The sequence below is a fragment of the Streptomyces sp. bgisy159 genome (assembly GCF_965341775.1).
Lineage (GTDB): Bacteria > Actinomycetota > Actinomycetes > Streptomycetales > Streptomycetaceae > Streptomyces.
Genome location: NZ_CBDQZH010000022.1, coordinates 57,672 through 112,649, shown reverse-complemented (window position 1 = coordinate 112,649; position 54,978 = coordinate 57,672). Strand labels below are relative to the sequence as shown.

Below are 54,978 nucleotides of genomic sequence, written 5' to 3'. Positions count from 1 at the left end.
CGTCGCGCGAGGACGTGGTCGGTATCGACTCGTCCGTCATCCTGGCCTCCGAGGTGTGGGTCGCCTCCGGTCACGTCGCCACCTTCACCGACCCGCTGACCGAGTGCACCTCCTGCCACAAGCGGTTCCGCGCGGACCACCTGGAGGAGGCGTACGAGGAGAAGAAGGGCCGCGCCCCGGAGAACGGCCTCGCCGACGTCAACTGCCCCAACTGCGGCAACAAGGGCCAGTTCACCGAGCCCAAGCAGTTCTCCGGCCTGCTGTCGACGCACCTCGGCCCGACCCAGGACACCGGCTCCATCGCCTACCTGCGTCCCGAGACCGCCCAGGGCATCTTCACCAACTTCGCCCAGGTGCAGACCACTTCGCGTCGCAAGCCGCCGTTCGGCATCGCCCAGATGGGCAAGTCGTTCCGCAACGAGATCACGCCGGGCAACTTCATCTTCCGCACCCGCGAGTTCGAGCAGATGGAGATGGAGTTCTTCGTCAAGCCGGGCGAGGACGAGAAGTGGCAGGAGTACTGGATGGAGCAGCGCTGGAACTGGTACACCGGCCTGGGCCTGCGCACTGAGAACATGCGGTGGTACGAGCACCCGAAGGAGAAGCTCTCCCACTACTCCAAGCGCACCGCCGACATCGAGTACCGCTTCCAGTTCGGCGGCAGCGAGTGGGGCGAGCTGGAGGGCGTCGCCAACCGCACCGACTACGACCTCGGCGCGCACTCCAAGGCCTCCGGCCAGGACCTCTCCTACTTCGACCAGGAGGCCGGGGAGCGCTGGACACCGTACGTCATCGAGCCCGCGGCCGGTGTCGGCCGCGCCATGCTCGCCTTCCTGCTCGACGCCTACATCGAGGACGAGGCGCCCAACGCCAAGGGCAAGATGGAGAAGCGCACGGTGCTGCGCCTCGACCACCGCCTGGCCCCGGTGAAGGTCGCCGTGCTCCCCCTGTCGAGGAACCCGGAGCTTTCCCCGAAGGCCAAGGGCCTCGCCCAGGCGCTGCGCCAGCACTGGAACATCGAGTTCGACGACGCCGGCGCCATCGGCCGCCGCTACCGCCGCCAGGACGAGATCGGCACGCCGTACTGCGTGACGGTCGACTTCGACACCCTGGACGACAACGCGGTGACGGTCCGCGAGCGCGACACCATGAAGCAGGAGCGGGTCTCCCTGGACCAGATCGAGGGCTACCTGGCCTCGCGCCTGATCGGCTGCTGACCCCGGCGGCAGAGCCGCCTGGAAGTCGCGCGCCCCTCGCCCGTCTCGCTCGGGTGAGGGGCGCGCTGTGTCGTCGCCGGGCGGCGCCCTGTGCCGTCGTCGGGGGGCGCGCTGTCGTCGAGCGAGGTCAGCCCGCGGTCATGTCCCGGTTGTAGCAGGAGTACGAGCCGTCGTCCTCGCGGCCGACACTGTCGTACGACCAGCAGTGCAGCATCGGCGCGAGGGTCCACATCCGCAGGGCGACGATCACCACGAGCAGCACCATGCCGATCCGTCCGGCCGTACTGCGCCACCCCGCGCACGCCAGCCCCGCCACGCCGGCCGGCGCCGCGAGCACCAGCATCCAGACGACGACCGGCGCCCTGTTCTCGCGCAGCCCGGGGAAGGTCTCCATCTCGATGGTGCCGGCGTGGCTGAACAGCGCCAGGCACACGGCGAACAGCAGCGACACGACCGCCAGGCAGCCGCGGAACCCGGGAGACGACACCGCTGCGGCGTCCGCGGGATCGCGTTCCCGCACCACCGGCTCGCTCAGGGCTGCTTCCCCTCCATGGCGAGCAGTTCCTCGTTGGGGACGGCACCGCCGAAGCGGCGGTCGCGGGAGGCGAACTCGACGCAGGCCCGCCACAGGTCACGGCGGTCGAAGTCCGGCCACAGCACGTCCTGGAACACCATCTCGGCGTAGGCGCTCTGCCAGAGCAGGTAGTTGGAGGTGCGCTGCTCGCCGCTGGGCCGCAGGAACAGGTCGACGTCCGGCATGTCCGGGTAGTACATGTACTTCTGCAGGGTCTTCTCGGTGACCTTCGCCGGGTCGAGCCGGCCCGCCTTCACGTCCTCGGCGAGCGCCTTCGCCGCGTCGGCGATCTCGGCACGGCCGCCGTAGTTCATGCAGAAGTAGAGGGTGAGCCGGTCGTTGTCCTTGGTCTGCTCCTGGGCGACCTGGAGCTCCTTGGCGACGGACTTCCACAGCTTGGGCATCCGCCCCACCCAGCGCACCCGGATGCCGAGTTCGTCGAGCTGGTCACGGGTCTTGCGGATGAAGTCGCGGTTGAAGTTCATCAGGAAGCGCACCTCTTCGGGCGAACGCTTCCAGTTCTCGGTGGAGAAGGCGTAGAGGGAGATGGCGCCGACGCCGATCTCGACCGCGCCCTGCAGGACGTCGAGGACCCGCTCGGCACCCACCTTGTGCCCCTCGGTGCGCGGCAGCCCGCGCTCCTTGGCCCAGCGGCCGTTCCCGTCCATGACGATGGCCACGTGCTTGGGGACCAGCTCACCGGGGAGCTTCGGCGCGCGGGCACCCGACGGGTGCGGCTCCGGCGCCTTGTACTCCCGGCGCTGCCGCCCCAGAAACCCGCGTACGACCATGGTGCTCTCGTCTCCTCTTCCGGTCTTGCCCTACGGCTTCGGCCCAGATCCTGGCTCAGGTCTCGGCACCTACTTCTCCACGTACCGCAGCGAGCGCAGTCCGCGTTCCAGGTGCCAGTGCAGATAGGCGGAGACCAGGCCGCTCCCCTCCCGCACGTACCGCGGCTCGCACGCGTCCGCGGTCTCCCAGTCTCCCGTGAGCAGCGCCCCCAGGAGGACCAGGGTCTGCGGCGACGGTACGACACTCCCGGGCACCCGGCAGTCGGCGCAGACCGAGCCGCCGGAGGCCACGGAGAAGAACCGGTTCGGGCCGGGCATTCCGCACTTCGCGCAGTCGTCGAAACTGGGCGCGTACCCGTTGACGGCGAGCGACCGCAGCAGGAAGGCGTCCAGGACGAGGTGCGGGGCGTGCTCGCCGCGGGCCAGGGTGCGCAACGCGCCGACGAGCAGCAGGTACTGCTGGACGGCGGGCTCGCCCTCGTGGTCGGTGAACCGCTCCGCGGTCTCCAGCATGGCCGTGCCGGCGGTGTACCGGGCGTAGTCGGCCACGATCCCTCCGCCGTACGGCGCGATCGTCTCGCTCTGCGTGCACAGCGGCAGCCCGCGCCCCACCAGCTCGCCGCCGCGCGCGAAGAACTGCACGTCGACGTGGGAGAAGGGCTCCAGCCGGGCGCCGAACTTGGACTTGGTGCGCCGCACGCCCCGCGCCACGGCGCGCACCCGGCCGTGGCCGCGGGTGAGCAGCGTGATGATCCGGTCCGCCTCACCCAGCTTCTGGGTGCGCAGCACGATGCCGTCGTCGCGGAACAGACTCATGTGGCCCATTCTCGCCTACGCGCGAGGGGTCCCGTGCGGCAGCCACTACGATCGCCCGGTCCGTGAGGGAAGGTGGCTGGATGTGACGGGGCGGGCGGCACGTGGCGGAGGCCGTGGCGGGCGGCGGGGGCTGGGGCGTGACTTCGGGTGGCTGTGGGGCGCGTACTCGGTCAGCGCGGTGGGGACGTGGCTGGCGTTCGACTCGTTCCCGCTGATCGCGGTACTGGTGCTGGACGTGGGTCCGGCCCAGCTGGCCGCGCTGGCGGCCGTCGGGCCCGCGGTGGGGGCGCTGGCGGCGGTGCCGCTCGCGCCGTGGGTGGAGTTCCGCCGCAAGCGGCCGGTGATGATCGCGGCGGACCTGGTGCGGTGCGCGGCGCTGCTGAGCGTCCCGGCGGCCTACGCGCTCGGTGTGCTGGGGCTCGGCCAGCTGCTGCTGGTGACGGTGGTCGTGGCGTCCGCCGACATCACCTTCAGCGCGGCGAGCGGGGCGTTCCTGAAGGCGCTGCTGCCCCGCGAGGACCTGCTCGCCGCCGGCGCCCGCTTCGAGGCGACCGCCTGGACGTCGACCATGCTGGGCCCGCCGCTGGGCGGCTTCGCGATGGGCGTGCTCGGCCCGGTGACGACGGTGACGGCGAACGCGGTGAGCTATCTGCTGTCCGCCCTGGGGCTGCGGGCGATCGGAGGCGGGGCGGAACGGGCGGTCGCGGGCGGGGCGGCACGAGCGGTCGGGGGCGGGGCGGAACGAGCGATGGTGCGCGGGGCGGGAGGAGAGGCGGCTACGGCTGGTGGTCACGGGGGGCGTGAGGGCGAGGGGCAGGCGGGCCGCGCGGGCAGCGGGTACGAGGTCGGTGCGGGCAGCGGGCACGAGGGCCACCGTGGGGACCGTGCGGCCGGTCGTCGGGAGCGTATCGGCGGCGGAGAGCTGCTGGAGGGTTGGCGGTGTCTGCTGAGCCACCCGGTGCTGCGGCCCCTGTTCCTGAACGGTGTACTGGTCAACGGGCTGATCATGGCCGCCTCACCACCGCTGGCCCTGCTGATGCTCGGGCCGCTCGGCTTCTCGCCCTGGCAGTACGGTCTCGCGTTCGCCCTCCCGTGCGCCGGCGGGCTGCTCGGCTCCCGGCTGGCCCGGCGGCTGCCCGAGCGGTACGGGCGGCGCCGGGTGCTGCTGGCGGCGGGGACCCTGCGGGCGTGCTGGTCGCTGGGGCTGGTCCTGGTGCGGCCGGGGGCGAGCGGCCTGGCGCTGGTGATGGCCGTGCAGTTCGCGCTGATCACCTGCATGGGCGTCTACAACCCCCTGCTGGCGACGGCCCGCCTGGAGCTGGCCCCGACCGACCGGACCACCCGCGTGCTGGCGGCGTGGTCGGTGAGCAGCAAGGCGGCGATCGCGGCGCTGACGGCCCTGTGGGGGCTGCTGGCCGGTCTGACGGGCCCGCGGGCCGCGCTCGCCCTGTCGGGGGCGCTGCTGCTGGCCACCCCGCTGCTGCTGGCCCCGGTCCGCCGTGACCCGTCGGCCCTGCTCCCGACCGCGGCGCCGGCCGCCGAGGCCGTGCGGGCATCTGAGTAGGACAGCTCATGGTGCCGCCGGCACCATCCGGGAGACCATCGGAGGATGACGATGATCAACGCGGTACGACGGGGCCTGCTGCCGGTGGCGGCGCCGGCCCTGCTGGCCCTGCTGGTGACGGGGTGCGGCGCGGAACGGGCGGACGACGACACCGGCGCGCGAGCGCCCGGCGGGGCGGTTTCCGCACGGCCGTCGGCGTCCGGCGCCCCTGCGGACGTCACCTGCCCCGGCGAGACCCCGACCCCGACACCGACCGCCACGGTCGAGGACCCGGCGATGCACCCGCCCGGCGACCACTACGCCGAGAACCACGGCTTCATGAACCCCCTCCCCCTGCGCGGCCAGGCCCGCTGTGCCGGTCTCGCGGCGGCGGCCCGGATCGAGGAGGCCCTCGAACCGCTGCGCACGAGCGGCGACTTCGACCCGGCGCACACCCGGGCCGCGCTGACCCGCCTCGGCTACGACGACGCGGGACTGCGGGTGTACCCCTCCGGGCCGACCGCCGTCGGCTTCCTCATCGACGACTCCGGGATGTGCCTGGAGGGCGCCATGAACCGCGAGGCCACGAGGACCGACGCCTTCGGCGGCTACCCCGACCACACCGGCTGCGACCGGCCGAGCGGCGGCCACTGACCACGTCCCGCCATCACCGTCCCCGGCCCCCACCCGGCTCTCACCCGACCCCGCCCAGACCTCATCCGGCGCTGGTCAGGCAGGCTCCCGCCGCTCACCCGCCATTCCCCGCCACTCCCTCGCCGCTCACCCGGCACTCCCTCGGCGCTCACCCGGCCGACGGGAACCGTCGCACGTACCGCCGCTGCCATGGGGTCTCCACCGCGCGCCGGTCGTAGTGGCGCCGCACGAAGGCCACGGCCTCCTCGGGCGGCACCCCGTCGAGGACCGCGAGGCAGGCCAGGGCGGTGCCCGTGCGGCCGCGGCCGCCGCCGCAGGCGATCTCGACCCGCTCGTCGGCGCAGCGCCGCCACGCCTCGCGCAGCACCGCCGGGGCCCGGTCGCGCTCGGCCGGCAGCCGGAAGTCGGGCCAGCGCAGCCAGTGGGCGTCCCAGGGCAGGGCGGGGGGCGGCCTGCCGAGCAGGTACACGCCGTAGGCCGGGAGGGGGGCCGCCGGATCGAGCGGGCGGCGCAGCCCCCGGCCCCGCACCAGCCGCCCGGAGGGCAGCCTCAGCACCCCGGGCTCCCCCGCCCGCCAGCCCGTCGCCGTCTCGTCGGTCACGGACCCATTCGACCGGTGACCGGGAGGCGACGACAACCGGTTCCGCCCGTCCGCCCCGCTCTCGAAAGGAATTCCGCGTCCCGGGCAACCCGTTCGTCCCACGCGGTGGTCTGGAGGGCGAGGAGGGGGTGCTGGATGCACGACGGGCTGGAAGGCCAGTTCCAGGAGTTCGTCAGGGCGCGGTGGTCGCGGCTGGTGCGGACCGCCTATCTGCTGACGGGCGACGTCCATGACGCCGAGGACCTGACGCAGACCGCGCTGGCGAAGGCCTACCGGTCCTGGCGGCGGGTGGCGCGGACCGACAACCCGGAGGCGTACGTCCGGCGGATGCTGGTCAGCTGCAACAGCGACCGCTTCCGCAAGCGGCGGGTCAGGGAGTCGCTGACCGACGCGCCGCCGGAGGTGGCGTCGCGGGACGAGGGGCAGCGCAGGGTCGACGAGCGCGGCACGCTGCTCGCCGCCCTGGCCGGACTTCCGCCCAGGCAGCGGGCCGTGGTGGTACTGCGCTACTGGGAGGACCTCTCCGAGGCGGAGGTGGCCGAGGTGCTCGGCTGCTCCGCGGGCACGGTCAAGAGCCAGGCCTCCAAGGGGCTGGCGAAGCTGCGCGCGTTCCCGGGGCTGGCCCCGGCCGTGAGCGCGTCCGGGCAGGGAGGTGGACGGTGAGCGAGACACCCGACGAGGTGCGGCAGACCGAGGACCGGGGCGACGACTTCGAGGAGCGGCTGCGGGAGTTGCTCACCGAGGACGCGTACGCGATCCAGCCCTCGCCGGCGCCGTATCCGGCGATCCGGCGGCGCGGTGTGGTGGAGCGGCGCCGCAGGACGGCGGTGGCCGGCGCGGCGCTGGCCGCGCTGGCCGTGCTGCCGGTGGGGGCGTACGCCATGGCCGGGGGGAACGGGGGACGGGGCGCTGACACGGCGGCATCGATGCCGTCGGTCAGCGCCCCGCAGACCTCGGCCGGGACCACTGCGGGGACCCCGGCCGGGACGGCGTCGGCGGACCCGTCCGAACCGCAACGCCCCGCGACTGAAGGTCAGTTGCTGGACGGCGTCACCTTCGAGCAGGCGGCCGGGGACCTGGAGAAGTGCCTGGCGAACGACCGGTCCCTCCCGGCACCGAAGGCCGGGACCCGGCCGGACCTGGGCCGGGCCGCCGACTACCGGATCCTGCTGGCCATGCGCGCGACCGGCGACTCCAACACCCCCGGCGACGGCCACTTCGTCGTCGCGGTCCGGGAACGGCCCCAGCAGATCCGGGTGATCTGCACCGTCAAGGACGGCGAGATCACCGGCATGAACACCAGCGGGGGCGGCGCCGCCGGCCCGGACCTGCCGCCGGTCGCGGCGGACATCAACAGCGGGAAGCTGTACCAGCAGTCGTTCCTCGACCGCGGCCACTGGCGGCTGCCGTTCCGCTGGGGGCTCATCGGCACGGTCGAGCCGTCGGTGGCCCGGGTGACCGTCGACTACGGCGACGGCTCCGCCACCGCCGTACTCGACCATGGCTGGTTCGTGGCCACCGGAACGCTCCACCGGCAGGTCACCCTCGCGCCGCACATCAAGGGGTACGACTCCTCGGGCAAGCTGGTCTACGACTCGGACAAGGACAGGACGTACGAGAAGACCCTTCCCTAGGCCCTAGGAGTCCCATGCCGCTCCCCGCCCCGCTCACCGGTGTCGTCCCGCCCGTCTGCACGCCCCTGACACCGGAGGGCGAGGTGGACGTGGAGTCGCTGCTGCGGCTGGTCGACCACCTGGTCGCGGGCGGGGTGGACGGCCTCTTCGTGCTCGGGACGTCGTCGGAGGCGGCGTTCCTCACGGACGCGCAGCGCGCGCTGGTGGTCCGCACGGTCACGGGTCACGTGGCCGGCCGGCTCCCCGTCCTGGCGGGGGCGATCGACATGACGACACCGCGCGTCCGGGAGCACATCGCGTCGGTCGCGGCGGCCGGGGCGGACGCGGTGGTGGTGATCTCGCCGTTCTACGCCCGCGTCGGCCCGGCCGAGACCGCCGCGCACTTCCGGCTGGCCGCGACGGCGAGCCCGGTGCCGGTGCTCGCCTACGACCTGCCGTCCGCCACCGGCGCCAAGCTGCCCGCCGAGGTGGTCCTGGACCTGGCGGCGGAGGGTGTCCTTGCCGGTCTGAAGGACTCCAGCGGCGATCTGGCCGCCTTCCGCGACATCGTCACCGGCACCCGCGGGGTTCCGGCCTTCAGCGTGCTCACCGGCTCCGAACTCCTCGTCGACTGCGCCCTCGCCGCCGGCGCCCACGGCGCGGTGCCCGGCCTCGCCAACGTCGACCCCGTCGGCTACGTCCGCCTGCACCGCCTGTGCCGCGCCGGGGACTGGGCCGCGGCCCGCGCCGAGCAGGAGCGCCTGGCCGCGCTGTACCGCGTCGTCCACGCCGCCTCCCCCGCCCGTATGGGCCCCACCTCGGCCGCCCTGGGCGCCTTCAAGACGGCCCTGCACCTCCTCGGCGTCATCGCCTGCCCGGCCACGGCCGCCCCGCAGATCCCGCTGTCGCGGGAGGAGACGGCACGGGTCCGCACGACCCTGGAGACGGCCGGGCTGCTCTAGGCGCCGAAGCCCGGAGCGGGGCCTGTACTAGTCGGGGCGCGTGACGCCGGTGCTGGTGTGAGGCCGGGTCCAGGGTGCGGTCCGGGACGGAGCGGCGTGGTCAGGACGGAGTGCGGGCCGCTGCTGCCAGGAGGCGGGGGACGTCGTCCGGGTGGATGGTGAGGGCGGTGCCGACGGTGGTGAGGACCTCGCGTTCGGCGGGGGTGTAGGGGCCGTCCGCGAGGGCGATGCGGGCGCCCTGGAGGAGGATCGACTCGCGGCCGATGGCGGCGAGGTGCGGGGCGAGGGGGTCGAGGGCCTCGTGGAGCTCTATGGCCAGGCCGGGCCCGCAGGGCGCGTCGTAGGCGCGGCCGGTGTCGGCGGCCACGGCCTCGACGAGGGTGGCGAGCTGCTCCTCCGTGCAGTCCGGGAAGCCGGCGAGGCGCACCGCGGCCGCGGCGGTCTCCAGAGCGGGGCGGGCGCAGGCGCCGCCGGCGGCGAGGACCGCGAGGGCGACGGTGTGGACGGCGTCGCGCAGCATCGCGGAGAACCGGACCGTCGTCGGGTGGTCGAGGACGTCGGTGCCGAAGTGGCGGCGGCAGGCCGCGCACTCCACGACCGGCCCGGTCTCCCCGCGCGGCAGCACCGGCACACCGAGCAGGGTGAACCGCCGCCGTCCGGTGAGCCGCTGGTAGTTGCGGTCGCCGCCGCAGCCGGGGCAGAAGAACTCCCCGTCGCCCACGGGCGTCCACGCGGTGCGGGTGCCCAGGATGCGCGCATGCCTGGCGGCACGGCCGTCTCGTCCCCGTACTGGCAGCACGTCGCACCTCCGTAACCCCACGGCAACATCGCCGCGCTTGCGTGATGTTAGCCACATCGGGGAGGCGGAGTCATCACCCAGAACGAGACCTCTCCGTGACCTGCACAAGGATTGGCCGGTATCCGGCGGTGCCCCCGCGCCCGCGGGAAGGGCGCGGGGAGCCGCCGGGCGCTAGCGTGCCGCGCGGTTGACGGCGGAGACGACCGCCTTCAGCGAGGCGCGGGTGGTGTTGGCGTCGATGCCGATGCCCCACAGCACCTTGTCGCCGATGGCGCACTCGATGTAGGAGGCGGCCTGCGCGGAGGCGCCCTCGCTCATCGTGTGCTCCTGGTAGTCCAGCAGGCGTACGTCCAGGCCGATGGACTCCAGCGCGTCGAAGAAGGCCGAGATCGGGCCGTTGCCGGAACCGGTCAGCACCGTGTCCTGGCCGTCGACGGTCGCCTCGACGGTGAGGGTGTCCACGCCGTCGGTGTCCGTCGTCGACTGGTTGTTCTTGACCTGGATGCGACCCCAGGGGTTGCCCGGGTTGGGCAGGTACTCGTCCTGGAAGACGGCCCAGATCTCCTTCGGCGTGATCTCGCCGCCCTCGGCGTCCGTCTTGGCCTGGATGATCTTCGAGAACTCGATCTGCATCCGGCGCGGCAGGTCCAGCTTGTGGTCGTTCTTCAGGACGTAGGAGATGCCGCCCTTGCCGGACTGCGAGTTGACGCGGATGACGGCCTCGTAGGAGCGGCCGACGTCCTTGGGGTCGATGGGCAGGTACGGCACGGCCCACTCGATGTCGTCGACGGTGACGCCGCGGGCCGCCGCGTCGGCCTCCATCGCGTCGAAGCCCTTCTTGATGGCGTCCTGGTGGGAGCCGGAGAAGGACGTGTAGACCAGGTCGCCCACGTACGGGTGGCGCGGGTGGACCTCCATCTGGTTGCAGTACTCCCACGTGCGACGGATCTCGTCGATGTCGGAGAAGTCGATCTGCGGGTCGACGCCCTGCGAGAACAGGTTCATGCCCAGGGTGACCAGGTCGACGTTGCCGGTGCGTTCGCCCTGCCCGAACAGGCAGCCCTCGACGCGGTCGGCGCCGGCCATCAGCGCCAGTTCGGCGGCGGCGACGGCGGTGCCGCGGTCGTTGTGCGGGTGGACCGACAGGCAGACGTGCTCGCGGCGGGAGAGGTTGCGGCCCATCCACTCGAAGCGGTCGGCGTGCGTGGACGGCGTGGAACGCTCGACCGTGGCCGGCAGGTTCAGGATGATCTCGCGGCCGGGGCCGGGCTGCCAGACGTCCATGACGGCCTCGCAGACCTCCAGGGCGAAGTCCAGCTCGGTGTCGGTGAAGATCTCGGGGCTGTACTGGTAGCCGAACTCCGTCTCCGGACCCAGCAGCTTCTCGGCGTACTCCATCACCAGGCGGGTGCCGTCGACGGCGATCTGCTTGATGTCGTCCCTGGAGCCGCGGAAGACCACGCGCCGGAAGACCGGGGCGGTCGCGTTGTACAGGTGGACGGTGGCCCGCCTGGCACCCTTCAGCGACTCGACGGTCCGCTCGATCAGGTCCTCGCGGGCCTGGGTCAGCACGGAGATCGTCACGTCGTCCGGGATCGCGCCCTCTTCCTCGATGATCGAGCGCACGAAGTCGAAGTCGGTCTGGCCGGAGGCGGGGAAGCCGACCTCGATCTCCTTGTAGCCCATCTTGACCAGCTGGTCGAACATCCGGCGCTTGCGCTCGGGCGTCATCGGATCGATCAGGGCCTGGTTGCCGTCCCGCAGGTCGGTGGAGAGCCAGCGGGGAGCGGCGGTGATCCGCTGCTCCGGCCAGGTGCGGCCCGGGAGGTCGACCTGCTCGTAGCGGCCGTACTTGTGGATCGGCATGGGGCTGGGCTGCTGGCGGTTGGCCATGATGCTTCGGGCTCCTCAGGGTGTCCGGACGGACGGCCGACGACGCAACGCCAAGCTCCGCGGGGAGGGGGTCGGCCTCGACTACAGGCCCTCGCCGCGGCAGCTAAGGAGAAGCAGCCCGATACGCATGGTGCTCCGCAGCCTAGCGAAGCCGTCCGGTGCGCGCGGGCCTGTATCAGTATGCGGGACCGCGCGGACAAGAGGGGCAAAAAGTGCGTCATACCACTGGAGCCCGGCAACCAGGGGGGCGAGTCGGTCTGTTTCACCAATCATGGTTGCGGGTGGTGACAGTCACGTCACGGAGTGCAATGGTGCGAAACATGACGACCAACGGGGGCCGAGAGCCCGTCTTCTGCACCGTCGTACCACCCCACGTCCTCGACAAGCTGGCCCGCAGCGACGACCCCGCCCGCTCCGGACCCGCCCGGCGCACCCTCGCCCGGGACAACGCGCTGCGCGGCCGGCGCCAGGTGACCACCGAGTTCCGGCTCGCGTCCGCGCCCTCCGCGAAGGCGCCGTCGGACCAGCCGCTGCGCACCGTCTACGACGCCGGGCACGGCACCGACCTGCCCGGCGCCCCGGCGCGCCGGGAGGGCGAGGAAGCCGGCCCGGACGCCACCGTCAACCGCGCCTACGCCGGCCTCGGCGCCACCTTCGACCTCTTCCTGCGGGAGTACGGCCGGCACTCCGTCGACGGCGACGGCCTGCCCCTGGACGCCACCGTCCACTACGACCGGGACTACAACAACGCCTTCTGGAACGGCGAGCAGATGGTGTTCGGCGACGGGGACGGCGAGATCTTCCTCGACTTCACCCTGCCCGTCGACGTCATCGGCCACGAACTCACCCACGGCGTCACCCAGTACACGGCCAACCTGACCTACTACGGCCAGTCCGGCGCCCTGAACGAGTCGATGTCCGACGTGTTCGGCTCGCTCATCAAGCAGTACACGCTCGGCCAGACCGCCGCCGAGGCCGACTGGCTGATCGGCGCCGGACTGCTCGCCCCGGCGGTCACCGGGCAGGCCCTGCGCTCCATGAAGGCGCCGGGGACCGCCTACGACGACGACGTCCTCGGCAAGGACCCGCAGCCCGCGACCATGGACGGCTATGTGCGCACCGGCCGCGACAACGGCGGGGTGCACATCAACTCCGGCATCCCCAACCACGCGTTCTACCTCGTGGCGACAGCCATCGGCGGGCACGCCTGGGAGAAGGCGGGCCGCATCTGGTACGACGTGCTCACCGGCGGGGAGCTGCAGGAGCGGGCCCTGTTCGCGGACTTCGCCACGCTGACCGTCCGGGCGGCCCGCGAGCGCTTCGGCGACGGCACCGACGAGTTCCAGGCGGTGGAGAAGGCCTGGGAGCAGGTGGGGGTGCAGATCCTGTGACTCCGTACTAGACAGGACCCATGCGTATCGAAGTGCGGCGCACGGGCGGGTTCGCGGGGATCGAGCGGCACGCGGAGGTGGACACCTGCGGGCGTCCCGACGCGCGCGAGTGGGAGGCCCTGGCCCAGCGGGCGGTGGCCGACGGCCGGGGCAGCCCTCCGGCCGGGGTGCCGGACGGCTTCGCGTACGAGCTCACGGTGGACGGGACGACCGTGTACTGCGCGGACCCCCGGCTCACCGAGGAGCAGCGCGAGCTGATCTCGCGGGTGCTGAAGGAAGGCGCGTAACACGCGGCCGGCGCGGGGGCGTTGACTTCTGTTACCGGCGGTACCGATGATCCGCGCATGGCGACTGACACGACTGGCGCGCGCATCCCGACGCCCGCGATCCCCCCGTTCCCGGCCGGCTTCCTGTGGGGCGTGTCGACGTCCGCCCACCAGATCGAGGGCGCGGCCGACCTGCGCGAGCGGTCCGTGTGGGACGTGTTCACGGACGGCCCGGGACGGGTGAAGGACGGCAGCACGGCGGCCGTGGCCTGCGACCACTACCACCGCTACCGCGAGGACGTGGCGCTCCTCGCCGACCTGGGCGTGGACGCCTACCGGTTCTCCGTCTCCTGGCCCCGGACGCGCTCGGAGGGCGGCGCGGACTTCTACGACCGGCTGGTGGACGAGGTGTGCGCGGCGGGCGTCCGGCCGGTCGTGACGCTCTACCACTGGGATCTGCCGGCCGCCTTCCAGGAGTCGGGCGGCTGGCTGCGCCGCGACACGGCGGCCCGCTTCGCGGAGTACGTGTCGCTCGTCGCCGACCGGCTCGGGGACCGCGTGAGCAAGTGGATCACGCTGAACGAGCCCGCCGAGCACACCCTGCTGGGTCATGCGCTGGGCACTCACGCGCCCGGCGAACGGCTGTTGTTCGACGCGCTGCCGGCCGCCCACCACCAGCTGCTCGCCCACGGCCTCGGCGTCCAGGCGCTGCGCGCGGCCGGCGCCACGGACGTCGGGATCGCCAACTCCCACGGCCCGACCTGGCCGGCGTCGCGGGAGCAGCCGGACGTCGAGGCGGCCGACTTCTACGACCTGCTGCTCAACCGGCTGTTCGCCGACCCGGTACTGCTGGGCCGCTACCCGGACGGCATCGCGGAGCTGATGCCCGGGGAGGTGGAGGCGGACCTGAAGACCATCGCCGAGCCGATCGACTTCTACGGCGTCAACTACTACGCCCCGACACGGGTGGGCGCCCCCCAGGGCACGGAGATCGACTTCGGCGGGGTCCGGATGCCCGCCGAACTCCCCTTCTCCGTGCGGGAGATCGAGGGCGTGCCGGTCACGGACTTCGGCTGGCCGGTGGTCCCCGAGGCCCTCACCGAACTCCTCACCGCCTTCCACGACCGCTACGGCGACCGCCTCCCGCCGATCGTCATCACCGAGAACGGCTGCTCCTACGAGGGCGTCGAGGACCAGGCCCGGATCACCTTCCTCGACGGCCACATCCGCGCCCTGCACCGTGCGATCGACGCGGGCGTCGACGTACGCGGCTACTTCGTCTGGTCCCTCATGGACAACTTCGAGTGGGCCGAGGGCTACGCCCGCCGCTTCGGCCTGGTCCACGTGGACCGAGCGACCCTGGAGCGGACCCCGAAGGCGTCGTACGCGTGGCTGCGGGGGGTGCTGCGCGCTCAGCGGGGGTAGGCCGGGCCTCGCGTCAGGACAGGGTGAGCACGCAGAACTCGTGGCCCTCGGGGTCTCCCAACCTGCCCCCTTTGCGCATCCGTGGTGCGCGTTGTGCAGCAAGCCGGCGACGGTGGCTGACCACTTCCCCGAGTCGCGCCGTTCGCTGGTCGCTCGGGGCGTGTCCGACCCGGACGCGTGGTCTTGGCTCCGTCCGCTGTGCACGTCGTTTCATAACCGTGAGACCGCGAAGCATCAGCCGGGCGGTTGGGCTGCCGAGCGGGTCCGTCCTCGTTCGCCCGAGCCCCCGACCAGGGGGTGGCCCCCTCCCCGAGCCGCAAAAAACGGCAGGGAGGGAAAAGACTCGCATGGCCCATCAGAGCGTTTCTGTGGACTCTCTTTCCGATCGCGGACGTGCAGCCATCGCCCCGTCATGCTTCCCGAACGGGGGGGGTGGCGGGGCTTTTGCTATGCCGGGACCAGCTCGGGACGGACAACCGTACGAGCCCGCTCGTACAGAGCTTGCGCATCATGGTTGCGGATGTGCGGCCGGATCAGGTTGAGCATATCCGTCATGCGCTTGTCGATACGGCCCGAGTTGACTAGGGGGTAATCGTCCAGCGCGAGCCCCCACGTCTGGCACGCGGCCTCAAGGTGGCCCACGGATAGTTGTCGCTCGGCGAGGATCGCCCGTTCTTTGACGCGCGTCCGTCGATAGATGCTGCACCGAAGCCGATCCGATTCCTGCATGGCAGCAACAGCTCCGTGCACGTCGCCCATTTCGAAGCGCACTTGGCTGGTGTGGTAGTTGAGCGATGCGGGGTCGTACGAGCCGAACACCTTCCCGCGAGACTCCGCCTTATCCATGGCCACTTCGGCTTCCTGCAAGTACATGAGTGCGGACCGCCGGTCCCCAATCTGCGCGGCGGCGTGCGCTTGCTGGCCAGAGAGGAAGGCGCGCATCCGCGGACCAGCCTGAGGTGAGGATGCCGCGGCAGCATCGGCGAGCCGCTTTGCCATCGGCCCTTGGCCCAGGTCTACGGCTTGCACGCTCATGCCGCGGAGCGTGGTGCAGTACGTCAAGTGGTCTTCCGACGCTCCCGCAAGCTCTAGCGCTTTGAGGTAGTAGCCCTGTGCGAGACCGTGCAACCCCTCGTCAACAGCCATGTATCCGGTGAGATAGCAGAGATCGGAAGCCGCGGACATCATGGCTTTCCGCACGTCCTCGGGACCGTCCGTCCGCAGGAACGGGGCAACTGTGTTGACGAGGAAGGTTGCGGCGAGCGGACGAGCGGTGCGGCCCCCGAACTGGTCATCCATGGACGAGAGCTGTTCCGTCATGGCGGAAACCGTGTGCACGTCGGACATGCCGATACGGGTTCGCGTGCCTTTTTGAGCAGCCTCAATCCGCCCCACCACGTCTGGCCACTCGGGGACGGTCAGTGCAACGGAGAAGAGAGCGACGCTCAGCACGCTACGGCGGGAAGGGTCCATGTCCAGCCTTCCAAGATCAATGACCCCGTCTACCGTGCCGGATGGTGTCGCCTCCGTCCCGCTGTCAGGGGCCGGGAAGCCAACTTCCGCGTACGTGACGGGTCGCCCAAGCCGTCGGGCGAACGCTTCCAAGATCAGCGACCGGGCATCCTCGCGCGGAACGCTGCCGCTCAACCACTGGTGAACGGAAGGTGCGCGGTACTGCTTCGGGGTGCCGCGCTCGGTTCCAATCCGGTTGATCGCTTGCGCGCATTGCCGCAGCGTCCACCCGGTCTCGCGGAACAGACGCTCTAACGCTGTGTTCGGCTCGCTGGTGCCCACGGACGTTCAACTCCCCATGCACGACTGCGCTAATCGCTTAACGCTCTTAATCCTTGTGCGCTTCCCAACAGTACCGCCGGGGGTGATCACGCGGTTACCTGGAGCGAACAGCCCAGGTCGCGGCGGAAGGGGATGGGCGAGTGAGTGCAGAGTCGGTACCGCCCTCCGTGGGAGTGCTGATGATGGACACGAGCTGTAACCGTGTCGGAGAGTTCTGCGGGGTCGCAGGCCCGTACTGGTCACTACGCCCCATCGGTGGCGGGATCGAGTGGGAGGCCGAGCCCAGACGCGTGCGCCCCGCGGACCCGATGGAGCGTCTGCACGCGGAGACCGCCCGCGTGAACGCCCGGAGCCGGGGTGAACGGCTGTGACCACTACGACCCGTCGCATGTTCGCGTTCGCCGACTGGACGTTGCGCCCGGACCAGGACGACGACGCCCCGCCCACCACCTACGCGTTCCGGTGTCTCACGCTCACCGAGGACGACACCGAGTGTGCCGCGGAGTCTCCCGCGAGCGAGGACCCGACCGAGCCGCAGACGTGGGCGTTCGACCACATGCGCGAGCACCCCGAGCACACCAGCTATGCCGAAGTGATCGAACGCCCGTGGGTCATGTGGCGGGGGTGCCCGGTATGAACGACAGACCGGACCCGGCGGGCTACTGGGCAGAGGTACGCGCGGAAGGCCCGGTGTACGGCACGGGCGAGACCGTGCCGTACGTCTTAGGCACCACGCAGAGCATTTCCCCCGTGCTGGTGCTCCGATGGCTCCGCGGCGAGGCACTGCGCATTGCGGACCGGCTCGACCCCGACCCGCACCGTTCGGCGTGGGTACAGCCGACCATGCGCGCGGCAACCGTCCCCGTCCCGGACTGCCCCGCGGAACTCCGCATGTGGGCTACCGCCCCGGACGAGCAACGCGAGGCACGCGAGCACATCAAGGGCGGGCACCCGCTGTTCGTCAAGGTTCCGGACACGGACTGCACGTACACCCGGTCCGTCTGGCCGGTCCGGCTCCCCGCCGACGAGCCCGACCAGGTGACACCCGAGCCGATAGCCCACCGAATCGGCGGACTGTCGCACCCCCTGTACGTCCTCGCTGCGGACCCGTGGGCGTAGCGCGCTGATACTCCCGCCCTCGCCACATAGGACCCGGACCAGGACAGCACGGAGCCGCGACTCGCTCTGTGGCAGGGGGCGGGGCTCAACCCCGGTCGGCTGTCGTGCGTGACGGTCCGGCAGCCGACCGGTTCTGTAGGAGCACGACGAGCACCACCCACACCGCAAGAACTGGCTACACAGGAGGAACGCAGTATGAACACCGCAGCGGCTACGTCCGTTCCGTTCGGGGTCCGGCACCTGGTCTCGCCGGCTCCGACGAACAGCGAAGAACCGGTCATCACCTACAGCGAGGAGCTTCAGCTCAACGTCTCCGCCGAGGGTAACCCGTGGCACGCGATCACGGCCGAGATGCCCGAGACGCAGACCGAGACCAGCAACGGTGACGGCTCGGCTCCCGGCTCCGACTCCGGAACCGACCTGTACTGACATGCCATCCATCCTCATCCTGACCGGGCGGAACGATCTCACCGCCGATGCAGTGGTTGAGGAGCTGGTGAATCGCGGTGAACAGGTCGTCAGGTTCGATACTGCTGACTTCCCGACCGCTTCCCGTCTAGCCGTCTCCCTCACCGGGAACGGCTGGACGGGGCCTCTCACCGGCTCCCGTACGGTCCGCCTGGAGTCCGTCAAGTCGGTGTGGTGGCGACGCCCCAACGAGTTCCGCACACCGGGCTACTGGCCGGGACACGCTCGCGCCCTCGCGGTCTCGGAAGCGCGCTCCGGGTTGCTCGGCGTGCTCGGTTCCCTGCCCGTGCGGTGGGTCAACCATCCGAGCAAGGATGCTGCCGCGAACTACAAGCCCGTTCAACTGGCGGTTGCCGCTCGCTGCGGGCTGGACGTACCCCGCTCCGTGATCACATCTGACCCCGAGCACGCCCGCACGTTCATGGGGGAGGACGCGGTTGTGTACAAGGGGCTCGGCGGTGGCGTGCTCGGCCCGGAGGGGAAGCGGCAGTTCCTCCCCGTGGCGCTCGTCTCCGCGGACGAGGTGGACGACGGAGTGAGCAGCACCGCCCATCTGTTCCAAGAGCGTGTGGACAAAGCGTACGAAGTGCGCTTGACCGCGATCGGGGAGCGCATGTTCCCCGTGGCCATCCATACGGACAGTGAAGCCGCACGGCTCGACTGGCGGACGGACTACCAGTCCCACCGATACGAAGTGGTGGACATGCCCCCGAAGGTAGAGAAGGGGGTCCGCCAACTCATGGACGAACTCGGCTTGTTCTTCGGCGCGCTGGACTTCGCCGTCACGCCGGACGGACGTTGGGTGTTCTTCGAGGTGAACCCCAACGGTCAATGGCACTGGCTCGCTGTCAGGGCTGGCGTGCCGCTCGTTGAAGCCATGGCCGATGCCCTGCAAGGAGAGCCCGCATGACCGAAGCGCACCCGTGGACCGAAGCCGCCAAAGTGCTTGCCGACCAAGTGACCGCCGACGCCCCCGCGTGGCACGAAGCCGTGAGCAACACCCCCCGTCACCGGCTCGTCCCCCGCTGGTGGCAGCGCATCCCGGACAGCCCGACGCAGGAATGGGCGTTGGTGGACTTCCCCGAGGACTCCGCCGAGCGGCTGCACGCCGCGTACACGGATGAGACGCTGGTTACCCGCGTCGGTCCCACGCACGCCGACCACGCGACCCCCGGTGAACGCGGGAAGGGCGACCCCACGTCGTCCAGCACCCTGCCGGGGCTCATCGTGTCCATGGCGCACCGACTCGACGTGAAGCCCGGCCACAAGGTGTTGGACGTGGGTACGGGCTCCGGGTACTCCGCCGCTCTGTTCGCTCACCGTTTCGGGGACGAGAACGTGACGAGTGCGGACGTGGACCCGTACCTGGTGGAGGCAGCCCGGACCCGCCTCGCCGAGTTCGGACGCACGCCGCGCGTGGAAGCCATCGACGCCACCGGGGAACTTCCCGATGCGGAGTATGACCGCATCATGGCGACTGTCTCCGTACGGCCCGTCCCTCCGTCATGGCTGCGTGCGCTCCGTCCCGGCGGACGGCTGGTCACGACGATTGCCCACACCGCCCTACTCATCACGGCGGACATGGGAACGGACGGCATCGCACGCGGCACGGTCCAGCCCGATCCGGCAACGTTCATGGAGACCCGGCAGGAAGCGGACTACCCGGCCAAGCTGAACAGCGTGTTCGTGTCCGCCCGTGTGAGGGAGGGCGAGGACGTGCGGCCCCCGGACGGTCCGGTTCCCGACCTGTGGCAGGAATGGCCGCTCCGGTGGCTGTACGAGCTGGACACGCCCGGAGTCGAGACCCGAGCGGCCACGTACCCGAACGACGGGCGGCGGGTGGTGTGGTTGCTCGCTGCGGACGGGGCATGGGCGCGTGCCGAGGACGGGCCAACGCCACTGGTCCACCAGGGCGGACCCCGCCGGCTCTGGGATGACCTGGAACGAGTCCGCCGCAAGTGGGAAGAGAACAACCGGTTCCCTCTTCACACGATGCGCGCGGAACTCTCGCCCGCAGGCAGTCACCTGCTGTCTCCGGACGACACATGGCGATTCCCGATCTGACCACGCCAGACCCTGACCCCGGCAACGCGGACCCGCCCTGACAGTCCGCGTTCCGGTCCCTGGCACCCGATCCGACACCGCTACCCCTCCGGGCTCGTCCGCTGTGAACGTGCGCAGACGCGTTGGGGTCGGTCAGGCATGCCCAGGGAACGTCGCCCTGACCGACACGGGGTGGACACCGTCCGGCACGGTCTTCGCGACGGCGACCGGACCCGGCCGACCGCCGGGTGCTGACGGCCTTGATCTTGACCATCACGGGTCGCGGTGGCATGCCGGCGCTCCCCTGTGCCCACCGGCGGCGGGGACGGTCAGAAGCCCAGCTTGCGGAGTTGCTTGGGGTCGCGTTGCCAGTCCTTGGCGACCTTGACGTGGAGGTCGAGGAACACCGGCGTGCCCAGCAGGGCCTCGATCTGGCGGCGGGACTTGATGCCGACCTCCTTGAGGCGCTTGCCCTTGGGGCCGATGACGATGCCCTTCTGGCTGGAGCGTTCGATGTAGACGAAGGCGTGGATGTCGAGGAGGGGCTTGTCGGCCGGGCGGTCCTCGCGGGGCAGCATCTCCTCGACGACGACCGCGATGGAGTGCGGCAGCTCGTCGCGGACGCCCTCCAGCGCGGCTTCGCGGATCAGCTCCGCGATCATGACCTGCTCGGGCTCGTCGGTCAGGTCGCCCTCGGGGTAGAGGGCGGGGCCCTCCGGCAGGAGCGGGACGAGCAGGTCTGCCAGCAGGTCCACCTGTTTGTCCTGGACCGCCGACACCGGCACGATCTCCGCCCACTCGAAGCCGAGCTCCTTTCCGAGCTGGTCGATCGCGATCAACTGCTCGGCCAGGGTCTTGGAGTCGACGAGGTCCGTCTTGGTGACGACGGCGACCTTCGGGGTCCTCTTGATCCCCGCGAGCTCCTTGGCGATGAAGCGGTCGCCGGGGCCGATCTTCTCGTTCGCCGGCAGGCAGAAGCCGATCACGTCGACCTCGGCCCAGGTGGTGCGTACGACGTCGTTGAGCCGCTGGCCCAGCAGCGTCCGCGGCTTGTGCAGCCCCGGGGTGTCGACGAGGATCAGCTGGGCGTCCTCCCGGTGCACGATCCCCCGCACCGTGTGCCGCGTCGTCTGCGGCTGGTTCGCGGTGATCGCGACCTTCTTGCCGACGAGAGCGTTCGTGAGGGTGGACTTGCCCGCGTTGGGGCGGCCCACGAAGCAGGCGAAGCCGGCGCGATGGGGTGCCCCCGAGGATTCCGACGGCTTGGATGACTGGCTGCGAACGCTCATGGCCCCCATTCTCCCTGATCCACGGAGCCCCGCCGCACCGCCCGTCCCCCCGTGAGCTTCCGGAAACCCGCCCGCAACGAAACGTCTCGGAAACACACCCGTACGCGAGCGGAAACGCGCGCCGGTGACCCTCTGACGAGCCCCCGCACCGTTGGAGACGACCGTGACCCTCGCCGCCGCAAGCGTCGACACCGGCGACACCGCCTGGCTGCTCGCCGCCACCGCCCTCGTGCTGCTGATGACCCCGGGACTGGCTCTCTTCTACGGCGGCATGGTCCGCGCGAAGAGCGTCCTGAACATGCTGATGATGAGCTTCGTGTCGATCGCGCTCGTCACCGTGGTCTGGCTGGTCTGCGGCTACTCGCTCGCCTTCGGCGACGACATCGGCGGCGGTCTCCTCGGCGGCCTGGACCTCGCCGGGATGTCCGGCGTCGGACCGGACAGCGTGCAGGGCACGGTGCCGACCCTGCTCTTCGCCACCTTCCAGCTGACCTTCGCGATCATCACGGCGGCACTGATCAGCGGCGCGATCGCCGACCGCGCCAAGTTCGGCGCGTGGCTGGTCTTCGTACCGGTGTGGACGCTGCTGGTATACGTTCCGGTGGCGCACTGGACGTGGGGGCCGGGTGGCTGGATCCTCACCCGCCTCGGCGCCCTGGACTTCGCGGGCGGCCTGCCCGTGGAGATCACCTCGGGTGCCTCGGGTCTCGCGGTGGCGCTGGTGCTGGGCCCGCGGCTGGGGTTCAAGAAGGACGCCATGCGGCCGCACAACCTGCCGATGGTGGTGCTGGGCGCGGGCCTGCTGTGGTTCGGCTGGTTCGGCTTCAACGCCGGTTCGGCCCTGGGCGCCAACGGCCTGGCCGCCGCCGCCCTCCTCAACACCCTCGCCGCCGGCTGCACCGGCCTGCTGGGCTGGCTGTTCGTGGAGCAGAAGCGGGACGGCCACCCGACCACCCTGGGCGCCGCGTCCGGCGCGGTGGCCGGTCTGGTCGCGATCACCCCGTCCTGCGGTTCGGTCTCCCTGCTCGGCGCCCTCGTCGTCGGCCTCACCGCCGGAGTCGTGTGCAGCTACGCGGTGAGCTGGAAGTTCAAGCTGAACTACGACGACTCCCTGGACGTCGTCGGCGTCCACTTCGTCGGCGGGGTCATCGGCACCCTGCTGATCGGCCTGTTCGCCGAGCGGGCCATGACCGGCGGCGCCGAGGGCCTGTTCTACGGCGGCGGGCTCGCCCAGCTCGGCAAGCAGGCGGTCGCCGTGCTCGCCGTGGCGGCGTACGTCTTCGCCGTGACGTACGGCATCGCCAAGCTGATCGACAAGGTGATGGGCTTCCGGGCGAGCGAGGAGGAGGAGCACACCGGCCTCGACCTTACGGTGCACGCCGAGACGGCATACGATCACGGCGTCCTCGGCCACGGTGCCCCGGTCACCGCCCACTCCGTCGTCCCCAGCGCCCAGAAGGTCAAGAGCCAGACATGAAGCTCATCACCGCCATCGTCAAGCCGTACCGCCTCGACGAGGTCAAGACCGCCCTGCAGGAGCTGGGTGTGCAGGGCCTGACCGTGACCGAGGCCAGCGGGTACGGCAGGCAGCGCGGCCACACCGAGGTGTACCGCGGCGCCGAGTACCAGGTGGACCTGGTACCGAAGGTCCGCATCGAGGTCGTCGTGGAGGACGCCGACGCGGAGCCCGTGATCGACGCGGTCGTCAGGGCCGCGCAGACGGGGAAGATCGGGGACGGGAAGGTGTGGGCCGTGCCGGTGGAGACGGTCGTGCGGGTACGGACCGGCGAGCGCGGGCCCGACGCGCTCTGACCCCCAGCGCCCCGGCCGCGCCGGCGAGCGCCAGGACGACCGCCGCCACGAGCCACGGCACCGCGAGGAACGAGGCGCCGGCCCGCTCGCGGGTGTCCCGCGCGGCGGCCGTCACGGTGACCCGGCCCCGGTCCAGCTGGGGCGCGCCTCGCCACACCTCGCTGAGCTCGACCTTCTGCCCCGGCAGCAGCTCGGCGGGGACCTTTGTCAGGTCGCGGTCGAGGAGGGTGCGGCCGAACAGTCCGCGCGCCGTCAGCCGCACCCGGGGCGCGAGGGTGACGTTGCCGGTGTTGCGCAGGACGTAGTGGACGGTCGCCGTGCTGCCGCCGAGGCCGGGCACCAGCGGCCGGTGCTGGACGATCCGTACGTCCTCGACGGTGAGCGCGGGCAGGGCGGGGCCGCTGACCTGGAGGTACACCCGGGCGCCGACGGCCCGCCGGACGCCGAGGGCGACACCGCCCGCGGCGGCCTTCTCCGTCCGTTCGTCGAGGGCGACGATCGCCCCGGGGTGGTCGCCGGGCTCGGCGTCCTCGGGCACCCGGAGGGTGAACGGCACGGTGACGGAGGCGTGCCCGGGGACGGTGATCCGGTCCTTCGCGGGCCGTGCCCAGGCTCCGACGGCCCGCATGGGCTCCTCCGCGCCGCGCACGGCGAAGCCGCCGTCGCGGGGGGTGTTGTAGGCGTCGGCGGCGTACAGCCGGAAGGTCAGCGGGCCGGCAGTCCTGTTGGTGACGACCACTTCGTCCCGGACGGTCTGGCCGGGGTCGGCGGCGATCTGGAAGTAGGGCCGCGCGGCGACGGCCGAGGAGACGGGCCGCACGGACCAGCTGCCGTTGTCGGCGGCGCGGGCGGTGCCGGGGGCGGCGAGGAACAGTGCCGGGAGGAGCAGGCTCAGGAGGAGGCGGTGCGGCGTACGCATGGGTGCGGACCCCCCAGGGGCGTCGGGCAGGTCGGGCGGGTGCGGCCCCGGGTTGCACGGCGGGGCGCCCGGCCTTGGTCGACTGGGTGTCAGGTGAGGGTGAGGGTCAGGACGCCGGCGTAGCCGCCCGGGGGCGTGAAGGCCGGTACGTCGAGGGAGAGCCGGGCGTCGGCGGTGAACTCACCGCCGGTGAGCGCGGCGTCGGCGGCGGACGCCAGGGTGGCTCCCGCGCTGCCCACGGTGCCCGCGGAGCCGGCCCGGCAGGTGCTGGGGCTGCCCGCCTCGGTGGCGCAGGCGGGTGTCCAGCTCAGGTTCCCGGCGGGGACGGTGGCGCCGGGTCCGGTGAAGTCGGTGACCTTGCCGGTCAGGGACCAGCCCGCGGGACCGCCGCGGAAGTCCTTGACGGTCACGCTCCGCAGCGCGCCGGTGGCGGCACCGCCCTCACCGAAGTCGACGGCGGTCAGGGCGACGGAGTCCCCGGCCTGGGACATGGACAGCGTCCCCGCCTTCACGGTGGCCGTCAGCTTCTGGCTGTTCGCGGGCACGGGAGTGTCGTCGACGACGACGTACGCGACGGGCCCGGCGCCCTTGTCCGCGGACCACGCGCCGCCCTCGTAGGCCACGACACCGGTGGTGGTGAGGTCGTTGACGACGAGCGAGCCGCTGAAGGCTCCCTGGGCGTCGGCGGTCACGGTCGCGGTGTCCGCGGTCTGGGCGGACCCGGACCGGCCGGCGAGGGTGACGGCGGCACCCGGCGTGAAGTGGCTGCCGGTGACGACGACGCTCGCCCCCGGGCTGCCGGAGGCCGAGCCGAGGGAGATGGCCCGGGTGTTGGCGGGCGGGTCGTCGGCCGCCGTGACGGTCTCCGACACCGGGGCGGGCGGGTCGGTCACCGTGCAGGGCGTGTCCAGTTCCAGGATGTAGCTGGTGTGGATGTTGTAGTCGCCGGGCGACAGAGTGATCGCGCCGGGCGCGGTGACGGTGAAGGTGCCGGTCATCGAGAAGGACGGGAAGGCGCCCCGGCCGGGCACCGGCGGGTTCTTCCTCGGTCCGGTGACGGTGACGGCGCCGGTCTGCGCGCCACCCAGGGCGACCTTGCCGGTCGGGGTCATGATGTCGGCGGGCAGCGCCAGGTCGGTGGGGTTGCTGGCGGCGGGCGAGACCACGGTGTAGGTCACACCGACGGTGTCGCCGACCTTGGGGCTGGCGTTGTCCACCTCGATCTTCGCGGTGGTGGTGCCGTCGATCGGCGGGAGTCCCGCGACGGGCGGCGGGATGCAGTGCGTCGGGAAGTCGACGTTCACGGAGGCGTTCGCGGAGGCGTTCGCGGCGGCACCGGCCGGGGTCGCCAGCGCTCCGCCCGCGGTGACCGCGAGCGCGGCCGCCCCGAGCAGCGCCGCACAGCGCCGTCGACGGGATCTTCGGGTTGTCGGACCCATGGTCTCCCCTCCTGAGGGATGCGGGCGCAGCGGCTCTTCTGCGCCGACGGGGGTCATTGACGTGGAGGGGAGGTGAGAAGTCAATGGAACTGCCGCCTAAAACTGATGAACCGTCAAATGACGTGCCATCAGCCTTCGGCGGCAGGGCGCGGATCCGGGAGCTGTTCGGCCGAGGGTGCGGGCGCTCAGTCGAAGACGAACGGTCCGGGCGCCTGCGGCCCGGTCGCCGTACAGGTGATGGTGATGCCGAAGACGACCATCTTCAGCGACCCGCCGTACGCCTCCAGGCTGTCCCCGGAGGCCACGGTGCCGGGCAGCGGCCCGACGGTGACCGGGTCGCCGGCCGCCATGGCCGGGTTCTCGGTGCCGGCGAAGACGGCGGTGGTGCCGTCCGGCCGGACCAGGGTGAGGGTGGAGTGGATGCTGTCCGCGCCGAGCGCCAGCGGCACCGTGATCGCGGTCGAGCTGAGGGTGAGGGTGGCGTCGGTGCCGTCCTGGGTGGCCGTGAGGGTGGCCTCGCCGCCGCCGAAGATGCCGCAGCTCGCGGTGATCGTCGCCGTGTCGGGGGCGACGGCCGCGGCCGTGGGCGCGAGGGCGAGGCCGGTGACCGCGAGGGCCCCGGCCAGCAGTGCCGCACCTGTTCCTGTTCGCTTGCCTGTCATGGGTTCCGGCTCCCTTCCCGGATTCCGTGCGCGACGACGGACCCCGGCCCGTGAGGGGTGGGTGCGGTCACCTGGCCCCGGGCCGGATCTGACGGTCCGTCGGGAATCAACCATTCCATTGATGCGCGGGGCAGCGGACCCGACAAGGTTGAATTCCGGCCTACTCCGCGGGGCCGGCCTGCCCCCGGCGCCGGCCTACTCCGCGCCCCCGGCCTGCACGGTCAGCCGTACCGTCCCGTCGGGCCCCGCCAGCAGCACCGGCGTCTCCGGGCCGCCGAGATCGCCCACCGCGGCCCGGTCCTCGGGCGCCACCCCCTCGGACTCGCTGACCACCGCCGCCGCCTCCAGCGACTTCGCCCCCGACGCCACCGCCATCGCCACCGCCGTCCGCAGCGCGCTCAGCCTCAGCGACGCCAGGTGCACCGAGCCGGCGACATACGTGCGGCCGGTGTCGTCCCGTACCGCCGCCCCCTCGGGCACCCCGTTGCGGGCCCGGGCCGAACGGGCCAGGGTGACGATCTTCCGGTCCTCGGGGTCAAGCGCGTTGCTGTCGGTCATGCCCCGAGCATACGGAGCCCCGCCGCCGGCCACCCGCTCACCCCGCCACCTGGTACATCGCCCCGCGCCGGCCCTCCGGCGTGGCCAGCCACTCCAGCTTGGCCGCGGTGTTCGCCTCGTCCAGCGGGGTGTGCAGCACGATCGTCAGGTCCGGCCGGGCCGGCACCCGCAGTGCCGTGGACTCCACGACCAGCAGCCCGACCAGCGGATGGTCCAGCTCCTTGCGGATCTGCCCGGCGTCCTCGATGTCCCGCGCCTCCCACATCGCCGCGAACTCCGGGCTCTTCGACCGCAGTTCGGCCACCAGAGCCCGGTAGCCCCCGTCGTCGGGACGCGCCCCGGCCACCGCCCGGAACTGGGCGACCACCGTCCGGGCGTTCCGCTCCCAGCTGTGCGAACGGGAGCGGTACATCGGGTCGGTGAAGAAGTCGACCAGGCAGTTCTGGGTGATCTCGGGCCGCATGCCGAGGACCGCCCCGGCCGCTTCGTTGTACATCACGCAGTGGTAGTACGCGTCCATGATGTGCGCCGGATACGGCATCCACGTGTCGATCAGCCGGCGCAGCCCCTCGCAGCGGGCCTGCCGCTGCTCGGGCGCCACCTCCGGCACCGGCGGGTTCAGCCCGGCCAGCACGTACAGATGGCGCCGCTCGGCGTTGCTCAGCCGCAGCACGCGGGCCACCGCGTCCAGCACCTGCGGCGAGACGGAGATGTCCCGGCCCTGCTCCAGCCACTGGTACCAGGACGCGCCCACCCCGGCGAGCACCGCGACCTCCTCGCGCCGCAGCCCCGGCGTACGCCGCCGGCCCGCGCCGTCGGGCAGCCCGGCCTCGGCCGGCGTCACCCGGGCCCGCCGGCTCCTGAGGAACTCGCGCAGCTCACTGCGCCGTCCGGTCGTCAGCGCGTCCGCCACGTGTCGCTCCCCCTCGCGTGTCTGGTGGTGCCACCACCACCATAAGTTCCGACTCCCCTGGATTGTTCCGGCCGCCGCAGGCTTCCCGCATGGCGATCGACACCCGACCCACCGACCCCCGACACCCCGACTCCTCCTCCCCGTTGTCCCCCTCGTCCGACACCCCCCGGCTGTCGACGCGCGACAGGCTCGTCCTGTTCGTCCTGTGCGCGGCCCAGTTCATGGTCGCGCTGGACTTCTCCGTCCTGACCGTGGCACTGCCCGCCCTCGGCACCGACCTCGGCATGTCCACCTCGGCGCTGCAGTGGGCGGTCACCGCGTTCGCGCTGCCCTCCGGCGGCTTCCTGCTGCTCTTCGGCCGCATCGGCGACCTGTTCGGCCGCCGCCGGCTCTTCCTCACCGGGCTGGCGCTGTTCGGCGCGGCCTCCCTGCTGGCCACCCTCGCCTGGGACCCGGCGTCCTTCCTGACCGGACGAGCCCTGCAGGGACTCGGCGCGGCGGCGATCGTGCCGACCGGAATGTCCCTGCTGACCACGACGTTCGCCGAGGGCCCCGCCCGGGACCGCGCGCTCGGCATCTCCGGCACACTGCTCTCCCTGGGCTTCACCATCGGCATGATCGCGGGCGGCGTCCTGACCGACGCGCTCGGGTGGCGCTCCACCATGGGCCTGCTGACCCTGTGCACCGTGCTCGTCCTGCCGCTCGCGCCCGGCCTGCTGCCGGAGTCCCGCACCCCGGAGCGGCCCCGCCTGGACGTACCCGGCGCGGTCACCGTCACCGGCGGACTGCTCTCCCTGATCTACGCCCTGTCGACGGCCGCCGACCACGGCTTCGCCCGCCCCGACGTGATCGTCACGCTGATCGCCGGCCTCGCCCTGCTGACCGCGTTCGCCGTCGTGGAGTCCCGCAGCGCGGCCCCGCTGGTCTCCCTGCCGATGCTGCGCCGCCGCACGGTGGCGTGGGGCAACCTGGGCGGCCTGGTCACCTTCTCCATGATGTCCACGGTGGTCTTCGTCCTCACCCTGTACCTGCAGGAGGTCCTCGACCTGTCCGCGTTCCGGACCGGTCTCGTCTTCGGTGTGCAGGGCCTGCTCTCGGCGGTCGCCGGCACCTTCGCCCCGAAGGTCATCGGCCGCCTCGGCGCCCGCCGCACCCTGGTCGCCTCCCTGACCGGCCAGGGCCTGCTGATCGCCACCCTGCTGGGCCTTGACGAGGGCGGCCGGTCGGTGTGGCTGGCCACCGCCGCCGTCGCGCTGGCCAGCATGTGCCACCTCGGTGCGATCATCTCCTACGGGCTGACCGTGACCTCCGGCGTCCCGGACGAGGAGCAGGGCCTGGCCACCGGCCTGGTCACCTCCACCCAGCAGGTCGGCATCACCGTCGGCATCCCGCTGCTCGGCGTGCTCGCGACCACGTCCGACAGCCTGCTGGCGGGCGTGCACCTGGTGCTGGCGCTGGACGCGGCGATCGTCCTGGCGGCGGCGGTCCTGGTGGGCCTCGGCCTGCGCACCCGCCGCACGGCCTCAGGAGCGGTCGAGACGGAGCCGCTCGGCTCGCGGTAGACCGGCCACGACCAGGTCGTACGAGTCCTCCACGAGCTCCCGGACCAGCCGGTCCGGGAGCTCGCCGTCGGCCACGACGGTGTTCCAGTGCCGCTTGTTCATGTGGTAGCCGGGGGTGATCAGCCCCTCGTGCTCACCGCGCAGCCGGACCGCGTCCTCCGGGTCGCACTTGAGGTTGACCGTCAGGGGCCGCGCGTCCAGCCGGCTCAGCGCGAACATCTTGCCCAGGACCTTGAAGACCGAGGCCTCCGGGCTGAACGGGAAATCCTCCACCGCCTCGTTGAAGGACAGACACAGGGCGCGCAACTCCTGAGGGGTCATTCCGGACCGGACTCCTTCCCCGGGGCCACCACCGGCTCGGCCGGCTCCACCAGCACCGTCACGATCTTGTTCCGGCGGCCGGCCGCCGCCTCGGCGGTCAGCCGCAGCGCCCGCCCGTCCGGCAGCTCCACCAGCGAGGACGCCCCGGCGATGGGCACCCGGCCGAGCGCCTTGGCGAGGAGGCCGCCGACGGTCTCCACGTCCTCGTCGTCGTACTCCTCCAGCCCGTACAGCTCACCCAGGTCGGTGATGTCGAGGCGGGCGGTGACCCGGAACCGGTCCTCGCCCAGCTCCTCCACCGGCGGCAGCTCACGGTCGTACTCGTCGGTGATCTCGCCGACGATCTCCTCCAGGATGTCCTCGATGGTGACGATCCCGGCGGTGCCGCCGTACTCGTCGATCACGACGGCGACGTGGTTGCGCTCCTGCTGCATCTCGCGCAGCAGGTCGCCCGCGTTCTTGGTGTCGGGCACGAACGTCGCCGGCCGCATCGCCGTCGACACCAGCTCGCTCTCCGCGTCCCGGCTGATGTGCGTCTTGCGGGCCAGGTCCTTCAGGTAGACGATCCCGACGACGTCGTCCTCGCTCTCCCCGGTCACCGGGATCCGCGAGAAACCCGAGCGCAGTGCCAGGGTGAGCGCCTGCCGGATCGTCTTGTAGCGCTCGATGACCACGAGGTCGGTGCGCGGCACCATGACCTCCCGCACCAGGGTGTCGCCCAGCTCGAACACCGAGTGCACCATGCGGCGCTCCTCGTCCTCGATCAGCGACTCGGCCTCCGCCAGGTCGACCATCGCCCGCAGCTCCGCCTCCGAGGCGAACGGACCGCGCCGGAAGCCCCGGCCCGGGGTGAGCGCGTTGCCGATGAGGATCAGCAGCGACGGGATGGGGCCCATCACCCGGGCCAGCGGCAGCAGGACGTACGCCGCCGCCGTGGCCGTGTTCAGCGGGTGCTGGCGGCCGATGGTGCGCGGGGACACCCCGACGGCGACGTACGACACCAGCACCATCACGCCGATCGCGGCGAGCAGGGCCTGCCAGGTGCCGTCGATGTCCTCCAGGCACATGTAGGTGACGAGCGAGGCCGCCGCCATCTCGCAGGCCACGCGCACCAGCAGGGCCACGTTGAGATAGCGGGTCGGGTCGGCGGCGACCTGGGCGAGCCGGGCGCTGCCGCGCCGCCCCGTCCGCACGGCCTCGGCGGCCCGGAAGCTGGACACCCGGGCGATGCCGGCCTCCGCGCACGCGGCGAGCCACGCGACGACGACCAGGGCGGTCGCGCCGAGCACGAGTTGCGGGGTCATGACACAGTGGGCGCCGGGGACGGGCCGGTCAGGCCCCTCTCCGCCCGCCAGCCGTCCACGATGGCCGCCTGCAGACCGAACATCTCGGCCTTCTCGTCGGGCTCCTCGTGGTCGTACCCCAGCAGGTGCAGCACGCCGTGGACGGTGAGCAGTTGCAGCTCCTCGTCCATGGAGTGCCGGGTCGGCGCGTCCTCGCCCTGCTTGGCGGCCACCTCCGGGCAGAGCACGATGTCACCGAGGAGGCCCTGCGGGGGCTCGTCGTCGTCCTTGGACGGCGGGCGCAGCTCGTCCATCGGGAAGGACATGACGTCCGTGGGCCCCGGCAGGTCCATCCACTGGATGTGCAGCTGCTCCATGGCGTCGGCGTCCACCACGATCACCGAGAGTTCGGACAGCGGGTGGATGCGCATCCGTGCGAGCGCGTAGCGGGCGATGTCGAGGATCGCCTGCTCGTCGACCTCGGTGCCGGACTCGTTGTTGACGTCGATCGACATGGTCGTGCGTGCTCTCTACTTCCCCTTGTGCCCGGCCCTGCCGCCCCGGCCGCCCTGGTGGGTGCCGTTCTGAGTGCCGTGCTTGTCGTCGTACTTCTCGTACGCGTCGACGATACGGCCCACCAGCTTGTGCCGTACGACGTCGTGCGACGAGAGCCGGGAGAAGTGGACGTCGTCCAGGCCCTCCAGGATCTCCTGCACCTGCCGCAGACCGCTCTTGGTGCCGCCGGGCAGGTCGACCTGGGTCACGTCACCGGTGATCACGATCTTCGAGTCGAAGCCGAGCCGGGTGAGGAACATCTTCATCTGCTCGGGCGAGGTGTTCTGCGCCTCGTCGAGGATGATGAAGGCGTCATTCAAGGTACGGCCCCGCATATATGCCAGCGGCGCCACCTCGATCGTGCCCGCCGCCATCAGCCGGGGGATCGAGTCCGGGTCGATCATGTCGTGCAGGGCGTCGTACAGGGGGCGCAGGTACGGGTCGATCTTCTCGTACAGCGTGCCGGGCAGGAAGCCGAGGCGTTCGCCGGCCTCGACCGCCGGGCGGGTGAGGATGATGCGGTTGACCTGCTTGGACTGCAGGGCCTGGACGGCCTTGGCCATGGCCAGGTAGGTCTTGCCGGTGCCGGCGGGGCCGATGCCGAAGACGATGGTGTGCTTGTCGATGGCGTCGACGTAGCGCTTCTGGTTGAGCGTCTTCGGGCGGATGGTGCGGCCCCGCGAGGACAGGATGTTCTGCGTCAGTACCTCGGCCGGGGTCTCCTGGCCGTCGCTCGTCCCTGCCTCGCTCGCCTTCAGCATGGCGATCGAGCGTTCCACTGCGTCCTCCGTCATCGGCTGCCCGGTGCGGAGCACGAGCATCATCTCGTCGAACACGCGCTGGATCAGGGCGACTTCCGCCGGGTCGCCGACCGCGCTGATCTCATTGCCCCGGACGTGGATGTCGGCCGCCGGGAAGGCCTTCTCGATCACGCGCAGGAGGGAGTCGCCGGATCCCAGCACGGTCACCATGGGGTGCTGGGCGGGAACGGTGATCTGGGCTCTCGCCGGTTCCTGCGCGGGGGTCTGAGCTGTGGGTGTCTGAGTCATAGGCCGGCCCCAAGGGCCTCTACGTCCTCCCGGATGCGTCTCGCCTGCCACGAGGGCGGCCTGGCGACTTCCAGAGTACGTCAGGGCGCCGACAGGACCGTAGGGCTTTTCCGACCGCACGCCGCCCCGGCCCTCACGCCGACCTGCGGAACCCGATGGTCGGCACCGCCCGCCGCAGTGGCCAGGGGCGGGCCTGTGCGCGGGCCGGGAGCAGGGCGTCCAGGAAGGCGTAGCGGTGCAGGGCCTGCGGGTCCTGGCCCTCGACCGACTGGACCCTGCGCCACCAGGCGGCGATCTCCGACCAGCCGGGGGCGGAGAGCGAGCCGCCGAACTCCTGGACGGACAGGGCCGCCGTCAGCCCGGCGAAGGCCAGCCGGTCGGCGAGCGGCCAGCCGGCCAGGGTGCCGGTGACGAAGCCGGCGACGAAGACGTCCCCGGCGCCGGTCGGGTCCAGCGCCTCCACGGCGATGGCGGGTACCTCGGCACTCTCGCCGGTGCGCCGGTCCACGGCGTAGGCGCCCTCCGCGCCGAGGGTGACGACGGCGAGCGGTACGTGGTCGGTGAGGGCGTGGGCGGCGCGGCGCGGGCAGTCGGTGCGGGTGTAGCGCATGGCCTCCTCGGCGTTCGGCAGGAACGCCTCGCAGTGCTTGAGGTCGGGCAGCGCGGCCAGGTCCCAGGCGCCGGTGTCGTCCCAGCCGACGTCGCCGAAGATCCTGGTGCCCTTGGCGGCGGCCTGCCCGATCCAGGGCGCGCCGGTGCCGGGGGCGAGGGAGGCGACGGCGGCGCGGGCGGCGGGCGGGCAGTCGGGGGCGGGTTCCTCGGGGGGCGGCTCGTGGCCGTGGGAGACCATGGTGCGCTCGCCCTCGTAGGCCATCGACACGGTCACCGGCGAGTGCCAGCCGGGCACGGTGCGGGACGGGGAGAGGTCGATGCCCTCGCCCTGTTCGAGCGCGTCCCAGCAGTAGTCGCCGTAGTGGTCGTCGCCGAAGGCGGCGGCGAGGCAGGTGCGCAGGCCGAGGCGGGCGAGTGCGCTGGCCATGTTGGCGACGCCGCCGGGGCTGGAGCCCATGCCGCGTGCCCAGGACTCGGTGCCGCGCACGGGGGCCGAGTCCAGGCCGGTGAAGATGATGTCCAGGAAGACGGTGCCGGTGAGGTACACGTCCCAGGGCGGGTCGTCGGGTCCGCGCAGGGCGGCCAGGGGGTCGAGCGGGGCGGGGTCCCGGGTCGGTCGCTGCTCTCCGGTGGACGGCGCGGGTGTCTCTCCGGTGGACGCGACGGGCGCGGTGGACGCGGTCACGGCGGTGCTCCCTGAGGTGGTGCTGACCCGGCCAGTGTGCACCAGATCACGACCGTCCCGGGCGACTCTCGCCTTCACCGCAGCTCGTGAGGGGTGCGCGGCTCACGCCGCGCGCCCCGGCGGGCGGGGGGTGTCAGACGCGGTCGGGCGGGCGGTGCGGGCCGTCCGGGAGTCCACCCGGCCGGGGTCGCCGGGGCGGACCACGCCGCCCTGTCCGACGGCGCTCATGACGCCGGCTGGTCCGCCCGCGACGCGGTGATCCGCTCGTCGGTCCGGTCCAGCGCCTACCAGCGCGGCATGACCGGCGTCACCCAGCCCGGTTCGGCCACCCGCATCGCGGCCGCGTCGTCCCGGTCGCGCAGCGCCCCGTCGTCGGCCAGCCAGCGCCGGTGCAGAAGGTCCAGCCGGTCGCGGTCGAGTTCGACACCGAGGCCGGGCCGGTCGGAGACGGCCACCCGGCCGTCCTGGAAGGCGAGGCGCTCGGTGAGGACGTCCTCGGACTGCCAGGGGTAGTGGGAGTCGCAGGCGTGGTGCAGGTGCGGCACGGTGGACGCCACGTGGGTCATGGCGGCGAGCGAGATCCCGAGGTGGGTGTTGGAGTGCATGGACACTCCGACTCCGAAGGTCCGGCAGATCGCGGCGAGTTGCCGGGTGTTGGACAGACCGCCCCAGTAGTGGTGGTCGGAGAGGACGACCTGTACGGCCCCGCGGGTGAAGGCCTCCGGGATCTCCGCGAACGTGGTCACGCACATGTTGGTGGCCAGCGGCACGTGGGTCCGGGCGGCGACCTCCGCCATGGCCGGGGTGCCGAGCGTGGGGTCCTCCAGGTATTCGAGGACGTCGGCGAGTTCCCCGGCGACCCGCAGCGAGGTCTCCACCGACCAGGCGCCGTTGGGGTCCAGGCGCAGGGGGTGGCCGGGGAACGCCTCGGCCAGCGCCCGTACGGCGGCGATCTCCTCGGCGGGCGGGAAGACGCCGCCCTTGAGCTTGAACGACGTGAAGCCGTACACCTCCTTGAACCGGCGGGCCAGCGCGACGATGCCGGCGGGGTCGAGGGCGGCGCCCCAGTCGTCCGTCTCGGCGGTGACGCCCTCGGGGTGGGCGGCCCACTTGTAGAACAGGTAGGCGCTGTACTCGACGGTGTCGCGCACCTTGCCGCCGAGCAGCGCGTGCACGGGGCGGCCGAGCGCCTTGCCGAGGGCGTCGAGGCAGGCGACCTCGAAGGCGGATGCGACGGACAGCCGCAGTTTGTCGGCGGTCTGGACGCCGCGCAGTCCGCCGACGTCGACGGCGTCGGCCACCCGTGAGGAGTCGACGGCGACCTCGTCGGCGAGCAGGAGCAGGCTGTTCAGCTCGTCGACCCGGCGTCCGACGGCCTTCTCGGCGAACGGCCGGGCCAGTTCCAGGTACTTGGTGTCCCCGTAGGTCTCCCCGAGGCCGGTGGTGCCGTCGGCGGTGACCACCTCCACGATCAGCCGGGGGGTGTACGGCTGGTGCACGCCCTGGGTGTTCAGCAGGGGCGGGTCGGCGACGAGGATCGGCGTCAACCGCACTTCGCTGATGGTCAGGTCACGGGTCATGCCGTCTCCCCATATAGACGTCGTCCATATATGAGTATGGCGATCTCGTCGCCGCGACGGAACCCCCGGGCCGGCCGGCGTGGGGGGGTGTGGTCAGAACCGGTGGGCCGCCACCTCCGCGAGGTACCGCGCCCGCCGCTCCTCGTCGTCGTCCAGGAAGGCGGCGAGGAAGGAGTTGCGGGCCAGTTCGCGCAGCCGCTCCTCGTCGAGCCCCAGGGTGCGGTGCACGGCGTCGAAGGTGTCGCCGACGTAGCCGCCGAAGTAGGCGGGGTCGTCGGAGTTCACCGTGCACAGCAGACCCGCGTCGAGCATGGCGGGCAGCGGGTGGCCGGCGAGCGTGTCGACGGCGCGCAGCCGGACGTTGGACAGCGGGCACACCGTCAGCGGGACGCGCTCGCGCACCAGCCGGTCCACCAGCGCCGGGTCCTCCAGGCAGCGCAGGCCGTGGTCGATCCGCTCGACGCCGAGCACGTCCAGGGCCTCGGTGATGTACTGCGGGGGTCCCTCCTCCCCGGCGTGCGCCACGCGCCGCAGCCCGAGCGCGGCCGCCGCCTCGTACACCGCGCGGAACTTCGCCGGCGGGTGCCCGACCTCGGCGGAGTCGAGGCCGACCCCGGTGATCCGGTCGAGGTACGGCCGGGCGGCGTCCAGGGTGGCGAGCGCCGATTCGGCCGGCTGGTCGCGCAGGAAGCACATGATGAGCCGGGTGGAGACCCCGTGGTTCTCCTCGCTGCGGCCCAGCGCCCGCCACAGCCCCTCGACGACCGTGCCGAGGCCGACGCCGCGCTGGGTGTGGGCCTGCGGGTCGAAGAAGATCTCCGCGTGCCGGACGCCCTGTTCGGCGGCGCGGGCCAGGTAGGCGTCGGCGAGGTCGGCGAAGTCCCGCTCGGTGCGCAGCACGGTCATCAGCTCGTAGTACAGGTCCAGGAAGGACTGGAGGTCGTCGAAGTCGTAGGCGCGGCGCACGGCGTCGGTGTCGGCGTACGGCAGCGTCACCCCGTTGCGCTCGGCCAGGGTGAACGCCAGCTCGGGCTCCAGGGTGCCTTCGATATGGAGGTGCAGTTCCGCTTTGGGTAGGACCATCAACGCATCGTACGGCCGTTTCACCTGCGTTTCGGAACCGGCACCCGGAGCAGATCGCGCGCCACGGTCAGCTCGCCCTCGAACCCGGCGGCCCGGGCCTGCCGCTCGAACTCCTCGGGCTCGGAGTAGCGCTGGCTGAAGTGGGTGAGCACCAGGTGCCGTACGCCCGCGTCGCGGGCCGCGGCGGCCGCCTGACCGGCGGTCAGATGGCCGTGCTCCACGGCGAGGTCGGTGTCCTCGTCGAGGAAGGTGGACTCGATGACCAGCATGTCGCAGCCCTCGGCGAGGGCGTGCACCCCGTCGCACAGCCGGGTGTCCATGACGAACGCGAACCGCTGTCCGCGCCGGGTCTCGCTGACGGCCTCCAGGGGGACCCCGCCCAGCGAGCCCTCGCGCTGGATACGGCCCACGTCGGGGCCCTGGATGCCGTGCGCGGCGAGCCGGTCGGGCAGCATCCGGCGGCCGTCGGGCTCGACCAGCCGGTAGCCGTAGCTTTCGACGGGGTGGGAGAGCCGGTGCGCTTCGAGGGTGTAGGCGCCCGTCTCGGCGATCACGCCGTCGGCGGCAACCGGGGCCTCGGTGACCCCGACGGTCTCCCGGTAGGCGGTGGCGTACCGCAGCCGGTCGAAGAAACGCTGCCCCGAGCGGGGGTAGTGGGCGGTGACCGGGTGCGGGACCTGGTCGAGGTTGACGCGCTGGATGACGCCGGCCAGGCCCAGGCTGTGGTCGCCGTGGAAGTGGGTGACGCAGATCCGGTTCAGGTCGTGCGCGGCCACCCCGGCGCGCACCATCTGGCGCTGGGTGCCCTCGCCCGGGTCGAACAGGATGCCCTCGCCGTCCCAGCGCAACAGGTAGCCGTTGTGGTTGCGGTGCCGGGTGGGGACCTGGCTGGCGGTGCCGAGGACGACGAGTTCGCGGACGGACATCGCGGTTATCCGGGGGGCCAGTTCAGGCCACGGCCGCCGAGGACGTGGGCATGGGCGTGCCAGACGGTCTGGCCTGCGCCGGCGCCGGTGTTGAAGACGACGCGGTAGCTCTCCAGCTTGTCCTCGTCGGCCACGGCCTGCGTCTCGCGCAGGACGTCGGCGGCGAGTTCCGGTGCGGCGGCGGCGAGGGCGGCGGCGTCCCGGTGGTGGGCCTTCGGGATCACCAGGACGTGGGTGGGCGCCTGCGGGTTGATGTCCCGGAAGGCGACGGTCGTCTCGGTCTCCCGCACGATCGTCGCCGGGATGTGTCCCGCCACGATCCTGCAGAACAGGCAGTCGTCCTGCGGCTCCCCTGCCATACGTTTCCTCCGGTGGGTTCAGCGGAATATGGGGCATCGTATCGTCGCCGGTCCCGGCCGACCGCCGCCGCTCGCGCGGTTCCCCGCGCCCCGGGGCGGGCCGGCCCGGCCGCGGTCAGGGCAGGGCCGGGGGTACTTTCGCGGGGTGCTCGTCGAGCGCCGCCAGTGCAAGGCGGACGGCCTCGTCGAGCTGCGCATCCGTGCCGGCCGCGTGGTCCTGGGGCCGCTGGACCACCTCGACGTCCGGGTCCACCCCGTGGTTCTCGACGCCCCAGCCGTAACCCTCCAGCCAGATGGGGTACTTGGGCTGGGTCACCAGCGTCCCGTCCACGAGCCGGTACCGGCTGTCGATCCCGATCGTCCCGCCCCAGGTCCGCGTCCCGACCACCGGGCCGATGCCGAGCGCCTTGATCGCCGCGTTGACGATGTCGCCGTCCGACCCGGAGAACTCGTTGGCGACCGCGACGACGGGCCCGCGCGGAGCGTCCTCCGGATAGCTGAACGGCCGCATCCCGCGCGGCACGTCCCAGCCGATGATCCGCCGGGCCAGCTTCTCGACGACGAGCTGCGAGGTGTGCCCGCCGCGGTTCTCGCGGACGTCGACGACCAGGCCCTCCCGGGCCACCTCGACGCGCAGGTCGCGGTGGATCTGCGCCCACCCGAACGCCTGCATGTCCGGCACGTGCAGATAGCCCAGCCGGCCCGCCGACCGCTCGTGCACATGGGCCCGCCGGTCCGCGACCCACGCGTGGTAGCGCAGCGCCTCCTCGTCCGCGAGCGGTACGACGACCGCGTGCCGGAGCTCGCCCCCGCCGGCCGGGGAGACCGTCAGCTCGACCGCCTTGCCCGCCGTACCGACGAGGAGCGGTCCGGGCCCGGTCACGGGGTCGACCGGACGCCCCCCTACGGCGACGATCGCGTCACCGGTCCGCACCGCGACGCCGGGTGCGGTGAGCGGGGAGCGGGCCTGCGGGTCGGAGGTCTCCGAGGGCAGGATCCGGTCGATGCGCCAGGTGCCGTCCTCGTGGCGGGAGAGGTCCGCGCCGAGCAGCCCCTGCCGGGGTCCGCCGCCGTACCCGCCGCCGGGCATCACGTAGGCGTGGGAGGTGCCCAGCTCGCCGTGCACCTCCCACAGCAGGTCGACCAGGTCGTGGTGGGTGGCGACCCGGTCCAGCACCGGCCGGTAGCGGTCGAGGACGCCGTCCCAGTCGACACCGCCGAGGTCGGCGCGCCAGAAGTTGTCCCGCATGATGCGGCCGTTCTCGTCGAACATCTGCCGCCACTCGGCGGCCGGGTCGAGGGTCTGCCGGATCCGTCCGAGGTCGACGCTGAGGTTGGAGTCGCTGTCCTCGTCGCCGGAGGCGCGCCGGTCGCTGGGGACGACCTTGAGCTTGTCGTCGGTCCACAGCAGCAGCCGCTTGCCGTCGCCGCTGACCTCGAAGTCGTCGGCGTCACCGGCGAGATGCTCGACGCGCTGCTGGAGGAGGTCGTAGCGCTGCAGCTCGGTGTCCGGGCCGGGGTCCTCGGGGGTGGCCCGGGAGGCGCCGAGGACGCCGCTGACGGGGTGGCGCAGCCAGAGCACACCGTCCTTGGCGGCGCGCAGCCCGGAGTAGCGCCCGGCCTCCACCGGGAACGGCACTATGCGCTCGGCGAGCCCCTCCAGGTCGATCCTGGTGGTCCGGGTGCCCTCGCTGTCCGGGGTCTCGTCCTTGTCGGGCGCGTCCACGGGCCGCCCGTGGCGCTGCGGCCCGAACGGGGACGGCGTGGTGGCGGCCAGGGTGATCAGGTGGGGACGGGCGGCGACGACGAAGGACAGGTCGAAGGCGTGCTGGTCGTAGACCGGGTCGAAGGCGCGGGTGGACAGGAAGGCGAGGTGTTTGCCGTCGAGGGTGAAGGCGGGCGCGTAGTCGCGGAAGCGCAGCGGGGTGGCCTCGGTGACCGACAGGTCGGTGGTGTTGGCCAGCTTGAGCTGGCTGAGCGGGCGCGGCCCGGGGTGGGACCAGGCCAGCCACGCCGAGTCGGGTGAGAAGACCAGGTCGCTCACGTCGCCGTCCTCGCTGCGGTCGACCTCACGGACCTCGCCGGTCTCCCGTTCGACGAGGAGGAGCCGTCCGTCGTGCGCGGCGACGGCGGCCCGGCTGCCGTCGGGTGCCATGGCCAGCTCCAGCACCCGGCCGAGGCGTCCGGCGCCCAGCCGGCGCGGAGTGGCGCCGGGGGCGAGGCCGGTGGCCGGCGCGAACTCCAGGGCGTCCTCGCCCTCGGCGTCCGTCACCCACACGGCCCACTCCTCGCCGTCGGCGCGGAAGGTGCGTGGCAGCCGGGCCCGTACGCCGGGCTCGGCGGCGAGCGCGCGGGCGGGCCCGTTGCGGTGGGTGACCCAGTGGACGGCGCCGCGCACCTCGACGGCGCTGCCCCGCGCGGTGTGGTCGGGGGCGGCGCCGCCCAGCCAGCGGGCGGCGGTGATCTGGCGGGGGCGGCGGTCGACGCGCTGTCCGCCGAGCCGGATGTCGAGCCGGCGCGGCTCGGCGCCGTCGAGGTCGTCGAGGATCCACAGCTCACCGGCCGAGCAGTAGACGACCCGGGTGCCGTCGCCGGCCGCGTGGCGGGCGTAGAAGCCTCCCCCGAGGGGGGTGTGGCGGCGCAGGTCGGAGCCGTCGGCGAGGGAGGAGTACAGGGCGCCGGTGCCCTCGTGGTCGGAGAGGAACGCCAGGCGGTCGCCGGCCCACACCGGGCACTCCAGGTTGCCGTCCAGGTCCTCGTGCAGCCGGACGAACTCGCCGGTGCCGTCCCGGTCGATCCACAACTTGCCGGCCATGCCGCCCCGGTAGCGCTTCCAGTGGGCGGCCTCCCGGCTGGCCGCGGACTGCAGCACGGTGTGCGGACCGTAGGCGATGTCGCCGACCGGCCCGTACGGCAGCGTGGTGGCGGGTCCACCGTCCAGCGGGACGGCGCGCGCCCAGCTGCGGCGCAGCGTCGCCTGGTCGTGGGTGCTGAGCGCGAGGACGTGGCCGTCGGGGGTCCAGCCGCGCACCCGGGTGTACCAACTGCCCCAGTGCGTCAGGCGGGTGGAGGGCCCGCCGTCGACGGGGGCGATGTGCACCTCGGGGCCGCCGTCGCGGGTGGAGGCCCAGGCGACGGTGGCGCCGTCGGGCGAGATACGGGGGCTCGACACGGGGACGTTGTCGGCGCTGACCCGCCAGGCGCGACCGCCGTCGAGCGGCGCGAGCCACACGTCGTCCTCGGCGGTGAAGGTCACCAAGTCGCCGTGCGGGTGGGGGAACCGGAGGTATGCGGCGGTCGTCGAGGACTGTGTCACCCGATCAACCCTATGCACCCGTCCGGCCTTCGGACAGGGGTTTCGATCACTTGGCGCGGCAGCGTGGTGGCCGCCGGGCCGGTCACTTGCCCTGGACGGGGCAGCGCGGATCACCCGGGCACCACACGGTGGTGGTGACGGTGACGGTGGGACGCCCCGGGTCGTTCGGCCGCCCGGTGCCCGGGGGTTCGACCGGGGAGGGGCTGCGGGAGCCGCAGTCGCCGAGACCGCTCACCTTGAACAGCTGCCGGTCGCCCACCTCGGCGGTGAGGTCACCGCGCACACAGGCCCCGTCGACGGCACGGGTGACCCGTCCCTTGACGGTGATGTCCTTGCCGTCGCCGGTCCGGCCCTCGCAGTCCACGGAGGCGATGCCCCGCTCGCCGGCCGAAGCCGTCGCGTCCCCGCCGTCGCCGTACCGCGCGGTGCAGGTCAACCACTGCACCTTCACGTGGTGTTGCTCGATCTCGTGGGTGGCGGCCCGGTCGGTGGTGTACGCCACGGAGGCCGCGCCGAGCCCGCCGCCCGGCTCACAGGCGACGGCCCCGCCGACGCCCAGCACCACCACACCCGCCGCGCCGGCCAGCCGTACCCCGCGCGTCCGTCTGCGAAGCGCCCTCATGCACGGCAGCCTGCCACGGGTGTTCCCGGCCCGGAAGACGACATGCGGCCACGCGCCGCGACGCGGAAGGGACTTTCCCGCCAGGCCCTAGCGTGGCCCCATGCGGAAGAAGAGCAGTCTGCGCCGGCTCACCGTGGCCCCGGACACCGTCTGTCTGTGGTCGCTGCGCCACCGGCACACCGACGGTGAGGCCTGCCGGGACGTACTCACGCTGATCCTGGACGGAGTGCGCACCCGGCTGGTGTTCGTCACCGGTGAGGGGCGGGCGGTGGGCGGGGGGTATCTGCCGTCGGGCCTCGCGGTGGACGAGGAGGGGCGGTACCTCAATCTCCATGAGCCTGGCGTCGTCGCGGCGTTCGTCGACGAGGCGGCCCGGCGCGGGCTGCTCGCCGAGGGCGGGGCGTACGACGGCTGGGAGTTGTTCGAGGCAGTCGCGGTCAGCCGCGCGGCACCCCCTCCCGCGGTTCCGCCGGATTCCCCTGCGGGTCGCTGAGGCCGGGCGCGGCGCGCGCGGCCGGTCGTTGAGGCCGGGCGCCGCGTGCGCGGCCCGTCGTTGACGGGCGACGCGCACCCGACCGTCGGCGGAGCCGCGCGGCAGGGGCACAGCGGGCGGTGGCCCCGGCAGGCGGTGGCCCCGGCGGGGCAGGGGTCCCGGCGGACGGTGGTCCCCGCACGGCAGGGGCCCCGGCACGGCAGAGGTCCGCGCCGGTTCAGGACCAGCGTCCGGTGCGGCCGAGCAGCAGGGCGGCGGCGGCCGTGCCGGCCGTCGAGGTGCGCAGGACGCTGGGGCCCAGCCGGTACGGGTGGGCCCCGGCCTGGGCGAACAGCGCCAGCTCCTCCGGCGCGACACCCCCTTCGGGCCCGACGACCAGCACGATGTCGCCGTCGGCGGGCAGTGCGGCGGTCGCCAGGGGCTGCTCGCCGCTCTCGTGCAGGACGGCGGCGAAGTCCGCGTCGGCGAGCAGCGCCGCGACCTGCTTGGTGGTGGCCGCGTCGGCGACCTCGGGAAAGCGCACCCGGCGTGCCTGCTTGCCCGCCTCGCGGGCGGTGGCCCGCCACTTCCCGAGCGCCTTCAGCCCGCGCTCGCCCTTCCACTGGGTGATGCAGCGCGAGGCGGCCCACGGCACGATGGCGTCGACGCCGACCTCGGTCATGGTCTCGACGGCGAGTTCGCCGCGGTCGCCCTTGGGCAGGGCCTGGACGACGGTGAGCCGGGGCCGCGGCGGCGGCTCCTCGTCGATGCTCGCCAGGTCCATGACGACCAGGCGGTCCTTGCCCTCGGCGGCCTTGACGACACCCTGCGCCCAGTGGCCCTGCCCGTCGGTGAGAACGACGTCCTCGCCGGGCCTGAGCCGCTTGACGGAGACGGCGTGCCGCCCCTCGGGCCCGTCGAGGACGTACTCCCCTCCGGGCAGGTCCGACGGGCGCAGGGTCTCGACCACGAAGACGGGTGCCGTCATCGTTCCTCCTCGTAGTACGACAACGCTGTCCGGGCCGCGGCGAGTTCGTCCGCCAGCACCTCGACCAGCCGCCCGGCGGGCAGGTCGCGGGCCATCCGGTGGCCCTGGCCCGCCCACAGCGCCATGCCCTGCGGGTCGTCCGCCTTGGCGGCGGCCTTCCGCAGCGGCGCGGTGAGGTGGTGGACCTCCGGGTAGGCGGCGGGCGCGTACGGGCCGTGCTCGCGCACGAACCGGTTGACCAGGGAGCGCGCCAGGCGCCCGGAGAAGGCCCGGGTCAGTTCGGTCCGGGTGAACAGGGGGTTGGTCAGCGCCTGCTTGTGCGCCGGGGCGGCGCCGGACTCGGGGGTGGCGAGGAACGCGGTGCCCAGCTGGGCGGCGCTCGCGCCGGCGGCGAGGACGGCGGCGATCTGGCTGCCCCGCATGATGCCGCCGGCGGCGACGAGGGGCAGCCGGACGGTCTCCCGGACCTGGGCGAGCAGGGCGAGCAGCCCGATGCCGGCGCCGTCGTTCTCGGGGAGGTCCCGGTGGGTGCCCTGGTGGCCGCCGGCCTCCACGCCCTGCACGATCACCGCGTCGGCGCCGGCCCGCTCCACGGCGAGGGCCTCCTCGGCGGTGGTGGCGCTCACCAGGGTGACGGTGCCGGCGCGGCGCAGCGCGGCCAGCGCCTCGGGGCTCGGCACGCCGAAGTGGAAGGAGGCCACCGGCACCGGGTCGTCGAGCAGGACGGCCAGCTTGGCGTCGTAGCCGTCGTCCCGTCCGCTGTCCGGGTCGCCCAGCCCGGTCTCGTACCAGCCGGCCTCGCCGGCGAGCTGGTGGGCGTAGAGCTCCAGTGACCCGGTCTCGGCGAACTCCGGCTGGGGCACGAAGAGGTTCACGCCGAAGGGCCTGCCGGTGAGTCCTCGCAGCCGCTTGATCTCCTGGTACATGCCGTCGGCCGTCTTGTACCCGGCCGCCAGGAACCCCAGTCCGCCCGCCTCACTGACAGCGGCGGCGAGCGGAGGCACGGAGACACCGCCCGCCATCGGTGCCTGCACGATCGGCAGGGGGAACAGATCGGTCAGTGCGGAGGACATGACGGCATGTTGTCACGTCCTCCGGACAACACCGAACCCGGGCTTCCGATGGCGTGGTCCACTGGTCGCGAGCCGCCTCAGCGGCCGTTGAAGGCGTCCTTCAGCCGCGAGAACAGCCCCTGCTGACCGGGCTGGAACTGCCCCTGGGGGCGTTCCTCGCCGCGCAGTTTCGCCAGTTCGCGCAGCAGGCGCTCCTGCTCGGGGTCGAGCTTGGTCGGGGTCTGCACCTCGACGTGGACGATGAGGTCGCCGCGCCCGCCGCCCCGCAGATGGGTGACGCCCCGGTTGTGCAGCGGGATCGACTGGCCGGACTGGGTGCCGGGCCGGATGTCGACCTCCTCCATGCCGTCCAGGGTCTCCAGCGGCACCTTGGTGCCGAGGGCGGCCGCGGTCATCGGGATGGTCACCGTGCAGTGCAGATCGTCGCCGCGCCGCTGGAAGGTCGAGTGGGGCAGCTCGTGGATCTCGACGTACAGGTCGCCGGCGGGACCGCCGCCGGGGCCGACCTCGCCCTCGCCGGCCAGCTGGATCCGGGTGCCGTTGTCGACACCGGCCGGGATCTTGACCGTGAGGGTGCGGCGGGAGCGTACCCGGCCGTCGCCCGCGCACTCGGGGCACGGCGTCGGCACGACGGTGCCGAAGCCCTGGCACTGGGGGCAGGGGCGGGAGGTCATGACCTGGCCCAGGAAGGACCGGGTCACCTGGGACACCTCGCCGCGGCCGCGGCACATGTCACACGTCTGGGCGGAGGTGCCGGGCGCCGCGCCCTCGCCGCTGCACGTGGTGCAGACGATCGCCGTGTCGACCTGGATGTCCTTGGTGGTGCCGAAGGCCGCCTCGTCGAGGTCGACCTCCAGCCGGATCATCGCGTCCTGGCCGCGCCGCGTCCGCGACCTCGGGCCGCGCTGCGACGCCGTGCCGAAGAACGCGTCCATGATGTCCGAGAAGTTGCCGAAGCCGCCGGCGCCGAAGCCGCCCGCGCCGCCTCCGCCGGCCTGCGAGAGCGGGTCGCCGCCGAGGTCGTAGACCTGCTTCTTCTGCGGGTCCGAGAGCACCTCGTAGGCGGCGTTGATCTCCTTGAACCGCTCCTGGGTCTTCGGATCGGGGTTGACGTCCGGATGCAGCTCGCGAGCGAGCCGCCGGAACGCCTTCTTGATCTCATCCTGCGACGCGTCGCGGCGCACGCCGAGAACGGCGTAGTAGTCCGTGGCCACTTACGACTCCGCCAGGATCTGTCCGACGTACCGTGCCACTGCGCGTACCGCTCCCATCGTTCCCGGGTAGTCCATGCGGGTCGGTCCGACCACGCCGAGCTTGGCAACCGCCTCGCCGCCCGAACCGTAGCCCACCGACACCACCGAGGTGGAGTTGAGTCCCTCGTAGGCGTTCTCGTGCCCGATGCGCACGGTCATGCCCGAATCCCCCGCCTCGCCCAGCAGCTTCAGGAGGACGACCTGCTCCTCCAGCGCTTCCAGGACGGGTCGGATGGTGAGGGGAAAGTCATGTCCGAAGCGGGTCAGATTGGCGGTTCCGCCGATCATCAGCCGCTCTTCGTTCTCCTCGACGAGGGTCTCCAGCAGGGTGGAGAGCACCGCCGAGACAGTGCTGCGGTCCTCCGCCTCGAAGGCGTCGGGCAGGTCCTCCACGAGACGCGGCACGTCCGTGAAGCGGCGGCCGGCGACCCGGCTGTTCAGCCGCGCCCGCAGATCCGCCAGGGACGCCTCGCCGAACGGCGCCGGGCAGTCGATCACCCGCTGCTCGACCCGGCCGGTGTCGGTGATGAGGACCAGCATCAGCCGTGCGGGGGCCAGCGCCAGCAGTTCCACGTGCCGCACCGTGGACCGGCTGAGCGACGGGTACTGCACGACGGCGACCTGCCGGGTCAGCTGCGCGAGCAGCCGCACGGTGCGCGCCACGACGTCGTCGAGGTCGACGGCGCCGTCGAGGAAGTTCTGGATCGCCCGCCGCTCGGGACCGGTCATCGGCTTGACGCCGGCCAATTTGTCGACGAACAGCCGGTAGCCCTTGTCGGTGGGGATCCGCCCGGCGCTGGTGTGCGGCTGGGCGATGTACCCCTCGTCCTCCAGGGCGGCCATGTCGTTGCGGACCGTGGCCGGGGAGACGCCGAGGTTGTGGCGCTCGGTCAGCGCCTTGGAACCGACCGGCTCCTCGGTGCCCACGTAGTCCTGGACGATGGCACGCAGCACCTGGAGCCTTCGTTCACTCAGCATCGCGCGCACACCTCCAGCGGTCGCTGTCCCTTGACGTCTCGCCTGGCACTCTTCGCGGGTGAGTGCCAGCGTTCCCCGGCCCAGTGTACGGCGGTGGGGTGCGCACTGGGCAAGGTCGGTCCCCTCGTACGGGTCTTACGGATAGCGTCCCGGTATGACGGTGACTTGGGAAGAGCTGGGCTGGGAACGCCTCGCGGCCGGGGTGGGGCGGTGCCGGCTCCCGGTCTGGGACTGCACGGCGGGGCTGGTCGTCGGGGCGGACGCGGCGCTGCTGATCGACCCGGGGGCCAGCCTGGCCGAGGGGGCGCGGCTGCGGTACGAGGCGGAGGAACTCGCCGGCCGTCGTGTGACCCATATCGCGCTGACGCACCCCCACTTCGATCATGTGCTCGGGGCGGCCGCGTTCGCGGGCGCGGAGGTGTTCGGGGCGGTCGGGGTGGACGCGGTGCTGGCGCACGCCGAGGAACTGCGCTCGGACGCGGTGCGGCAGGGGCTGGACCCGGCGCTGGCCGAGGAGGCCGCCGACGCCGTGGTCCGGCCCCGGCATCTGGTGTCCGGCGAGTGGACGCTGGGCCTGGGGGGCGACTGCCAGGTGCTGCTGGCGAACGTGGGGCCCGGGCACACCGCGCACGACCTGGCGGTGCTGGTCCCCGGCGAGCGGGAGGTGGTGTTCTGCGGCGACCTGGTCGAGGAGTCCGGTGAGCCGCAGGCCGGGCCGGACGCGCTGCCGGGGCAGTGGCCGGCCGCGCTGGACCGGCTGCTGAAACTGGGCGGTGAGGACGCGGTGTACGTGCCGGGTCACGGGGCGGTGGTGGACGCGGCGTTCGTCCGGGCGCAGCGGGACGCGCTCGCGACTCGTTTCGGCGTGTCCTGAGCGCCGGCCGCCGGCTTCTCCTATCGTCGTCCGAATGCGCCAGTACGCCTCCGATCTCACTCCCCCGTGGAAGAAGCAGCAGCCCGTCCCCGAGGTCCCGGCGGAGCCGGGCCTGGTGGTGGAGGAGCCCGGGACCGGTTTCTGCGGCGCGGTGATCCGCTGCGAGGCGGGCACGGTGACCCTGGAGGACCGCTTCGGCAAGCACCGGGTGTTCCCACTGGAGCCACGCGGGTTCCTGCTGGAGGGGCGGGCGGTGACGCTCGTGCGGCCGCCGTCCGCGGCGCCGGCCCGTCCCGCCCGCACCGCGTCCGGCTCGGTGGCCGTCCCCGGCGCCCGCGCCCGGGTGGCCCGCGCCGGCCGCATCTACGTGGAGGGGCGCCACGACGCCGAGCTGGTCGAGAAGGTGTGGGGCGATGACCTGCGCGTCGAGGGCGTGGTCGTGGAGTACCTGGAGGGCGTGGACGACCTCCCGTCGATCGTGGCCGAGTTCGCCCCCGGCCCGGACGCCCGCCTCGGTGTGCTGGTGGACCACTTGGTGCCGGGTTCGAAGGAGTGGCGCATCGCGCGGTCGGTGACGAGCGAGCACGCGCTGGTGGTGGGCCACCCGTACATCGACATCTGGGAGGCGGTGAAGCCGTCGGCCGTGGGGATCCCGGGCTGGCCGAAGGTGCCGCACGGCCAGGACTGGAAGACGGGGGTGTGCCGGGCGCTGGGGTGGCCGTCCGGCAACACGGGCGCGGTGTGGCAGGCGATCCTGAAGAGGGTCGGCTCCTACAAGGACCTGGAGCCGGAGCTGCTGGGGAGGGTGGAGGAACTGATCGACTTCGTCACGGCAGCCGGTGACGCCGAACCCCGGTGAAGGTTCCGAACTCGCTCGTGTCCAGTTCCACACCGAGCAGTTCGAGCAACACGGGGTCACCGAACTTCGTGATCCACTGCCCGCGATAGTCGGCTTGATCTCCGTCGCCGATGGGGTCGGTGAGGAGAACGCAGTGAGCCATGATCGGGTCGATGATCAGGTAGGCAGGGATTCTGCCTGCTGCGTAGATAGATCGCTTGATCCCGTAGTCCCGGTCGACGCTCGTCTTCGAGACCACCTCGACCACCAATGTGACCATCTGGGACGGCACGAGGTTCCCTGAGTCCGGAGCCACACCACGTTCCAGTACCACGAGGTCCGGAATGGGCTCGCTGGCCTCGTCGATGATGTCCAGGTCCGTCGTCTGGAGTCGTTCCCAGGGCTTGCGCGGAATCTGGTCCTGCACGTCCGCCACGATCCGGTTGTGCACCAGATCGAGAGCAGCCATCATCACGATTTCCCCCCGGAGAAGCTCGACCCTGACGCCCTCGGGAGGCTCAAGCTCCTCGAAGTACTTGGTCATCCCACGCTCGTCCACAGCGGTCATCTCCGTGGCCCTCCACATCCGCCGCGTACTTTTGGCGGCAGCCTACGAACCAGGTTAGGGATCGAACCGGCGCTCCGCACTGATTCACTCACCCGAGTGATCAGTCCACGAGGTCCCGTACCACCGCGTCCGCCAGCAGCCGCCCCCGCAGGGTCAGCACGGCCCGCCCCTCCTCGTACGGACCGCTCTCCAGCAGCCCTTCGTCCAGTGCCCGCCGCGCGGCCGCGAGGCCCGCCTCGCGCAGCAGGTCCAGCGGGGCTCCCTCCCGCAGCCGCAGTTCCAGCAGGACGCGTTCGACGCGGCGGTCCTCCGCCGAGAGCAGTTCGCGGCCCGCCCCGGGCGACCGTCCGGCGGCCAGCGCCGCCGCGTACGCCCCCGGGTGCTTCACGTTCCACCAGCGCACCCCGCCCACGTGCGAGTGCGCGCCGGGGCCCGCGCCCCACCAGTCGGCGCCGCGCCAGTACAGCTCGTTGTGGAGGCAGCGGGCCGGTTCGGAGGTGGCCCAGTTGGAGACCTCGTACCAGTCGTAGCCCGCCGCCGACAGCACGGACTCCGCGAGCAGATAGCGGTCGGCGTGGACGTCGTCGTCGGTCGCCGGTATCTCGCCGCGCCGGATCCGTCGGGCCAGCTGGGTGCCCTCCTCGACGATCAGCGCGTACGCCGAGATGTGGTCCGGGCCGGCGCCGAGCGCCGCCTCCAGAGACTCCCGCCAGTCGTCGTCGCTCTCCCCCGGGGTGCCGTAGATCAGGTCGAGATTGACGTGCTCGAAACCCGCCGCCCGCGCCTCCACGACGCATGCCTCGGGCCGCCCCGGCGTGTGCGTGCGGTCGAGCACCCGCAGCACGTGCCGCTTGGCGCTCTGCATGCCGAAGGAGACGCGGTTGAAGCCGCCCTCGCGGAGCGCGGCCAGGTACGACGGGTCGACCGACTCGGGGTTCGCCTCCGTGGTGATCTCCGCGTCGGGCGCCAGGCCGAACTCCTCGCGGATCGCCCCCAGCATCCGCACGAGGTCGCCGGCGGCCAGCAGCGTCGGCGTCCCGCCGCCCACGAACACCGTGCGGACCTCGCGCGGGTCGTCGCCGAGGACCTTGCGGGCGAGGCGGACCTCGTCGATCAGGGTGTCGGCGTAGTTGTCCCGGGAGGCGAGGACACCGCCGGTACCGCGCAGCTCGGTCGCGGTGTAGGTGTTGAAGTCGCAGTAGCCGCAGCGGGTCGCGCAGTACGGGACGTGCAGGTAGAAGCCGAGAGGCCGGTCGGCGGACCCGGCGAGCGCGGTCGCGGGCAGCGCGCCGTCGGCGGGGACGGGCTCGCCGTCGGGGAGTGCGGAGGGCATGCGTTCCATTGTCCCGCACGCGGCCGGCTACCGGGTCGCGGGCGTCCGCTCGGCCTGGAGCACCAGCAGGGCGAGGTCGTCCTCCGGCGGGCGCCGCCCGAAGTCGTGCACCAGGCTCCGGATCCGCTCGGCGATCCGGTCGGCGTCGAGGCCCGCGCAGGCGGCGAGCGCGTGGGCGAGGCCGTCGCCGTCGTCGAACTGACGCGAGCCGCAGCGCCGCTCGGTGACGCCGTCGGTGACGCACAGCAGGCTGTCGCCGGGCCGCAGCAGCACGCTCTCGCTGGTGTACGTCACGTCCTCGACGACGCCGAGCAGGGTCTGCGGCCGGGCCGCGGTACGGACCTCGCCGTCCGGCCCGAGGATCAGCGGCAGGGGGTGGCCGGCGGAGGCGAGGGTGCAGCGGACGCCGCCGTCCGCGAACGGCACGAGTTCGCCGTACAGCAGCGACAGGAAGCGCGTCTGCGGCCCGTCCTCGGGGCCGGCGGGGCCGACGAACGCCCGGGCCGCCGCGTCCGCCGCCTCGGTCGCGTCGTCGAGGAGCAACTGGTTGAGGCGGTCGAGGACGTCGGCGACGCGGTAGCCCTCGCGGGCCAGCAGCCGCAGCCAGGGCCGGGCCAGGCCGATCACCACGGCGGCCTCGGGGCCCTTGCCCTGGACGTCGCCGACCGCGAAGCACCAGCGGCCGTCGCCGGCCGGGAACAGGTCGTAGAAGTCGCCGCTGGGCCCGCCCCGCTCGCACGGCTCGTAGACGAGCGCGCTGCGCACCCCGGGGATCTCGGCGACCGCGCCGGGCAGCAGGCCGCGCTGCAGGACGGCGCTGATGGTGGCCTGCCGGGCGTACTGGCGGGCGGCGCCGACGGCGAGCGCGACCCGGCGGCCGAGGTCCTCGACGAGCCCGGTGACCTCGTCGGGGAAGCGCAGCAGTCCGGCCCGCCCGATGACCAGCGTGCCCAGCGGCCGGCCGCCCGCGATCAGCCGGTACGACAGTGCCGCGCCACGCGCGCCGAGCGCCTCGCCGGGCCACGGGTAGGTGTCCGGGCCGGAGCGGGGCGGCTCGGTGAGCGGCGGCGGGTCCTTCTCCAGGGCGCGGCGCAGCTCCTCCAGGTGGCGTTCGTCGCCGTGCCAGACGCGGGCCAGGCGCTGCCAGTCGGCGCCGGCCGCCTCGCCCCAGGAGACGCGCCCGGGCACCTCGTCCTCCAGCCAGACCGCGCACCAGTCGGCCAGGCGCGGAACCAGGAGCTGACCGGTGAGCGAGGCGACCAGGTCCTCGTCGAGCTGCCCGGCGAGCAGGTCGGACGCCTCGGCGAGGAAGGACAGCGCTCCCCGGTTGAGCCACTCCCGGTCCCGTCCGGAGGCGGGCGGCTCGGCAACGGGCGTACCGGGGCCGGCGAGGCCGAGGGGGTCCGGGTCGGGTGCCAGGCCGGCCAGGGGATCGTCGTCCGGGGGTTCCTCGCCGGCGTGCCCGGCGACCAGCCGCGCCCACACCGTCTTGACGCCCGAGCGGTAGGTGACGCCCCAGGACTCGGTGAGCAGGGTGATCAGCCGCAGCCCGCGCCCGTACTCCGGTGCCTCGCGGCGTGGGGTGCTCCAGGGATGCGCGGGGTCGCTCTGGCGCGGGGTGCGCGCCGGGTGGTGGTCGGACACCTCCACCACCAGGGCGCGCGCCTCACCGGTCGCGGTCCCGTCGCTCTCCTCGACGCGGCAGCCGACCTCGATGTCCGTTCCGGCGTGCACGACGGCGTTGGTGACCAGTTCGCTGACGACCAGCACCGCGTCCTCCGCGAGCTGCTCCGGGACCGTCAGCCCGAGCCCGGCCCACTCCCGCAGCGCGTCGGTCAGCAGGCCGCGGGCGGCCCCCGGCGCGAGCGAGCTGCCGGGGAGCGCCGTGCGCGCCGTCCAGGATCCGCGGGCGTGCGCGACGGACGGCTCCCCGGCGTGGGACCCGCTCTCCCGCTGGGTCGGTACGGCCCCCATGGACGGCTCCCCGGAACGGCTGGATCGACAACGCCTCGAACAGCCGCCAGGGTGACAGACCGAACCCGTTCCTAAGCACCGAGTTACAGAAGTAGACCGAAGTCGAACGTTTCGCCGCCGGGTCCGTCCGGAACTCCGAGGGCCTGTGCGCGAAAGAACCGGCCCTACGCCTCGCGCGACCCCTCGTACATCTCGTCGATCAGGTGCTTGTACTCCCGCTCCACGACGGGCCGCTTCAGCTTCAGGCTCGGGGTGATCTCACCGTGCTCCACGTCGAGGTCCCGCGGCAGCAGCCGGAACTTCTTGATCGTCTGCCAGCGCTGGAGTCCCTGGTTGAGGTGGTCCACGTATCCCTGGACGAGGGCGACCGTCTCCGGGGCGGCGACGACCTCCGCGTACGCCTTGCCCGCCATCCCGTTCTCCTCGGCCCACGCCAGGATGGCGATCTCGTCCAGCGCGATCAGGGCCGTGCAGAAGTTCCGGTCGGCGCCGTGCACCAGGATGTTGGAGACGTACGGGCACACCGCCTTGAACTGCCCCTCCACCTCGGCGGGCGCGATGTACTTGCCGCCGGACGTCTTGATGAGGTCCTTCTTGCGGTCGGTGATGCGCAGGTACCCGTCGGGAGACAGCTCGCCGATGTCGCCCGTGTGGAACCAGCCGTCGGGCTCCAGCACCTCGGCGGTCTTGTCGGGCAGCTTGTGGTAGCCCTGCATGATGCCGGGGCCGCGCAGCAGGATCTCGCCGTCGTCCGCGATGCGCACCTCGGTGCCGGGCAGCGGCTTGCCGACCGTGCCGGTGCGGTAGGCCTCACCCGGGTTGACGAAGGAGGCGGCGGAGGACTCCGTGAGGCCGTAGCCCTCCAGGATGTGGATGCCGGCGCCGGAGAAGAAGTACCCGATCTCGGGGGCGAGCGCGGCGGAGCCCGAGATGCACGCGCGCAGCCGGCCGCCGAACGCCTCGCGGATCTTCGCGTAGACCAGCACGTCGGCGACCTTGTGCTTGGCTCCGAGGCCGAAGGGCACGGACATGGTGCCGGTGCGCCGGAAGGTGTCCTGCGCGACCTTGGCGTACTCGCGGGCGACCTCCGCGGCCCACTGGAAGATCTTGTACTTGGCCCCGCCTGCGCCCCGGGCCTTGGCGGCGACCCCGTTGTACACCTTCTCGAAGATGCGCGGGACGGCCGCCATGTAGGTCGGCTGGACGACCGGCAGATTCTCGATGATCTTGTCGACCCGGCCGTCGACGGCGGTGACGTGCCCGACCTCGATCTGGCCGGAGGTGAGGACCTTGCCGAAGACGTGGGCGAGCGGCAGCCACAGGTACTGCACGTCGTCCGGTCCGAGCAGGCCGGTGGCGGCGATCGCCTTCGCCATGTACGACCAGTTGTCGTGCGGCAGGCGCACGCCCTTGGGGCGGCCGGTGGTGCCGGAGGTGTAGATGAGGGTGGCGAGCTGCTCGGAGGTGAGCGCCCCGACCCGCTCCTTGATCAGCTCGGGTTCCGTCGCCAGCCGGGCGGCGCCGCGCTTCTCCAGCTCGTCCAGGCCGAGGATCCAGTCGCCGGTCTCCACGCCCTCGGAGTCGATGACGACCACGTGGGTGAGGTCGGGCAGCTCGCCGCGCTTGTCGACCGCCTTGGCGAGCTGGTCGGCGTTCTCGGCGATCAGCACCCGGCTCTCGGAGTCGGAGAGGATGAAGGCCGACTCCTCGGCGTTGGTCTGCGGGTAGATCGTGGTGGTGGCCGCGCCCGCGCACATGATGCCGAGGTCGACCAGGATCCACTCCAGACGCGTGGAGGAGGCCAGCGCGACGCGCTGCTCGGGCTCGATGCCGAGGTCGACGAGGCCGGCGGCGATGGCGTAGACCCGGTCGGCGGCCTGCGCCCAGCTGAGCGACTTCCACTCGTCGGGGCCTTCGCCGGAGGCCGCCGGCACCGGGTAGCGGTAGGCCTCGGCGTCCGGCGTGGCCGCCACCCGCTCCAGGAAGAGGCCCGCGACGGACGGCGGACGGTTCTCGATCAGGGTCTGTGTGTCGCTCACGACATCCTCCGGGGCCCGCGACGGTGCGGCTGGCTCAGTGCGGCTGGGTTCACTCACGGGTCGTTGTAGTGCGGTCACTCACGGCTCGATGCGTTCACGCACGGCTCGCTGCGGTCATCCACATCCGCTGCGTCACGCTCGCGCCGTTGTTTAACTCACGAGTAACTATCGAGCAGGGATCAGAGTAGAGCCCGACCGGCCGGTTCGTAAGGGCCCGCGCCCTGTCACTTCCCACAGAGAGTGCCACGTCGAGGCCCGAGGGGCCCGCCGCGCTCTCGCGCGACGGACCCCCCGTTGCCCGGTTCACACCGCCTGCCACCGGTAACCCGCGGTTACTTCTTGCTCTTGGCCGACCCCGAGCCGTCATCGCTGGAGAGCACCGCGATGAAGGCCTCCTGCGGAACCTCCACGGAACCCACCATCTTCATCCGCTTCTTGCCTTCCTTCTGCTTCTCCAGCAGCTTGCGCTTACGGGAGATGTCACCGCCGTAGCACTTGGCGAGGACGTCCTTGCGGATGGCGCGAATGGTCTCGCGGGCGATGACCCGGGAGCCGATGGCGGCCTGCACCGGCACCTCGAAGTTCTGCCGCGGGATCAGCTCCTTGAGCTTGGCGACGAGCCGCACGCCGTACGCGTACGCCTGGTCCTTGTGGGTGATCGCCGAGAAGGCGTCCACCTTGTCGCCGTGCAGCAGGATGTCGACCTTGACCAGGCTGCTGCTCTGTTCGCCCGTGGGTTCGTAGTCCAGGGAGGCGTATCCGCGGGTCTTGGACTTCAGCTGGTCGAAGAAGTCGAAGACGATCTCCGCGAGGGGCAGGGTGTAGCGGATCTCCACCCGGTCCTCGGAGAGGTAGTCCATGCCGAGCAGGGTGCCGCGCCGGGTCTGGCACAGCTCCATGATCGCGCCGATGAACTCGGTCGGCGCGAGGATGGTCGCCCGCACGACCGGCTCGAACACCTCGTCGATCTTGCCCTCGGGGAACTCGCTCGGGTTGGTGACGGTGACCTCGCTGCCGTCCTCCATGATCACGCGGTAGACCACGTTGGGGGCGGTGGCGATGAGGTCGAGCCCG

At 72.3% G+C, this 54,978-nt stretch carries 54 protein-coding genes (2 of these 54 running past the window's edge); 21 read left to right on the top strand and 33 right to left on the bottom strand.

Annotated features, from left to right (window positions below; translation table 11 throughout):
- Positions 1 to 1,217: the 3' portion of a glycine--tRNA ligase gene (locus ACSLTV_RS21740; RefSeq protein WP_432137513.1), read on the top strand. Its footprint begins 166 nt before the window's first position; the window shows 1,217 of its 1,383 coding nt (coding positions 167-1,383); its start codon lies beyond the left edge, outside the window; it ends in the stop codon at positions 1,215 to 1,217.
- Between the two features lie 127 nt (positions 1,218 to 1,344).
- Here ACSLTV_RS21740 and ACSLTV_RS21735 read toward each other — a convergent pair whose 3' ends face one another.
- The 3 genes from ACSLTV_RS21735 to recO form a co-directional block, all read right to left on the bottom strand.
- Positions 1,345 to 1,704, bottom strand: coding sequence for a hypothetical protein (locus tag ACSLTV_RS21735; RefSeq protein ID WP_432137512.1), 360 nt, complete (start codon positions 1,702 to 1,704; stop codon positions 1,345 to 1,347).
- A 44-nt stretch (positions 1,705 to 1,748) separates the two neighbouring features.
- Positions 1,749 to 2,582, bottom strand: coding sequence for an isoprenyl transferase (locus ACSLTV_RS21730; RefSeq protein ID WP_432137511.1), 834 nt, complete (start codon positions 2,580 to 2,582; stop codon positions 1,749 to 1,751).
- A gap of 69 nt (positions 2,583 to 2,651) precedes the next feature.
- A complete protein-coding gene (gene recO / locus ACSLTV_RS21725; protein ID WP_432137510.1) occupies positions 2,652 to 3,398 on the bottom strand; it encodes a DNA repair protein RecO in 747 nt (248 codons plus the stop codon).
- Between the two features lie 82 nt (positions 3,399 to 3,480).
- Here recO and ACSLTV_RS21720 point away from each other — a divergent pair, with 82 nt between their 5' ends.
- Positions 3,481 to 4,962, top strand: a complete 1,482-nt coding sequence (locus tag ACSLTV_RS21720) for an MFS transporter (RefSeq protein ID WP_435612681.1) — start codon at positions 3,481 to 3,483, stop codon at positions 4,960 to 4,962.
- Between the two features lie 45 nt (positions 4,963 to 5,007).
- The gene (locus ACSLTV_RS21715) at positions 5,008 to 5,595 is read left to right on the top strand and encodes a hypothetical protein (RefSeq protein ID WP_432137508.1); all 588 of its coding nucleotides are present in this window, start codon (positions 5,008 to 5,010) and stop codon (positions 5,593 to 5,595) included.
- Between the two features lie 148 nt (positions 5,596 to 5,743).
- Here the strand turns inward: ACSLTV_RS21715 and ACSLTV_RS21710 are convergent, their stop codons facing one another.
- A complete protein-coding gene (locus ACSLTV_RS21710) occupies positions 5,744 to 6,196 on the bottom strand; it encodes a protein-tyrosine phosphatase family protein (RefSeq protein ID WP_435612680.1) in 453 nt (150 codons plus the stop codon).
- A 135-nt stretch (positions 6,197 to 6,331) separates the two neighbouring features.
- Between ACSLTV_RS21710 and ACSLTV_RS21705 the strand changes: the two genes are divergently transcribed.
- Genes ACSLTV_RS21705 through ACSLTV_RS21695 form a run of 3 tightly spaced genes read left to right on the top strand, consistent with a single transcriptional unit; the run spans position 6,332 to position 8,771 of the window.
- Positions 6,332 to 6,859: a SigE family RNA polymerase sigma factor gene (locus tag ACSLTV_RS21705; protein WP_432137506.1), complete on the top strand. Its 528-nt coding sequence runs from the start codon at positions 6,332 to 6,334 to the stop codon at positions 6,857 to 6,859.
- Positions 6,856 to 7,830: a hypothetical protein gene (locus ACSLTV_RS21700; protein ID WP_432137505.1), complete on the top strand. Its 975-nt coding sequence runs from the start codon at positions 6,856 to 6,858 to the stop codon at positions 7,828 to 7,830. The genes ACSLTV_RS21705 and ACSLTV_RS21700 overlap by 4 nt, the downstream gene beginning before the upstream one ends.
- A gap of 14 nt (positions 7,831 to 7,844) precedes the next feature.
- On the top strand, positions 7,845 to 8,771 hold the full coding sequence (locus tag ACSLTV_RS21695) for a dihydrodipicolinate synthase family protein (RefSeq protein ID WP_432137504.1): 927 nt from the start codon (positions 7,845 to 7,847) through the stop codon (positions 8,769 to 8,771).
- A gap of 100 nt (positions 8,772 to 8,871) precedes the next feature.
- On the opposite strand, the gene ACSLTV_RS21690 is transcribed toward ACSLTV_RS21695, so the two are convergent.
- Both ACSLTV_RS21690 and leuA read right to left on the bottom strand, forming a co-directional pair.
- Positions 8,872 to 9,570 carry a TerB family tellurite resistance protein gene (locus ACSLTV_RS21690; RefSeq protein WP_432137503.1) on the bottom strand — a complete coding sequence of 233 codons (699 nt, stop codon included), beginning with the start codon at positions 9,568 to 9,570 and terminating at the stop codon, positions 8,872 to 8,874.
- 171 nt (positions 9,571 to 9,741) lie between these two features.
- A complete protein-coding gene (leuA, locus tag ACSLTV_RS21685) occupies positions 9,742 to 11,463 on the bottom strand; it encodes a 2-isopropylmalate synthase (RefSeq protein WP_432137502.1) in 1,722 nt (573 codons plus the stop codon).
- Between the two features lie 320 nt (positions 11,464 to 11,783).
- Between leuA and ACSLTV_RS21680 the strand changes: the two genes are divergently transcribed.
- From ACSLTV_RS21680 to ACSLTV_RS21670, 3 genes are read left to right on the top strand one after another with little or no spacing between them, the layout of a single operon-like run.
- Positions 11,784 to 12,854: a M4 family metallopeptidase gene (locus tag ACSLTV_RS21680; protein WP_432137501.1), complete on the top strand. Its 1,071-nt coding sequence runs from the start codon at positions 11,784 to 11,786 to the stop codon at positions 12,852 to 12,854.
- Positions 12,855 to 12,874: 20 nt separating this feature from the next.
- The gene (locus tag ACSLTV_RS21675) at positions 12,875 to 13,141 is read left to right on the top strand and encodes a protealysin inhibitor emfourin (RefSeq protein ID WP_435612679.1); all 267 of its coding nucleotides are present in this window, start codon (positions 12,875 to 12,877) and stop codon (positions 13,139 to 13,141) included.
- Positions 13,142 to 13,198: 57 nt separating this feature from the next.
- Positions 13,199 to 14,545, top strand: coding sequence for a GH1 family beta-glucosidase (locus tag ACSLTV_RS21670; protein WP_435612678.1), 1,347 nt, complete (start codon positions 13,199 to 13,201; stop codon positions 14,543 to 14,545).
- Positions 14,546 to 14,992: 447 nt separating this feature from the next.
- Here ACSLTV_RS21670 and ACSLTV_RS21665 read toward each other — a convergent pair whose 3' ends face one another.
- The gene (locus ACSLTV_RS21665) at positions 14,993 to 16,339 is read right to left on the bottom strand and encodes a tetratricopeptide repeat protein (protein ID WP_432137498.1); all 1,347 of its coding nucleotides are present in this window, start codon (positions 16,337 to 16,339) and stop codon (positions 14,993 to 14,995) included.
- A 179-nt stretch (positions 16,340 to 16,518) separates the two neighbouring features.
- Here ACSLTV_RS21665 and ACSLTV_RS21660 point away from each other — a divergent pair, with 179 nt between their 5' ends.
- From ACSLTV_RS21660 to ACSLTV_RS21635, 6 genes are all read left to right on the top strand, one after another.
- Complete coding sequence (locus tag ACSLTV_RS21660) at positions 16,519 to 16,710, top strand: hypothetical protein (RefSeq protein WP_432137527.1); 192 nt, start codon at positions 16,519 to 16,521, stop codon at positions 16,708 to 16,710.
- Between the two features lie 17 nt (positions 16,711 to 16,727).
- Positions 16,728 to 16,976: a hypothetical protein gene (locus tag ACSLTV_RS21655; protein ID WP_432137497.1), complete on the top strand. Its 249-nt coding sequence runs from the start codon at positions 16,728 to 16,730 to the stop codon at positions 16,974 to 16,976.
- Positions 16,973 to 17,458 (top strand): hypothetical protein, encoded by a 486-nt coding sequence (locus tag ACSLTV_RS21650; protein ID WP_432137496.1) that lies wholly within the window; start codon positions 16,973 to 16,975, stop codon positions 17,456 to 17,458. Before ACSLTV_RS21655 ends, ACSLTV_RS21650 begins: the two co-directional genes overlap by 4 nt.
- A gap of 195 nt (positions 17,459 to 17,653) precedes the next feature.
- Positions 17,654 to 17,887, top strand: coding sequence for a putative ATP-grasp-modified RiPP (gene tgmA / locus ACSLTV_RS21645; protein WP_432137495.1), 234 nt, complete (start codon positions 17,654 to 17,656; stop codon positions 17,885 to 17,887).
- Position 17,888: 1 nt separating this feature from the next.
- Positions 17,889 to 18,836, top strand: a complete 948-nt coding sequence (gene tgmB, locus ACSLTV_RS21640) for an ATP-grasp ribosomal peptide maturase (protein WP_432137494.1) — start codon at positions 17,889 to 17,891, stop codon at positions 18,834 to 18,836.
- Entirely contained in the window at positions 18,833 to 19,990 is a 1,158-nt protein-coding gene (locus ACSLTV_RS21635) for a methyltransferase domain-containing protein (protein ID WP_432137493.1), read from the top strand. Before tgmB ends, ACSLTV_RS21635 begins: the two co-directional genes overlap by 4 nt.
- A gap of 308 nt (positions 19,991 to 20,298) precedes the next feature.
- Here ACSLTV_RS21635 and era read toward each other — a convergent pair whose 3' ends face one another.
- Positions 20,299 to 21,267 (bottom strand): GTPase Era, encoded by a 969-nt coding sequence (era, locus tag ACSLTV_RS21630; RefSeq protein WP_432137492.1) that lies wholly within the window; start codon positions 21,265 to 21,267, stop codon positions 20,299 to 20,301.
- A gap of 154 nt (positions 21,268 to 21,421) precedes the next feature.
- Between era and ACSLTV_RS21625 the strand changes: the two genes are divergently transcribed.
- Both ACSLTV_RS21625 and ACSLTV_RS21620 read left to right on the top strand, forming a co-directional pair.
- Positions 21,422 to 22,735, top strand: coding sequence for an ammonium transporter (locus ACSLTV_RS21625; RefSeq protein WP_432137491.1), 1,314 nt, complete (start codon positions 21,422 to 21,424; stop codon positions 22,733 to 22,735).
- The gene (locus ACSLTV_RS21620) at positions 22,732 to 23,070 is read left to right on the top strand and encodes a P-II family nitrogen regulator (protein ID WP_432137490.1); all 339 of its coding nucleotides are present in this window, start codon (positions 22,732 to 22,734) and stop codon (positions 23,068 to 23,070) included. The genes ACSLTV_RS21625 and ACSLTV_RS21620 overlap by 4 nt, the downstream gene beginning before the upstream one ends.
- Here ACSLTV_RS21620 and ACSLTV_RS21615 read toward each other — a convergent pair.
- The 5 genes from ACSLTV_RS21615 to ACSLTV_RS21595 form a co-directional block, all read right to left on the bottom strand.
- The gene (locus ACSLTV_RS21615) at positions 22,964 to 23,989 is read right to left on the bottom strand and encodes a WxL protein peptidoglycan domain-containing protein (RefSeq protein ID WP_432137489.1); all 1,026 of its coding nucleotides are present in this window, start codon (positions 23,987 to 23,989) and stop codon (positions 22,964 to 22,966) included. The two genes, ACSLTV_RS21620 and ACSLTV_RS21615, sit on opposite strands and share 107 nt — an antisense overlap.
- Before the next feature lie 89 nt (positions 23,990 to 24,078).
- On the bottom strand, positions 24,079 to 25,428 hold the full coding sequence (locus ACSLTV_RS21610) for a beta-xylosidase (RefSeq protein ID WP_435612677.1): 1,350 nt from the start codon (positions 25,426 to 25,428) through the stop codon (positions 24,079 to 24,081).
- A gap of 185 nt (positions 25,429 to 25,613) precedes the next feature.
- Complete coding sequence (locus ACSLTV_RS21605; RefSeq protein WP_432137487.1) at positions 25,614 to 26,090, bottom strand: hypothetical protein; 477 nt, start codon at positions 26,088 to 26,090, stop codon at positions 25,614 to 25,616.
- 195 nt (positions 26,091 to 26,285) lie between these two features.
- Positions 26,286 to 26,648: a cytidine deaminase gene (locus ACSLTV_RS21600; protein ID WP_435612676.1), complete on the bottom strand. Its 363-nt coding sequence runs from the start codon at positions 26,646 to 26,648 to the stop codon at positions 26,286 to 26,288.
- A gap of 37 nt (positions 26,649 to 26,685) precedes the next feature.
- Positions 26,686 to 27,561: a helix-turn-helix transcriptional regulator gene (locus ACSLTV_RS21595; protein ID WP_435612675.1), complete on the bottom strand. Its 876-nt coding sequence runs from the start codon at positions 27,559 to 27,561 to the stop codon at positions 26,686 to 26,688.
- Positions 27,562 to 27,650: 89 nt separating this feature from the next.
- Between ACSLTV_RS21595 and ACSLTV_RS21590 the strand changes: the two genes are divergently transcribed.
- Positions 27,651 to 29,123, top strand: a complete 1,473-nt coding sequence (locus ACSLTV_RS21590) for an MFS transporter (RefSeq protein ID WP_435612674.1) — start codon at positions 27,651 to 27,653, stop codon at positions 29,121 to 29,123.
- Here the strand turns inward: ACSLTV_RS21590 and ACSLTV_RS21585 are convergent.
- From ACSLTV_RS21585 to ACSLTV_RS21535, 11 genes are all read right to left on the bottom strand, one after another.
- Positions 29,085 to 29,444: an MmcQ/YjbR family DNA-binding protein gene (locus ACSLTV_RS21585; RefSeq protein ID WP_432137483.1), complete on the bottom strand. Its 360-nt coding sequence runs from the start codon at positions 29,442 to 29,444 to the stop codon at positions 29,085 to 29,087. The genes ACSLTV_RS21590 and ACSLTV_RS21585 overlap by 39 nt on opposite strands.
- Positions 29,441 to 30,748 (bottom strand): hemolysin family protein, encoded by a 1,308-nt coding sequence (locus ACSLTV_RS21580; protein ID WP_432137482.1) that lies wholly within the window; start codon positions 30,746 to 30,748, stop codon positions 29,441 to 29,443. Before ACSLTV_RS21580 ends, ACSLTV_RS21585 begins: the two co-directional genes overlap by 4 nt.
- Positions 30,745 to 31,242, bottom strand: a complete 498-nt coding sequence (ybeY, locus tag ACSLTV_RS21575; protein ID WP_432137481.1) for an rRNA maturation RNase YbeY — start codon at positions 31,240 to 31,242, stop codon at positions 30,745 to 30,747. Before ybeY ends, ACSLTV_RS21580 begins: the two co-directional genes overlap by 4 nt.
- A gap of 15 nt (positions 31,243 to 31,257) precedes the next feature.
- On the bottom strand, positions 31,258 to 32,331 hold the full coding sequence (locus ACSLTV_RS21570; protein WP_432137480.1) for a PhoH family protein: 1,074 nt from the start codon (positions 32,329 to 32,331) through the stop codon (positions 31,258 to 31,260).
- A gap of 133 nt (positions 32,332 to 32,464) precedes the next feature.
- Positions 32,465 to 33,628, bottom strand: a complete 1,164-nt coding sequence (locus ACSLTV_RS21565; protein ID WP_432137479.1) for a carbohydrate kinase family protein — start codon at positions 33,626 to 33,628, stop codon at positions 32,465 to 32,467.
- 284 nt (positions 33,629 to 33,912) lie between these two features.
- Positions 33,913 to 35,208: a glucarate dehydratase family protein gene (locus ACSLTV_RS21560; RefSeq protein WP_435612673.1), complete on the bottom strand. Its 1,296-nt coding sequence runs from the start codon at positions 35,206 to 35,208 to the stop codon at positions 33,913 to 33,915.
- 93 nt (positions 35,209 to 35,301) lie between these two features.
- Positions 35,302 to 36,291: an adenosine deaminase gene (locus ACSLTV_RS21555; protein WP_432137477.1), complete on the bottom strand. Its 990-nt coding sequence runs from the start codon at positions 36,289 to 36,291 to the stop codon at positions 35,302 to 35,304.
- 20 nt (positions 36,292 to 36,311) lie between these two features.
- Positions 36,312 to 37,217, bottom strand: a complete 906-nt coding sequence (locus ACSLTV_RS21550; RefSeq protein ID WP_432137476.1) for a ribonuclease Z — start codon at positions 37,215 to 37,217, stop codon at positions 36,312 to 36,314.
- 5 nt (positions 37,218 to 37,222) lie between these two features.
- Positions 37,223 to 37,576: a histidine triad nucleotide-binding protein gene (locus tag ACSLTV_RS21545; protein WP_432137475.1), complete on the bottom strand. Its 354-nt coding sequence runs from the start codon at positions 37,574 to 37,576 to the stop codon at positions 37,223 to 37,225.
- A gap of 115 nt (positions 37,577 to 37,691) precedes the next feature.
- Positions 37,692 to 40,892 (bottom strand): S41 family peptidase, encoded by a 3,201-nt coding sequence (locus ACSLTV_RS21540; RefSeq protein ID WP_435612672.1) that lies wholly within the window; start codon positions 40,890 to 40,892, stop codon positions 37,692 to 37,694.
- Positions 40,893 to 40,974: 82 nt separating this feature from the next.
- A complete protein-coding gene (locus ACSLTV_RS21535; protein WP_432137473.1) occupies positions 40,975 to 41,514 on the bottom strand; it encodes a hypothetical protein in 540 nt (179 codons plus the stop codon).
- Between the two features lie 100 nt (positions 41,515 to 41,614).
- Here ACSLTV_RS21535 and ACSLTV_RS21530 point away from each other — a divergent pair, with 100 nt between their 5' ends.
- Entirely contained in the window at positions 41,615 to 42,007 is a 393-nt protein-coding gene (locus ACSLTV_RS21530; protein ID WP_435612671.1) for a hypothetical protein, read from the top strand.
- A gap of 217 nt (positions 42,008 to 42,224) precedes the next feature.
- Here ACSLTV_RS21530 and ACSLTV_RS21525 read toward each other — a convergent pair whose 3' ends face one another.
- From ACSLTV_RS21525 to hrcA, 4 genes are all read right to left on the bottom strand, one after another.
- A complete protein-coding gene (locus ACSLTV_RS21525) occupies positions 42,225 to 42,974 on the bottom strand; it encodes a 16S rRNA (uracil(1498)-N(3))-methyltransferase (RefSeq protein ID WP_432157136.1) in 750 nt (249 codons plus the stop codon).
- Positions 42,971 to 44,047, bottom strand: coding sequence for a nitronate monooxygenase (locus ACSLTV_RS21520; RefSeq protein ID WP_435612670.1), 1,077 nt, complete (start codon positions 44,045 to 44,047; stop codon positions 42,971 to 42,973). Before ACSLTV_RS21520 ends, ACSLTV_RS21525 begins: the two co-directional genes overlap by 4 nt.
- A 77-nt stretch (positions 44,048 to 44,124) precedes the next feature.
- Complete coding sequence (gene dnaJ, locus ACSLTV_RS21515; RefSeq protein ID WP_432137469.1) at positions 44,125 to 45,261, bottom strand: molecular chaperone DnaJ; 1,137 nt, start codon at positions 45,259 to 45,261, stop codon at positions 44,125 to 44,127.
- A complete protein-coding gene (gene hrcA, locus ACSLTV_RS21510) occupies positions 45,262 to 46,278 on the bottom strand; it encodes a heat-inducible transcriptional repressor HrcA (RefSeq protein WP_432137468.1) in 1,017 nt (338 codons plus the stop codon). It lies immediately after the preceding gene.
- Positions 46,279 to 46,432: 154 nt separating this feature from the next.
- On the opposite strand from hrcA, the gene ACSLTV_RS21505 reads away from it, so the two are divergent.
- The gene (locus ACSLTV_RS21505; RefSeq protein ID WP_432137467.1) at positions 46,433 to 47,152 is read left to right on the top strand and encodes an MBL fold metallo-hydrolase; all 720 of its coding nucleotides are present in this window, start codon (positions 46,433 to 46,435) and stop codon (positions 47,150 to 47,152) included.
- A gap of 34 nt (positions 47,153 to 47,186) precedes the next feature.
- The gene (locus ACSLTV_RS21500; RefSeq protein WP_432137466.1) at positions 47,187 to 48,011 is read left to right on the top strand and encodes a DUF3097 domain-containing protein; all 825 of its coding nucleotides are present in this window, start codon (positions 47,187 to 47,189) and stop codon (positions 48,009 to 48,011) included.
- Here ACSLTV_RS21500 and ACSLTV_RS21495 read toward each other — a convergent pair.
- From ACSLTV_RS21495 to lepA, 5 genes are all read right to left on the bottom strand, one after another.
- Entirely contained in the window at positions 47,980 to 48,558 is a 579-nt protein-coding gene (locus ACSLTV_RS21495) for a Uma2 family endonuclease (RefSeq protein ID WP_432137465.1), read from the bottom strand. The genes ACSLTV_RS21500 and ACSLTV_RS21495 overlap by 32 nt on opposite strands.
- Positions 48,559 to 48,658: 100 nt before the next feature.
- Entirely contained in the window at positions 48,659 to 49,891 is a 1,233-nt protein-coding gene (gene hemW / locus ACSLTV_RS21490) for a radical SAM family heme chaperone HemW (protein WP_432137464.1), read from the bottom strand.
- Positions 49,892 to 49,918: 27 nt separating this feature from the next.
- Positions 49,919 to 51,865, bottom strand: a complete 1,947-nt coding sequence (locus ACSLTV_RS21485) for a SpoIIE family protein phosphatase (RefSeq protein WP_435612669.1) — start codon at positions 51,863 to 51,865, stop codon at positions 49,919 to 49,921.
- A 164-nt stretch (positions 51,866 to 52,029) separates the two neighbouring features.
- Positions 52,030 to 53,904, bottom strand: a complete 1,875-nt coding sequence (locus ACSLTV_RS21480; protein WP_432137462.1) for an AMP-dependent synthetase/ligase — start codon at positions 53,902 to 53,904, stop codon at positions 52,030 to 52,032.
- 332 nt (positions 53,905 to 54,236) lie between these two features.
- Positions 54,237 to 54,978 carry the final stretch of a translation elongation factor 4 gene (gene lepA / locus ACSLTV_RS21475; RefSeq protein ID WP_432137461.1) on the bottom strand. Its footprint extends 1,127 nt past the window's final position, so the window shows 742 of its 1,869 coding nt (coding positions 1,128-1,869); its start codon lies off the right edge, out of view; it ends in the stop codon at positions 54,237 to 54,239.

Bases quoted from the DNA above. Each gene is read 5' to 3' on its own strand.
- ACSLTV_RS21635 (WP_432137493.1), top strand. From the start codon at position 18,833: ATGACCGAAGCGCACCCGTGGACCGAAGCCGCCAAAGTGCTTGCCGAC.
- leuA (WP_432137502.1), bottom strand. From the start codon at position 11,463: ATGGCCAACCGCCAGCAGCCCAGCCCCATGCCGATCCACAAGTACGGC.
- ACSLTV_RS21695 (WP_432137504.1), top strand. From the start codon at position 7,845: ATGCCGCTCCCCGCCCCGCTCACCGGTGTCGTCCCGCCCGTCTGCACG.
- ACSLTV_RS21730 (WP_432137511.1), bottom strand. From the start codon at position 2,582: ATGGTCGTACGCGGGTTTCTGGGGCGGCAGCGCCGGGAGTACAAGGCG.
- ACSLTV_RS21610 (WP_435612677.1), bottom strand. From the start codon at position 25,428: ATGGGTCCGACAACCCGAAGATCCCGTCGACGGCGCTGTGCGGCGCTG.
- tgmA (WP_432137495.1), top strand. From the start codon at position 17,654: ATGAACACCGCAGCGGCTACGTCCGTTCCGTTCGGGGTCCGGCACCTG.
- era (WP_432137492.1), bottom strand. From the start codon at position 21,267: ATGGGGGCCATGAGCGTTCGCAGCCAGTCATCCAAGCCGTCGGAATCC.
- ACSLTV_RS21705 (WP_432137506.1), top strand. From the start codon at position 6,332: ATGCACGACGGGCTGGAAGGCCAGTTCCAGGAGTTCGTCAGGGCGCGG.
- ACSLTV_RS21485 (WP_435612669.1), bottom strand. From the start codon at position 51,865: ATGGGGGCCGTACCGACCCAGCGGGAGAGCGGGTCCCACGCCGGGGAG.
- recO (WP_432137510.1), bottom strand. From the start codon at position 3,398: ATGAGTCTGTTCCGCGACGACGGCATCGTGCTGCGCACCCAGAAGCTG.
- ACSLTV_RS21680 (WP_432137501.1), top strand. From the start codon at position 11,784: ATGACGACCAACGGGGGCCGAGAGCCCGTCTTCTGCACCGTCGTACCA.
- ACSLTV_RS21505 (WP_432137467.1), top strand. From the start codon at position 46,433: ATGACGGTGACTTGGGAAGAGCTGGGCTGGGAACGCCTCGCGGCCGGG.
- ACSLTV_RS21655 (WP_432137497.1), top strand. From the start codon at position 16,728: ATGTTCGCGTTCGCCGACTGGACGTTGCGCCCGGACCAGGACGACGAC.
- ACSLTV_RS21605 (WP_432137487.1), bottom strand. From the start codon at position 26,090: ATGACAGGCAAGCGAACAGGAACAGGTGCGGCACTGCTGGCCGGGGCC.
- ACSLTV_RS21675 (WP_435612679.1), top strand. From the start codon at position 12,875: ATGCGTATCGAAGTGCGGCGCACGGGCGGGTTCGCGGGGATCGAGCGG.
- ACSLTV_RS21520 (WP_435612670.1), bottom strand. From the start codon at position 44,047: ATGTCCTCCGCACTGACCGATCTGTTCCCCCTGCCGATCGTGCAGGCA.
- ACSLTV_RS21600 (WP_435612676.1), bottom strand. From the start codon at position 26,648: ATGACCGACAGCAACGCGCTTGACCCCGAGGACCGGAAGATCGTCACC.
- ACSLTV_RS21580 (WP_432137482.1), bottom strand. From the start codon at position 30,748: ATGACCCCGCAACTCGTGCTCGGCGCGACCGCCCTGGTCGTCGTCGCG.
- tgmB (WP_432137494.1), top strand. From the start codon at position 17,889: ATGCCATCCATCCTCATCCTGACCGGGCGGAACGATCTCACCGCCGAT.
- ACSLTV_RS21525 (WP_432157136.1), bottom strand. From the start codon at position 42,974: ATGACGGCACCCGTCTTCGTGGTCGAGACCCTGCGCCCGTCGGACCTG.
- ACSLTV_RS21495 (WP_432137465.1), bottom strand. From the start codon at position 48,558: ATGACCGCTGTGGACGAGCGTGGGATGACCAAGTACTTCGAGGAGCTT.
- hemW (WP_432137464.1), bottom strand. From the start codon at position 49,891: ATGCCCTCCGCACTCCCCGACGGCGAGCCCGTCCCCGCCGACGGCGCG.
- ACSLTV_RS21500 (WP_432137466.1), top strand. From the start codon at position 47,187: ATGCGCCAGTACGCCTCCGATCTCACTCCCCCGTGGAAGAAGCAGCAG.
- ACSLTV_RS21550 (WP_432137476.1), bottom strand. From the start codon at position 37,217: ATGTCCGTCCGCGAACTCGTCGTCCTCGGCACCGCCAGCCAGGTCCCC.
- ACSLTV_RS21570 (WP_432137480.1), bottom strand. From the start codon at position 32,331: ATGACTCAGACACCCACAGCTCAGACCCCCGCGCAGGAACCGGCGAGA.
- ACSLTV_RS21660 (WP_432137527.1), top strand. From the start codon at position 16,519: ATGATGGACACGAGCTGTAACCGTGTCGGAGAGTTCTGCGGGGTCGCA.
- ACSLTV_RS21620 (WP_432137490.1), top strand. From the start codon at position 22,732: ATGAAGCTCATCACCGCCATCGTCAAGCCGTACCGCCTCGACGAGGTC.
- ACSLTV_RS21615 (WP_432137489.1), bottom strand. From the start codon at position 23,989: ATGCGTACGCCGCACCGCCTCCTCCTGAGCCTGCTCCTCCCGGCACTG.
- ACSLTV_RS21535 (WP_432137473.1), bottom strand. From the start codon at position 41,514: ATGAGGGCGCTTCGCAGACGGACGCGCGGGGTACGGCTGGCCGGCGCG.
- ACSLTV_RS21560 (WP_435612673.1), bottom strand. From the start codon at position 35,208: ATGACCCGTGACCTGACCATCAGCGAAGTGCGGTTGACGCCGATCCTC.
- ACSLTV_RS21530 (WP_435612671.1), top strand. From the start codon at position 41,615: ATGCGGAAGAAGAGCAGTCTGCGCCGGCTCACCGTGGCCCCGGACACC.
- ACSLTV_RS21590 (WP_435612674.1), top strand. From the start codon at position 27,651: ATGGCGATCGACACCCGACCCACCGACCCCCGACACCCCGACTCCTCC.
- ACSLTV_RS21715 (WP_432137508.1), top strand. From the start codon at position 5,008: ATGACGATGATCAACGCGGTACGACGGGGCCTGCTGCCGGTGGCGGCG.
- ACSLTV_RS21670 (WP_435612678.1), top strand. From the start codon at position 13,199: ATGGCGACTGACACGACTGGCGCGCGCATCCCGACGCCCGCGATCCCC.
- ACSLTV_RS21545 (WP_432137475.1), bottom strand. From the start codon at position 37,576: ATGGCAGGGGAGCCGCAGGACGACTGCCTGTTCTGCAGGATCGTGGCG.
- ybeY (WP_432137481.1), bottom strand. From the start codon at position 31,242: ATGTCGATCGACGTCAACAACGAGTCCGGCACCGAGGTCGACGAGCAG.
- ACSLTV_RS21650 (WP_432137496.1), top strand. From the start codon at position 16,973: ATGAACGACAGACCGGACCCGGCGGGCTACTGGGCAGAGGTACGCGCG.
- hrcA (WP_432137468.1), bottom strand. From the start codon at position 46,278: ATGCTGAGTGAACGAAGGCTCCAGGTGCTGCGTGCCATCGTCCAGGAC.
- ACSLTV_RS21585 (WP_432137483.1), bottom strand. From the start codon at position 29,444: ATGACCCCTCAGGAGTTGCGCGCCCTGTGTCTGTCCTTCAACGAGGCG.
- ACSLTV_RS21555 (WP_432137477.1), bottom strand. From the start codon at position 36,291: ATGGTCCTACCCAAAGCGGAACTGCACCTCCATATCGAAGGCACCCTG.